The 56956-nt window shown below is 60.6% G+C and carries 54 protein-coding genes (2 of these 54 cut by a window edge); 19 read left to right on the forward strand and 35 right to left on the reverse strand.

From position 1 onward, the window contains the following. Positions 1–143: the beginning of an RNA pyrophosphohydrolase gene (locus BMH52_RS12345; protein WP_003176750.1), read on the reverse strand. Its footprint begins 337 nt before the window's first position; only the first 143 of its 480 coding nucleotides appear in the window; the start codon lies at positions 141–143; its stop codon lies off the left edge, out of view. A gap of 143 nt (positions 144–286) precedes the next feature. Here BMH52_RS12345 and BMH52_RS12350 point away from each other — a divergent pair, with 143 nt between their 5' ends. Then, positions 287–943: an HAD family phosphatase gene (locus BMH52_RS12350; protein ID WP_073843844.1), complete on the forward strand. Its 657-nt coding sequence runs from the start codon at positions 287–289 to the stop codon at positions 941–943. Positions 944–1055: 112 nt separating this feature from the next. Here the strand turns inward: BMH52_RS12350 and BMH52_RS12355 are convergent, their stop codons facing one another. Both BMH52_RS12355 and ilvA read right to left on the reverse strand, forming a co-directional pair. Continuing rightward, positions 1056–1469 carry a DUF2269 family protein gene (locus BMH52_RS12355; RefSeq protein WP_014720366.1) on the reverse strand — a complete coding sequence of 138 codons (414 nt, stop codon included), beginning with the start codon at positions 1467–1469 and terminating at the stop codon, positions 1056–1058. A gap of 40 nt (positions 1470–1509) precedes the next feature. Beyond that, positions 1510–3024, reverse strand: a complete 1515-nt coding sequence (gene ilvA, locus BMH52_RS12360) for a threonine ammonia-lyase, biosynthetic (protein ID WP_058410116.1) — start codon at positions 3022–3024, stop codon at positions 1510–1512. Between the two features lie 138 nt (positions 3025–3162). On the opposite strand from ilvA, the gene rpiA reads away from it, so the two are divergent. Together rpiA and BMH52_RS12370 are read left to right on the forward strand one after the other, a co-directional pair. Beyond that, complete coding sequence (gene rpiA / locus BMH52_RS12365) at positions 3163–3834, forward strand: ribose-5-phosphate isomerase RpiA (protein WP_003195201.1); 672 nt, start codon at positions 3163–3165, stop codon at positions 3832–3834. A 333-nt stretch (positions 3835–4167) separates the two neighbouring features. Further along, complete coding sequence (locus BMH52_RS12370) at positions 4168–6114, forward strand: autotransporter domain-containing protein (protein ID WP_073843846.1); 1947 nt, start codon at positions 4168–4170, stop codon at positions 6112–6114. Here the strand turns inward: BMH52_RS12370 and BMH52_RS12375 are convergent, their stop codons facing one another. From BMH52_RS12375 to BMH52_RS12390, 4 genes are all read right to left on the reverse strand, one after another. Further along, entirely contained in the window at positions 6115–7023 is a 909-nt protein-coding gene (locus tag BMH52_RS12375) for an SdiA-regulated domain-containing protein (protein ID WP_058410114.1), read from the reverse strand. It lies immediately after the preceding gene. Between the two features lie 121 nt (positions 7024–7144). Continuing rightward, positions 7145–8068 (reverse strand): SdiA-regulated domain-containing protein, encoded by a 924-nt coding sequence (locus tag BMH52_RS12380; RefSeq protein WP_073843848.1) that lies wholly within the window; start codon positions 8066–8068, stop codon positions 7145–7147. Between the two features lie 247 nt (positions 8069–8315). Beyond that, complete coding sequence (locus BMH52_RS12385; RefSeq protein ID WP_073843850.1) at positions 8316–8981, reverse strand: fumarylacetoacetate hydrolase family protein; 666 nt, start codon at positions 8979–8981, stop codon at positions 8316–8318. 22 nt (positions 8982–9003) lie between these two features. After that, the gene (locus BMH52_RS12390) at positions 9004–10398 is read right to left on the reverse strand and encodes an FAD-binding oxidoreductase (protein ID WP_005792341.1); all 1395 of its coding nucleotides are present in this window, start codon (positions 10396–10398) and stop codon (positions 9004–9006) included. Between the two features lie 205 nt (positions 10399–10603). Here BMH52_RS12390 and serA point away from each other — a divergent pair, with 205 nt between their 5' ends. Continuing rightward, on the forward strand, positions 10604–11833 hold the full coding sequence (gene serA / locus BMH52_RS12400) for a phosphoglycerate dehydrogenase (RefSeq protein WP_003195214.1): 1230 nt from the start codon (positions 10604–10606) through the stop codon (positions 11831–11833). A gap of 67 nt (positions 11834–11900) precedes the next feature. Here serA and BMH52_RS12405 read toward each other — a convergent pair whose 3' ends face one another. Beyond that, entirely contained in the window at positions 11901–12341 is a 441-nt protein-coding gene (locus BMH52_RS12405) for a DUF4399 domain-containing protein (RefSeq protein ID WP_034128985.1), read from the reverse strand. A 134-nt stretch (positions 12342–12475) separates the two neighbouring features. Here BMH52_RS12405 and BMH52_RS12410 point away from each other — a divergent pair, with 134 nt between their 5' ends. Then, positions 12476–12949: a transporter substrate-binding domain-containing protein gene (locus BMH52_RS12410; protein ID WP_032902259.1), complete on the forward strand. Its 474-nt coding sequence runs from the start codon at positions 12476–12478 to the stop codon at positions 12947–12949. 48 nt (positions 12950–12997) lie between these two features. Here the strand turns inward: BMH52_RS12410 and BMH52_RS12415 are convergent, their stop codons facing one another. Then, positions 12998–13480: a DUF523 domain-containing protein gene (locus tag BMH52_RS12415; protein ID WP_073843852.1), complete on the reverse strand. Its 483-nt coding sequence runs from the start codon at positions 13478–13480 to the stop codon at positions 12998–13000. A gap of 2 nt (positions 13481–13482) precedes the next feature. Then, positions 13483–14115 (reverse strand): 2OG-Fe(II) oxygenase, encoded by a 633-nt coding sequence (locus BMH52_RS12420; RefSeq protein WP_003195222.1) that lies wholly within the window; start codon positions 14113–14115, stop codon positions 13483–13485. 131 nt (positions 14116–14246) lie between these two features. Between BMH52_RS12420 and BMH52_RS12425 the strand changes: the two genes are divergently transcribed. Next, complete coding sequence (locus BMH52_RS12425) at positions 14247–14999, forward strand: DUF2059 domain-containing protein (protein ID WP_003195224.1); 753 nt, start codon at positions 14247–14249, stop codon at positions 14997–14999. An 82-nt stretch (positions 15000–15081) separates the two neighbouring features. Here BMH52_RS12425 and BMH52_RS12430 read toward each other — a convergent pair whose 3' ends face one another. Beyond that, positions 15082–16023 carry an alpha/beta hydrolase gene (locus BMH52_RS12430; protein WP_073843854.1) on the reverse strand — a complete coding sequence of 314 codons (942 nt, stop codon included), beginning with the start codon at positions 16021–16023 and terminating at the stop codon, positions 15082–15084. Between the two features lie 98 nt (positions 16024–16121). Here BMH52_RS12430 and BMH52_RS12435 point away from each other — a divergent pair, with 98 nt between their 5' ends. Both BMH52_RS12435 and BMH52_RS12440 read left to right on the forward strand, forming a co-directional pair. Next, on the forward strand, positions 16122–16697 hold the full coding sequence (locus tag BMH52_RS12435; protein WP_073843856.1) for a DUF6436 domain-containing protein: 576 nt from the start codon (positions 16122–16124) through the stop codon (positions 16695–16697). Between the two features lie 26 nt (positions 16698–16723). Further along, positions 16724–19078, forward strand: coding sequence for a penicillin acylase family protein (locus BMH52_RS12440; RefSeq protein ID WP_073843858.1), 2355 nt, complete (start codon positions 16724–16726; stop codon positions 19076–19078). A gap of 119 nt (positions 19079–19197) precedes the next feature. Here BMH52_RS12440 and BMH52_RS12445 read toward each other — a convergent pair whose 3' ends face one another. Then, the gene (locus BMH52_RS12445; RefSeq protein WP_073843860.1) at positions 19198–20163 is read right to left on the reverse strand and encodes a GlxA family transcriptional regulator; all 966 of its coding nucleotides are present in this window, start codon (positions 20161–20163) and stop codon (positions 19198–19200) included. A gap of 248 nt (positions 20164–20411) precedes the next feature. On the opposite strand from BMH52_RS12445, the gene BMH52_RS12455 reads away from it, so the two are divergent. After that, entirely contained in the window at positions 20412–21053 is a 642-nt protein-coding gene (locus BMH52_RS12455) for an HD domain-containing protein (protein WP_073843864.1), read from the forward strand. A gap of 141 nt (positions 21054–21194) precedes the next feature. Here BMH52_RS12455 and BMH52_RS12460 read toward each other — a convergent pair whose 3' ends face one another. The 7 genes from BMH52_RS12460 to BMH52_RS12490 form a co-directional block, all read right to left on the reverse strand. After that, a complete protein-coding gene (locus tag BMH52_RS12460) occupies positions 21195–22079 on the reverse strand; it encodes an ABC transporter permease subunit (RefSeq protein ID WP_003195236.1) in 885 nt (294 codons plus the stop codon). After that, the gene (locus tag BMH52_RS12465; RefSeq protein ID WP_003195238.1) at positions 22076–22996 is read right to left on the reverse strand and encodes an ABC transporter permease subunit; all 921 of its coding nucleotides are present in this window, start codon (positions 22994–22996) and stop codon (positions 22076–22078) included. Before BMH52_RS12465 ends, BMH52_RS12460 begins: the two co-directional genes overlap by 4 nt. Continuing rightward, positions 22993–24135: an ABC transporter ATP-binding protein gene (locus tag BMH52_RS12470; RefSeq protein WP_003195240.1), complete on the reverse strand. Its 1143-nt coding sequence runs from the start codon at positions 24133–24135 to the stop codon at positions 22993–22995. Before BMH52_RS12470 ends, BMH52_RS12465 begins: the two co-directional genes overlap by 4 nt. A gap of 66 nt (positions 24136–24201) precedes the next feature. Continuing rightward, complete coding sequence (locus BMH52_RS12475; RefSeq protein WP_014720384.1) at positions 24202–25296, reverse strand: polyamine ABC transporter substrate-binding protein; 1095 nt, start codon at positions 25294–25296, stop codon at positions 24202–24204. Positions 25297–25539: 243 nt separating this feature from the next. Beyond that, positions 25540–26634, reverse strand: a complete 1095-nt coding sequence (locus tag BMH52_RS12480) for a polyamine ABC transporter substrate-binding protein (RefSeq protein ID WP_019817783.1) — start codon at positions 26632–26634, stop codon at positions 25540–25542. Positions 26635–26817: 183 nt separating this feature from the next. Continuing rightward, positions 26818–28182 carry an aspartate aminotransferase family protein gene (locus tag BMH52_RS12485; protein WP_014720386.1) on the reverse strand — a complete coding sequence of 455 codons (1365 nt, stop codon included), beginning with the start codon at positions 28180–28182 and terminating at the stop codon, positions 26818–26820. 57 nt (positions 28183–28239) lie between these two features. After that, a complete protein-coding gene (locus BMH52_RS12490) occupies positions 28240–29598 on the reverse strand; it encodes a glutamine synthetase family protein (protein WP_003195249.1) in 1359 nt (452 codons plus the stop codon). Between the two features lie 597 nt (positions 29599–30195). On the opposite strand from BMH52_RS12490, the gene BMH52_RS12500 reads away from it, so the two are divergent. Both BMH52_RS12500 and BMH52_RS12505 read left to right on the forward strand, forming a co-directional pair. Beyond that, a complete protein-coding gene (locus tag BMH52_RS12500) occupies positions 30196–31572 on the forward strand; it encodes a glutamine synthetase family protein (RefSeq protein ID WP_003195252.1) in 1377 nt (458 codons plus the stop codon). Positions 31573–31797: 225 nt separating this feature from the next. Continuing rightward, the gene (locus BMH52_RS12505; protein ID WP_019817784.1) at positions 31798–32427 is read left to right on the forward strand and encodes a TetR/AcrR family transcriptional regulator; all 630 of its coding nucleotides are present in this window, start codon (positions 31798–31800) and stop codon (positions 32425–32427) included. 122 nt (positions 32428–32549) lie between these two features. On the opposite strand, the gene BMH52_RS12510 is transcribed toward BMH52_RS12505, so the two are convergent. The 8 genes from BMH52_RS12510 to BMH52_RS12545 all read right to left on the reverse strand — a co-directional run bounded on the left by BMH52_RS12510 (position 32550) and on the right by BMH52_RS12545 (position 39792). After that, a complete protein-coding gene (locus tag BMH52_RS12510) occupies positions 32550–32765 on the reverse strand; it encodes a molybdopterin-binding protein (RefSeq protein WP_003176783.1) in 216 nt (71 codons plus the stop codon). Positions 32766–32784: 19 nt separating this feature from the next. Next, positions 32785–33591: an aliphatic sulfonates ABC transporter ATP-binding protein gene (gene ssuB, locus BMH52_RS12515; RefSeq protein WP_032902254.1), complete on the reverse strand. Its 807-nt coding sequence runs from the start codon at positions 33589–33591 to the stop codon at positions 32785–32787. Then, positions 33588–34373, reverse strand: a complete 786-nt coding sequence (gene ssuC, locus BMH52_RS12520) for an aliphatic sulfonate ABC transporter permease SsuC (RefSeq protein WP_003195258.1) — start codon at positions 34371–34373, stop codon at positions 33588–33590. The genes ssuB and ssuC overlap by 4 nt, the downstream gene beginning before the upstream one ends. 9 nt (positions 34374–34382) lie before the next feature. Next, positions 34383–35531 (reverse strand): FMNH2-dependent alkanesulfonate monooxygenase, encoded by a 1149-nt coding sequence (gene ssuD / locus BMH52_RS12525; protein ID WP_003195260.1) that lies wholly within the window; start codon positions 35529–35531, stop codon positions 34383–34385. A 26-nt stretch (positions 35532–35557) separates the two neighbouring features. Beyond that, the gene (locus BMH52_RS12530; protein WP_014720391.1) at positions 35558–36526 is read right to left on the reverse strand and encodes a sulfonate ABC transporter substrate-binding protein; all 969 of its coding nucleotides are present in this window, start codon (positions 36524–36526) and stop codon (positions 35558–35560) included. Between the two features lie 97 nt (positions 36527–36623). Then, positions 36624–37217, reverse strand: a complete 594-nt coding sequence (ssuE, locus tag BMH52_RS12535; RefSeq protein ID WP_014720392.1) for an NADPH-dependent FMN reductase — start codon at positions 37215–37217, stop codon at positions 36624–36626. Between the two features lie 318 nt (positions 37218–37535). Next, positions 37536–38174 carry a peroxiredoxin gene (locus BMH52_RS12540; protein ID WP_073843867.1) on the reverse strand — a complete coding sequence of 213 codons (639 nt, stop codon included), beginning with the start codon at positions 38172–38174 and terminating at the stop codon, positions 37536–37538. A 274-nt stretch (positions 38175–38448) separates the two neighbouring features. Continuing rightward, a complete protein-coding gene (locus BMH52_RS12545; protein WP_014720393.1) occupies positions 38449–39792 on the reverse strand; it encodes an OprD family porin in 1344 nt (447 codons plus the stop codon). A 370-nt stretch (positions 39793–40162) separates the two neighbouring features. Between BMH52_RS12545 and tauA the strand changes: the two genes are divergently transcribed. Continuing rightward, positions 40163–41149, forward strand: a complete 987-nt coding sequence (gene tauA, locus BMH52_RS12550; protein WP_073843869.1) for a taurine ABC transporter substrate-binding protein — start codon at positions 40163–40165, stop codon at positions 41147–41149. A gap of 113 nt (positions 41150–41262) precedes the next feature. On the opposite strand, the gene argA is transcribed toward tauA, so the two are convergent. Together argA and argE are read right to left on the reverse strand one after the other, a co-directional pair. Then, positions 41263–42561 (reverse strand): amino-acid N-acetyltransferase, encoded by a 1299-nt coding sequence (gene argA / locus BMH52_RS12555; protein ID WP_014720395.1) that lies wholly within the window; start codon positions 42559–42561, stop codon positions 41263–41265. Positions 42562–42694: 133 nt separating this feature from the next. Beyond that, a complete protein-coding gene (gene argE, locus BMH52_RS12560) occupies positions 42695–43843 on the reverse strand; it encodes an acetylornithine deacetylase (protein ID WP_073843871.1) in 1149 nt (382 codons plus the stop codon). A 158-nt stretch (positions 43844–44001) separates the two neighbouring features. On the opposite strand from argE, the gene BMH52_RS12565 reads away from it, so the two are divergent. Next, on the forward strand, positions 44002–45369 hold the full coding sequence (locus BMH52_RS12565; RefSeq protein WP_073843873.1) for an inorganic triphosphatase: 1368 nt from the start codon (positions 44002–44004) through the stop codon (positions 45367–45369). A 73-nt stretch (positions 45370–45442) separates the two neighbouring features. On the opposite strand, the gene BMH52_RS12570 is transcribed toward BMH52_RS12565, so the two are convergent. After that, positions 45443–45913 (reverse strand): Lrp/AsnC family transcriptional regulator, encoded by a 471-nt coding sequence (locus BMH52_RS12570; protein WP_003195279.1) that lies wholly within the window; start codon positions 45911–45913, stop codon positions 45443–45445. Between the two features lie 127 nt (positions 45914–46040). Here BMH52_RS12570 and BMH52_RS12575 point away from each other — a divergent pair, with 127 nt between their 5' ends. The 6 genes from BMH52_RS12575 to BMH52_RS12600 all read left to right on the forward strand — a co-directional run bounded on the left by BMH52_RS12575 (position 46041) and on the right by BMH52_RS12600 (position 51297). Beyond that, positions 46041–46379 (forward strand): hypothetical protein, encoded by a 339-nt coding sequence (locus BMH52_RS12575; RefSeq protein ID WP_014720398.1) that lies wholly within the window; start codon positions 46041–46043, stop codon positions 46377–46379. Between the two features lie 79 nt (positions 46380–46458). Continuing rightward, positions 46459–48153, forward strand: a complete 1695-nt coding sequence (locus BMH52_RS12580) for a GspE/PulE family protein (RefSeq protein ID WP_060766862.1) — start codon at positions 46459–46461, stop codon at positions 48151–48153. Between the two features lie 76 nt (positions 48154–48229). Next, positions 48230–49150 carry an SPFH domain-containing protein gene (locus BMH52_RS12585; RefSeq protein ID WP_003195285.1) on the forward strand — a complete coding sequence of 307 codons (921 nt, stop codon included), beginning with the start codon at positions 48230–48232 and terminating at the stop codon, positions 49148–49150. A gap of 10 nt (positions 49151–49160) precedes the next feature. Continuing rightward, positions 49161–49607, forward strand: coding sequence for an NfeD family protein (locus tag BMH52_RS12590; RefSeq protein ID WP_014720400.1), 447 nt, complete (start codon positions 49161–49163; stop codon positions 49605–49607). A gap of 68 nt (positions 49608–49675) precedes the next feature. Continuing rightward, positions 49676–49990, forward strand: a complete 315-nt coding sequence (locus tag BMH52_RS12595; protein WP_003176799.1) for a DUF2388 domain-containing protein — start codon at positions 49676–49678, stop codon at positions 49988–49990. A gap of 164 nt (positions 49991–50154) precedes the next feature. After that, positions 50155–51297: a DegT/DnrJ/EryC1/StrS aminotransferase family protein gene (locus tag BMH52_RS12600; protein ID WP_073843875.1), complete on the forward strand. Its 1143-nt coding sequence runs from the start codon at positions 50155–50157 to the stop codon at positions 51295–51297. Between the two features lie 130 nt (positions 51298–51427). On the opposite strand, the gene gcvH is transcribed toward BMH52_RS12600, so the two are convergent. From gcvH to BMH52_RS12625, 5 genes are all read right to left on the reverse strand, one after another. Then, positions 51428–51811 (reverse strand): glycine cleavage system protein GcvH, encoded by a 384-nt coding sequence (gcvH, locus tag BMH52_RS12605; protein WP_003195293.1) that lies wholly within the window; start codon positions 51809–51811, stop codon positions 51428–51430. Between the two features lie 52 nt (positions 51812–51863). After that, positions 51864–52946, reverse strand: coding sequence for a glycine cleavage system aminomethyltransferase GcvT (gene gcvT / locus BMH52_RS12610; RefSeq protein ID WP_003195295.1), 1083 nt, complete (start codon positions 52944–52946; stop codon positions 51864–51866). A gap of 156 nt (positions 52947–53102) precedes the next feature. Next, entirely contained in the window at positions 53103–54719 is a 1617-nt protein-coding gene (locus BMH52_RS12615; protein ID WP_073843877.1) for an iron ABC transporter permease, read from the reverse strand. A 150-nt stretch (positions 54720–54869) separates the two neighbouring features. Next, complete coding sequence (locus tag BMH52_RS12620; RefSeq protein WP_014720404.1) at positions 54870–55874, reverse strand: extracellular solute-binding protein; 1005 nt, start codon at positions 55872–55874, stop codon at positions 54870–54872. A gap of 220 nt (positions 55875–56094) precedes the next feature. Beyond that, a protein-coding gene (locus tag BMH52_RS12625; protein WP_019817787.1) for a 2-octaprenyl-3-methyl-6-methoxy-1,4-benzoquinol hydroxylase crosses the window boundary here: on the reverse strand, positions 56095–56956 show its 3' portion. Its footprint extends 356 nt past the window's final position; the window shows 862 of its 1218 coding nt (coding positions 357–1218); its start codon lies off the right edge, out of view; its stop codon occupies positions 56095–56097.

A 56956-nucleotide genomic window follows, 5' to 3' on the forward strand; every position in this document is an offset into this window, starting at 1 on the left:
TCTTCAGGGGTTTCGTCGGGGTTGATTCCACCTTGAGGAAACTGCCAGGCATCTTGGTTGATTCGGCGAGCCCATAGCACCTGTCCGGCATCATTCGTCAGAATAATGCCGACATTAGGACGGAAACCATCGGGGTCGATCACGGCAACAACCTCGCAAACGCATGTCGCCGCATTGTTCCACAAAGGTTGTTCCAGCGGCAACGAGGCTTCTTACCTTATGTGCACTCTTGTGAAAAGACCGTATTCTGGACGCCTTTTTACAGACTTTTCAGCGAGTAACTGCAATGCGCCTGGCTTTATTCGACTTGGACAATACCCTTCTGGGCGGTGACAGCGATCACGCCTGGGGCGATTACCTGTGTGAACGCGGGATTCTCGACGCGGTAGCCTACAAGGCCCGCAACGACGAGTTCTACCAGGACTACCTGGCCGGGCGGCTGGATAACGCCGCCTACTTGAACTTCTGCCTGGAAATCCTCGGCCGCACCGAGATGGCCCAGCTGGACGCGTGGCACAACGACTACATGCGCGACTGCATCGAGCCCATCATGCTCCCCAAGGCCGTTGAACTGCTGGCCAGGCACCGCGCCGCCGGTGACAAGCTGGTGATCATCACCGCCACCAACCGCTTCGTCACCGCGCCGATTGCCGAACGCCTGGGCGTCGAGACCCTGATCGCCACCGAGTGCGAAATGGTGGATGGCCGCTATACCGGGCGCAGCACCGATGTGCCGTGCTTTCGCGAGGGCAAGGTGACGCGTTTGAACCGCTGGTTGGAAGAAACCGGGCATAGCCTGGAAGACAGCTACTTCTACAGCGATTCGATGAATGATTTGCCGTTGCTGGAGCAGGTGACGCACCCGGTGGCAGTGGATCCGGATCAGAATTTGCGCGCCGAGGCTGAAAAGCGTGGTTGGCCGGTGATTACGCTGCGCGGCTGACAATGCCTTCGCGAGCAAGCCCGCTCCCACAGTTGATCGAGTTCCAACATAAGACCAGGTCAAAATGTGGGCGCGGGCTTGCTCGCGAATGAAGCCAACGCGGTTTCAAGCCTTAAACCGGCTTGGCGCCCATAAGCCCGGCAATCGCCACAAACCCCACCAGGCTGACCACCGCCAGCACCAGGGTGAAATTCAGGCTCCCGCCCTCGCCCTTGCGCAGCCGATTGAGCCGCGCCACCAGCCAGAACCAGGCCAGCGCCGCCACGGTGTAGAGGATGCTGGAGCCCAAAATCCAGGTTTGCCCCAGCGGCCAGCCGAGCAGGTGCACCAGCCACCAGCCGGTGAACGGCATGCTGACCAGGCAAATGCCCATCAGCAGCCATACAAATGCCCAGGGGCGCTGCACGGTCGCGGCCGGGCCGGCGCTGCGTTTACGCCACGCCAATACCGCCAGGCCCAGGCCGCTGAGCAGCAGCAATACGGTGGCGGTGATGTGGATCACCTTGAGGGTGGTCAGCGTTTCCATGGTCTCTATTCCTTATAGGCCGCTCAGTCAGCGTAGTCGCTCAACCGAGGAACAGCTGGTAAGCCGGGTTTTCGCTTTCATCCCAGTATGGGTAACCGATTTGCGCCAGCGCGGCAGGCACCAGGTGGCGCTCGTCCGCCGGCACTTGCAAGCCCGCCACCACTCGGCCGTCAGCCGCGCCGTGGTTGCGGTAGTGGAACATCGAGATATTCCAGCGCCCGCCGAGTTTGTTGAGGAAGTTGAACAACGCCCCCGGCCGCTCCGGGAATTCGAAGCGAAACACCAACTCGTCGCTGACTTTGGCCGCATGCCCACCGACCATATGGCGAATGTGCAACTTGGCCAGTTCGTTCTCGGTGAGGTCCAGCACCGGGAAACCCTGGCTGGTCAGGCTGGCCACCAACGCGCTGCGCGGGTCGTTCTCCGGGTGGGTCTGCACGCCGACGAAAATGTGCGCTTCGCTGCCGGAGTGGTAGCGGTAATTGAATTCGGTGATCTGGCGCTTGCCCACCGCTTCGCAGAAGGCCTTGAAGCTGCCCGGCCGCTCGGGGATGGTCACGGCGATGATGGCCTCACGGCCTTCACCCAGTTCGGCGCGCTCGGCCACATGGCGCAAACGGTCGAAGTTGACGTTGGCGCCCGAGTCGATGGCGACAAAGGTCTGGCCGCTGACACCGCGGGTCTCGACGTATTTTTTGATCCCGGCCACGCCCAGCGCGCCGGCCGGCTCGGTGATGGAGCGAGTGTCGTCGTAGATGTCCTTGATCGCCGCACAGATTTCATCGGTGCTGACGGTGATCACTTCATCCACGTAGTCTTTGCAAATGTCGAAGGTGTGCTGGCCGATCTGCGCCACCGCCACGCCGTCGGCGAAGATGCCCACGGTCGGCAATACCACGCGCTCGCCCGCCGCCATGGCGGCTTGCAGGCAGTTGGAATCGTCCGGCTCCACGCCGATGATCTTGATCTCCGGGCGCAGGTATTTCACGTACGCCGCAATCCCGGCGATCAGACCGCCGCCGCCCACCGGTACGAAAATCGCGTCCAGCGGCCCTGGGTGCTGGCGCAGGATTTCCATCGCCACGGTGCCCTGCCCGGCAATGGTGTGCGGATCATCGTAGGGGTGGATGTACACGTAGCCTTTTTCGTCGACCAGCTTGAGCGAGTAGGCCAAGGCTTCCGGGAAGGAATCACCGTGCAGCACCACTTTGCCGCCACGGGAGCGCACGCCTTCGACCTTGATCTCCGGGGTGGTCTTGGGCATCACGATGGTGGCCTTGACCCCCAGCACCTTGGCCGCCAGGGCCAGGCCCTGGGCATGGTTGCCGGCCGACGCGGTGACGACGCCGCGCGCACGTTCTTCGGCACTGAGCTGGGTCAGCTTGTTGTAGGCGCCGCGAATCTTGAACGAGAACACCGGCTGCAAGTCTTCGCGCTTGAGCCAAATCTTGTTACCCAGCCGCTCGGAGAGCTGGCGGGCAGTCTGCAAGGGGGTTTCCACGGCGATGTCGTAAACACGCGAGGTGAGGATTTTTTTGACGTAGTGTTCAAGCATCGGCAGGCATCTACTTCACGGGTTGGGCAGGGCCAAGGAGTCTAACCCAGCGTTTGGCCGGGCGACCACACGAATCCCGAGGTTTTGTTGGGTTATACTCGCCGCCCTCGTTAATTCCCCGCCCGTTCCGGAGCCCGCATGACCCAGGATCAACTCAAACAGGCAGTGGCCCAGGCCGCTGTCGATTTAATCCTTCCTAAGCTCGACGACAAGAGCATCGTCGGTGTCGGCACCGGTTCCACCGCCAACTGCTTCATCGACGCACTGGCCCAGCACAAGGGCGCGTTCGACGGCGCCGTGGCCAGTTCCGAAGCCACCGCCGCCCGCCTCAAGGGCCATGGCATTCCGGTGTACGAGCTCAACACCGTGAGCGACCTGGAGTTCTACGTCGACGGCGCCGATGAAAGCGACGAGCACCTGAACCTGATCAAAGGCGGCGGCGCGGCCCTGACCCGCGAGAAGATTGTCGCGGCCGTGGCCAAGACCTTCATTTGCATCGCCGACGCGAGCAAGCTGGTACCCGTGCTGGGCACGTTCCCACTGCCGGTGGAAGTCATCCCCATGGCCCGCAGCCATGTGGCCCGCGAGCTGGTGAAACTGGGCGGCGACCCGGTGTACCGCGAAGGTGTGTTGACCGACAACGGCAACATCATCCTCGACGTGTTCAATATGCAGATCACCAACCCGGTGGAGCTTGAGACGCAAATCAATGCCATCGTGGGCGTGGTCACCAACGGCCTGTTCGCGGCGCGCCCGGCGGATGTATTGCTGCTGGGCACCCCGGAAGGCGTGAAAACCCTCAAGGCCTGACCCTGTGGGAGCCGGGCTTGCCCGCGATGCAGACGACTCGGCGTATCAATGGATACCGAGGCGATGCCATCGCAGGCAAGCCAGCTACCACATGTGTTAGCGCTCGACTCTAGAGCGATGTAACAAAAACGCTACTTTTCGCAGCACTCCTCGCCAAAACCGTGCGCTCTGTCACGGCATCCCCTGCCCCGCCTGGTATCCAATCCGTTACAAATTACAGCCACGCGACCCACGCGTTTAACAATGCGCCAATTCGCAGCCGCCCATGGAATGAGGCGCGCATTGTGCAAAGGGTCTGGGCTTGAACGTCCCCCTCACCTCAAGGAAGACCTTGTGATAAAGCCCTTAGCCTTCGCCATCAGCGTTGCCGGTGCCCTGCTGTCCACGCCTACCCAGGCCTACGATTACGGCCAGCACGCCAACACCACCCTGGAAAAACTGATCAACGACTACCCTGGCCGATATCGAGGCACGGCAAATTTTGCCGGGGCAGCCGACTGGATGCAGAGCCAGATGGGCACGGCCTACAGCATCAGCCGCCAGGACTTCACCTGGAACAACGGCAGCCGGGCTTCGCAAAACGTGGTGGCCTCTGCCGCTGGTACCAAGGCCCAGTACGTGGTGATTGGCGCGCATTTCGACACTTACTTCGGCCGCCCGACCCTGCAAGGTCTGGATGACAACGGTTCCGGCGCCAGCGTGCTGACCGAGGTGGCGAAGAACCTCGGCGGCCTGTCACTGGAAAACGGCCTGCAGGTAGTGGGCTTCGGCGCCGAAGAAGAAGGCCTGCGTGGCTCCCGTGCCTTTGTCGACTCACTCAACACCAGCCAGCGCGCCAACATGCTCGCGATGATCAATCTCGACAGCCTGATCACTGGCGACATGATGTACGCCCACGCCGGCCAGAACAGCACCGCCAACCCGGCCTTGGCCTCCTTGCGCGAGCACACCTTCCAGATCGCCAGGGAATTGAACATCCCCTTATTCAGCAACCCCGGCCTGGACCCGCAGTACCCGAAGGGCACCGGCTGCTGCAGCGATGGTGAAGCGTTTGAACCGCTGAATATCCCGATCCTTTATATAGAGGCCACCAACTGGGAACTGGGCGACCTGGACGGCTACACCCAGACCGACAACCCGAAAATCCCCGGCGGCTCGACCTGGCACGACCCGAACGAAGACAACAAAGCCGTGCTGACCGATGCATTCGGCCAGGCGCGCATCGACCAGCGCCTGCGCGACTATTCACGCCTGCTCAGCCGCCTGGTGCTGGAACTGACCAACGCCGACCTGATGGCCTCGACCGCTTCTGGCGGTGCCGTTGCGCGCAATATGCAAGACAACCTGCAGCGCCAGCATCAGGCCCTGGTGCGCCTGCATGATCGCCGTTGGCTGACCCTGCAAGCGGCCAGCCGCGGGGTCGGCAGCTTCGATGGCGAGATCGGCGTGGATGGCGAATACAACCCGGACAGCGGCTTCGACACGGCCCCCAACCCCGAAGCCCGGCGCGTGGGCCTGCATGCCCTCGGCGACTACCAACTGACTTCAAGCCTGAATATCGGCGCCAGCCTCAGCTACCTCAATGGGCGCGACAAACTGGAGCATCGCGGCAAGCTCGACAGCGACACCTGGCAGGCAGCCGTCTATGCACTGCTCAACGATGGCGGGCCACGCTGGCTGGCCGGTGACCTGAGCGTGGGCCACACGCGCTTCGACTCCAAGCGCAACCTGGTCATCCAGGCCAATGGCGGGCCGATCCTGCTCAACCAGCAACTGACGGGCGATACCGATGCCCTGGCGTTGGGCGCACGGGTGCTGGGTGGCTATGACTTTGACTTTGGCGCGATCAAGAGCGGGCCGTTCGCCGGCCTGGACTACAGCCATTACCGCATCGACAAGTTCCACGAAAAGCAGAACCTGCGCACGGCCCTAGAGTACGAAGAGCAGTCTTTCGACTCCCTGGAAGCCAGCCTCGGCTGGCGCGTGCGCGGCGCTGTTGCCCTGCCCTATGGCCTGAACCTGATGCCCTACGGCGACATCGCCTGGGTCAAGGAATTGGCCGACGGCCGCCTGGACGACCTGCAACTCACCGCACGCGCCGATGGCCAGGCCCGCACCGCCAGGCTGGGCTCAGTGGATAAGAGCTTCGCTCGCGCACAACTGGGCAGCCAACTGGCGATCACCCCACAGTTGGGCGTGTTTGCCGAGGTCAATGGCCGCCTCGGGCATGCTGAAGGCAGCCAGACCGGTTATTCGCTGGGTGTGCAATGGATGTTCTGATCAGGGTTTCTTGAACACGTAAAACAGGTTGGGCTCGCTGACCATGTACAGCGTGCCGTCGTCATCCATGGCGATCCCTTCGGCCTGGGGCACGCGCTTGCTCAGGCCATGGCGCCCTTTAAGCAACGACAGACTGCTTAGAGGGCGACCATCAATATCCAGCTCCAAGACCAGGAACGACTCATCCGACAGCGCCAACAGATGGCCACTGCGCTCGTCGTATTGCAGGCTCGACAGGTCGCGCACAAACAGGCCGGCATCGCGCTTGGGGTTGTTGATCACATGTACCGAATAGGTTTTTTCCGGCTTGAAATGGGGAAACCCGTGCACCTCGTAGATCAGCATGGGGTCGCGTTCCTTGGCCACGAACAAGCGCTTGCCCACCGAGTCGTAGGCCAACCCTTCAAAGCCCTTGTTGCCGCCGACGTGCACGCCCAGGGTCATTTGCTCCGCATCGGCGGCGTCGAGGAACTTGGTGTCGTCGTCCACATGCACTTTGATCAAGCGCTGCTGGCGCTCATCGCTGATGACGTAGATGTTGTCGCTGATAAATTCCACCGCTTCGGCATCGCCAAAGCCCACCAGCGGAATGCGCCGCAGGATCTTGCCCGCCAGCGACAACTCGACCAGTTCGGCGTTTTTATTGGTGACAGTAAACAGGCTTTTGCGCACGGGGTCGTAGGTCAGGGCCGAGACATCGTCGTCGAGCCCTTCGATCACCTGGCCTTCGAGGGTGACACGGTAGTCCGCCAGGCCAATGGCGCGCTCATCCGCAGGCTGGTACCACACCTGCCAGTTGAACCAGGCGCGTTCGAACAGACGGAACTGCTGTGCCACCAGCCCGGCAGTGACCAGGGCGAGCAACAGCAGGATAAAAACAGCAGGTTTAGGGCGGGCAAGTCGACGCATCGGGGCGGGCTCAGAGAAAAAACTGGCGAATAGATATCAAGGTCACCTGAATTTAAACTTAAACGCACCGGACTGCCTGGCGAATGCCGTTTATAAAGAAAAGTCTGACGTAATTCGTCAGTTATTTCTGCTTTTCAAAACGATAGAACAGGTTTGGCTCACTGACCATGTACAGGTTGCCACTCTCGTCCATGGTCACGCCTTCGGCACGAGGGATCGTGTCTTTCAGGCCATTGAAGCCGCCAAGCAAGGTCATGAAGCTGACTTGCTCGCCCGTTTCATCCAGTTCCAGCAGCAGGTGGGAATCGGCGGACAGCACCAGCAAATGCCCGGTACGTGGGTCGATGGACAGGGCCGACAGGTTGCGCACATCCAGTTCGGTGCTGGCCAGTTTTTGCTTGTCGCCGGTCAGCGTATTGCCATCGCTTTTCCAGGTGAACAGGGCCGGGGGACGTTCTTCGCCCAGCACCAACTGCTGGTTGCGCTTGTCCCAGGTGACGGCTTCAAAGGCTTTGTTCTGATCTTTGGACGGGCCCAGGTCATAACTGAGGAAATCGGCCTTGTTCAGCGCCGTAGTGCCGGCGTCGACCTTGACCACGGTCAGGCTGTGATCGCGTTCATCGACCACCGCCATCAAGCCGTTTTCCATCACTGCCACGCCTTCCGGATTGTTCCAACCGTTGAGCGGCATTTTGCGCAACACATCGCCTTGCAGGCTCAGTTCGACCAGGAAGGGGTTCTTGCCCATCACTGAAAACAGGGTTTTGGTCTGCGGGTTATAGGACAGGTCTGATGCCTCGTCCTTCTCCATACCGGGCAGCAACTTGGCGTCGATCACCGCGTGATAGTCCGGCAGCCACACACTTTCCCGGCGTTCGGCCGAACTCTCGAAACGCTCCAGCACCCACAGCAGGCCGCGATCATCCCAGTGCATGGCCCAGGCGATGCCATACAAAATGGCACCAGCCAAAAATACCCAGGAATACCAGCGCATGGACAAGCGAGAGCGAAGCGAGGTTTTCGAAGTGGGCAGAGGCACGACCATTGAGCGCTTTTCCGGAAAGTCAGCTGTAGGGGATAGCACAGGATTCAAGGACCCGCGCGCAAGAGCAGGGAATTATCCGGATAGTGTGTGAAAAAAATGCAAAACGCTGGATCCTGCAGATGTACACAAACAACTGTGGGAGCGGGCTTGCCCGCGATTAAGGGCGTTCAGTCAACTATTCAGTGACTGTCACACCGCCATCGCGGGCAAGCCCGCTCCCACAGTTTGATCGCAGTTTGGCAGTGATTTAGCGCACAACGCTTTCGAAGCGATTGACACCCGCCAGCTCCAACATCACTTCATCCCCCACATTCAACGGGCCAACGCCCGCCGGGGTGCCGGTCAGGATCACGTCGCCCGCTTGGAGGGAGAAGCAACCCGCCATGTACTGAATCATCGGCACAATCGGGTTAAGCATCTGCGCGCTGTTGCCGTCCTGGCGCAATTCGCCGTTGATGCTCAGGCGAATGCCGATATCGGTCACGTCCGCAAAGGTACTGCTGACCACGAAGGGGGCAATCACCGCCGCGCCATCGAAAGACTTGGCGATTTCCCACGGCAAGCCCTTGGCTTTGAGCTCGGCCTGTTTGTCGCGCAGGGTCAGGTCCAGGGCCGGAGCGAAGCCGGAGATGGCGTCCAGCACTTCTTCCCGGCTCGGCTTGGCGGACAAAGGCTTGCCGATCAATACGGCGATTTCCGCTTCGTAGTGCACCGAACCACGCTCGGTCGGAATGGCAAAGCCACCTTCCAACGGCACCACGCAGCTGCCCGGCTTGATGAACAGCAGCGGCTCGGTGGGTACCGGGTTGTCCAGTTCCTTGGCGTGTTCGGCGTAGTTACGCCCGATGCACACCACTTTACCCACCGGGAAGTGGATGTTGGTGCCGTCGACATACTTGTGCTGGTAGCTCATGGAACGACTCCTTCAGGTGCGGTTAAACAGCGAAGATCTTGCCGGGGTTCATGATCCCGTTAGGGTCGAACACGGCTTTGACGGCCTTCATGTATTCGATTTCAACCGGTGAACGGCTGTAGGTCAGGTAATCGCGCTTGGTCATGCCCACGCCGTGTTCGGCGGAGATCGAGCCGTTGTACTTGGCGACGGTCTCGAATACCCACTTGTTAACGGTGGCGCACTTGGCGAAAAACTCATCCTTGCTCAGGTTTTCCGGCTTGAGGATGTTCAGGTGCAGGTTGCCGTCGCCGATATGGCCGAACCAGACAATTTCGAAGTCCGGGTAGTGTTCGCCGACGATCGCGTCAATTTCGCTCAGGAACGCTGGCACTTTCGAGACAGTCACCGAGATATCGTTCTTGTACGGCGTCCAGTGGGAAATGGTTTCGGAGATGTACTCGCGCAGCTTCCACAGGTTGTGCAGTTGGGTTTCGCTCTGGCTCATCACGCCATCCAGCACCCAGCCCTGCTCCACGCAATGTTCGAAAGTTTCCAGAGCGTGGTTGGCGACTTCTTCGGTGGTGGCTTCAAATTCCAGCAACGCGTAGAACGGGCACTCGGTTTCGAACGGCGCCGGCACGTCGCCACGGCCAAGGACTTTGGCCAGGGCTTTGTCCGAGAAGAATTCGAAGGCGGTCAGGTCCAGCTTGCTCTGGAAGGCATGCAGCACCGGCATGATCGAGTCGAAATCAGTCGTGCCGAGCACCATTGCCGTGAGGTTCTTTGGCGCACGGTCCAGGCGCATGGTGGCTTCGACCACAAAGCCCAGGGTGCCCTCGGCGCCGATAAACAGCTGGCGCATGTCGTAGCCGGTGGCGTTTTTGATCAGGTCGCGGTTCAGTTCCAGCACATCGCCTTTGCCGGTGACGACCTTCATGCCGGCCACCCAGTTGCGGGTCATACCGTAGCGAATTACTTTGATCCCGCCGGCATTGGTGCCGATATTGCCGCCAATCTGGCTGGAACCGGACGAGGCGAAGTCCACCGGATAATACAGGCCGTTTTCTTCAGCGACGTTCTGCAGTTGCTTGGTCACCACACCCGGCTGGCACACGGCGGTGCGGTCGGTGAGGTTCACGTCGAGGATCTGGTTCATATAGTCGAACGACACCACCACTTCGCCATTGGCGGCAACGGCAGCAGCCGACAGACCGGTGCGCCCGCCCGAGGGCACCAGCGCCACCTTGTGCTCATTGGCCCACCGCACGATGGCCTGTACCTGCTCGGTGGTCTTGGGGAACACGATGGCGCTAGGTGCGGGAGCGAAGTGCTTGGTCCAATCCTTGCCGTAAGCCTCCAGGGAGTCGGCATCGGTCAGCACTTTGCCGGGCTCAACCAGGGTCTTTAGCTCATCAATCAGGGCAGGATGGGTCATCGACAGAACTCTCGAACAATTCATGGTCATCCTGAGAACGCTTCACGTCGCAGGAATAGGTGTTTAGCGGGGTGCGTATGCTAGCATACCGCCCCCGCAGGACAGACCCAAAGGGCGTTTCTGCGGTGACGGCTTTCCTGCCGTCCGGGTCAGCTTGCGCTGCTCGACTCCCTGCCAATTTTCTCCGGGATACAGGTTTACGCAGATGAGCAAGACTTCTCTCGATAAGAGCAAGATCAAGTTCCTTCTTCTGGAAGGCGTCCACCCATCGGCTGTCGACGTTCTGAAAGCCGCCGGGTACACCAGCATTGAGTACATCACCAGTTCTCTGCCGGAAGCCCAGCTCAAGGAAAAGATCGCCGACGCGCACTTTATCGGCATTCGCTCCCGCACTCAGCTGACCGAAGAGATCTTCGACCACGCCAAAAAACTCGTGGCTGTCGGCTGTTTCTGCATCGGCACCAACCAGGTCGACCTCAATGCAGCGCGCGAGCGCGGCATCGCGGTGTTCAATGCACCGTACTCCAACACCCGTTCCGTAGCGGAGCTGGTGCTGGCCGAGGCCATCCTGCTGCTGCGCGGTATCCCTGAGAAGAACGCTTCCTGCCACCGTGGCGGCTGGATCAAGAGCGCGGCCAACTCCTTCGAAATCCGCGGCAAGAAGCTGGGCATCGTCGGCTACGGCTCGATCGGCACGCAACTGTCGGTGTTGGCTGAAGGCCTGGGCATGCAGGTGTTCTTCTACGACACCCTGACCAAGCTGCCATTGGGCAACGCCACCCAAGTGGCCAGCCTGACCGAGCTGCTGGGCATGTCCGACATCGTCACCCTGCACGTTCCGGAAACGGCCGAGACTCAGTGGATGATCGGTGAGAAGGAAATCCGCGCGATCAAGAAAGGCGGGATCCTGATCAACGCCGCTCGCGGCACCGTGGTCGAGCTGGATGCCCTGGCCGACGCGATCAAGGACAAGCACCTGATCGGCGCTGCCATCGACGTGTTCCCGGTGGAGCCGCGCTCCAACGATGACATCTTCGAAAGCCCGCTGCGTGGCCTGGACAACGTGATCCTGACCCCGCACATCGGCGGCTCCACCGCTGAAGCCCAAGCCAACATCGGCCTGGAAGTCTCGGAAAAACTGGTCAAGTACAGCGACAACGGTACCTCGGTATCGTCGGTCAACTTCCCGGAAGTGGCCCTGCCGGCTCACCCGGGCAAGCACCGTCTGCTGCACATCCACCAGAACATCCCTGGCGTGATGATGGAGATCAACAAGGTCTTCGCCGAAAACGGCATCAACATCTCCGGTCAGTTCCTGCAGACCAACGAGAAGGTCGGCTACGTGGTAATCGACGTCGACGCCGAGTACTCGGACCTGGCGCAAGAGAAGCTGCAGCACATCAACGGCACTATTCGTAGCCGCGTGTTGTTCTAAGGCTTCAAGCGCTGGATAAAAAATGGGAGACCCGCAGGGGTCTCCCATTTTTTTGCCCGAATAACGCTTATTTGACGTTAACGGTGATCACTTTCGAGGCGACTGTGGGTTCGAACTGGCGATGCACGTTGTCGCCGGCCACCAATTGCAGGGTGTGCTTGCCTGGCGTCAGGGTCAGCTCGGTTTCGGTCTGCGCCTTGCCGAAGTGAATCGAAGTAGGCGTGGCCGGGATCGCCTCATTGGCGTTGAGCGACTCCACCTTCTGGTCTACCAACAGGTGGTGGTGCCCGGCGTTAGGCACTTGTTTGTCGATCGGTTCCAGGTCCAGCTTCTTGACGCCGAATTTGACGGTGAAGGTTTTATCAACGGTGGCGCCATCTTTCGGCGAGACGATGAACACTTCGGCACCTTCAGGCGCAGGTGTACGAGGAAGGTCTGCGGCACTGGCCAACATCGAGGTACCCAGCAAAAGGCTGGCAATCGTTGCACGGGACAAAAGGGCTTTCATTCGCTTCTCCAGTTTTTCGGTGAAATCTGTAGGGTTATGACAACTTCGCGATAAATTGCGGTCCAAGGCACCCGACACCATAACAAAACGTTGCTGAACGGCGCCTCGCCTGTACGAATTCTTTAGGAGTGACCATGCGCTTTTCGCCTGGCCTGTTGCTGTTGCTTCCTCTTCTGAGCCCCTTGGCTCATGCCGAACTGATTGACGACGTCAACGATCGCGGTGAACTGCGCATCGCCCTGGAAGCCAACACCCCGCCGTACAATTTCAAAGAGGGCGACAAACTCGCCGGCTTTGAAGTGGAGCTGGGTGAACTGCTGGCCAAGGAGATGGAGGTGCGCTCCTCGTTTATTACCACCGATAACGCGGACCTGCTGTCCGGTGTGGAAACCGGCAAGTACGACGTGGCCATTAACCATATGGCTATGACTGCCGAGCTTGAGGATCGTTTCGATTTCAGTGAGCCTTACCACCAGAAGCCGGCATTGGCGATCCCGTTCCAGAAGGGCAACCCGGCGTTCAAGACCAGTTTGAACGGGGCGTTGAAGCGGGTTAAGGACGATGGCCGGTTGAAGGCGCTGGCGCAGAAATGGCTCAAGGTGCAATAAATGTGGGAGCTGGCAAGCCAGCTCCCACACTTGATCTGTTTAAGCTTCTTAAAGCTGCGTGAGGGCCGCCGCCGCCTCAGGCAACTGCAACTCACTGAACACCTGCACACCATGGCGTTTGAGCAGCGCCGCCGTGACGCCTTCGCCACTGACCTTCACCCCGCTGAAGGTGCCGTCATGGGTCAACAGATTGCCGCAGGATGGGCTGTTGGCCTTGAGAATGGCGATGCGGATGTGATGGCGTTGCACCAGCGCCAAGGCTTGGCGGGCACCGTCGAGAAAGGCGCTGGTGAAGTCTTCGCCCTCGGCCGTCAGCACCTGGGCGCGGCCTTCCCACACGTCGATGCCCTGCCCGCCTGGGATTTCGGCCGATGGCCGCGGTGTGGGCAAGCCGCCCGCCACTTCCGGGCAGATGGCAACCACGCGGCCTTCAGCTTGCCACGCTGCCAGTGGGTCGAATGGGCCGCTGGCCCCGCCGTCATAGCGCACCTTGTGCCCGAGCAGGCAGCGGCTGACCAGAATCTTTTCCATGTTTAAAACGGCTCGTTGCCCCGCCGGCGAAACCAGCCCGTCAAGGACAGGCGTTCGCGCGTAGCGGGCAGGACTTCGTGAGGCACCTCGCCCGACAGGAATACCACCAGGCAACCCCCGGTGGGCACCACGTCGTATTCGACACCGCCCTTGAGGTACATGCGCAGTTGGCCGCCATGCTCGGGCAGCCAGGCGTCATTCAAGTAGATCACCGCCGAGACCATGCGCCGGTCATCGTCGCGAAAACGGTCTACATGCTTGAGGTAAAACGCGCCCGGCGGGTACATCGCGAAGTGGCTTTCGAAATCTTCCAGGCCCAGGAACAGGCTGCGATTCATCGCCAGGCGCAGGCCGTCCATCACGCCCATGTAGGTGTCGCAGATAGGCGCGTCCCCCTCCTCCAACCACTGGATATGGTCGCCGCGAATGCCTTCGCGAATCTCCTGGGCCGGCCCACGCCCTACCGCTGCGGGCGCCAGTTCACCCTGCGCCGCACGTTTACGGCACTCAGCCGCCAGCTCCAGGGTCAGAGCCTGGGGCAGGAAGCCATTTTGCTGCGACCAGCCTTTTTCGGCCAAGTCGTCGACGATGCGTTGCAGCAGCGGGTGATCGAGGGGTATTTGCATGGCGCGCATAGTATCCATACGCCTGAAAATCCGACAGCGCCGTTGAGCGTCTGAATGCACTTTAGTCAGGTGACCGATAGGACTTCTCGACAAATCCTACGCCCGACACGGACAATAGTGGCCGACTGACAGGAGTCCTTATGCGTCGTTTGTTTTTTTCTGTGTTGATGTTCTGCGTTTTGCCCGCCTGGGCAGACGGCCATGACCAGTTGTACAAGGTCGCCGGCTGGGCCGAACAACGTGCGCACTTCAATGACGCCCTCAGTGCCGCCCAGCAGCGCTACCGCAATAGCCTGCCGCCGGTGGTGTACCAGGCGCTGGTGGACAACAGCAATAAACGCTTTGCCGCCCAGGCCATGGACCAGCGTGCCGAGGCGCAACTGCGCAAGCACTTGCCCGACCCGAAACCTGCCCTGGCGTTTTTCCAGTCGCCCCTGGGCCGCAAGATCGTCGCCGCTGAGTTGCTGGCCACGCGCCGCGATCAACTGGCGAAAAACGCACAGGGCCTGCCCAAACTCGAAGCCGATGCCACCCGCAGCCTGATCATCGGCCACCTGGCCCAGGCCCTGCCCGCCCGCGAGGCCGGTGCCGAGGTCAGCCTGGCGATTGCAGGCGTGGCGGCCGACAGCTTGAGCCAGATGATCCCCGGCCTGCTCGGCGGTGGCCAGGCGCAAGGAATGTTGAATGGCCAGCGCGAGCGGTTGATGCAGCAGATCGACAAGGATTTGAACAATACCTTGCTGTATGTCTATCGGGATTTGTCCGACCCTGAGCTGGAAGAGTTCGCCACCTTTGCCGAGTCGCCGGAGGGTAAGGCGTATTACCAGGCTGCCCTGGCGGCCATTCGCGCAGGGCTGGCTGTCGGCCAAAGCACCTCAAGCCTGACGCAGTAAACCCTGTGGGAGCTGGCCTGCGATTGCGATCTGTCAATGACACCGCTATCGCAGGCAAGCCAGCTCCCACATTTGAACCGCGTTATTTCAGGTGATCCGTGAGGAAGTTAAAATATGCTTCGCGAATCTGCGGAATTTCATTGGCCAAGTGATGCCGACCCCGCTTGAGCATCAACACCTCAGGCCGGTCGAACTTACCCCGCAACACCTGCAAATTGTGCTGCCAGTCCACCGTCGTATCTTCCTCACCCTGCACGATCACCGGGCGCCGGGGGCTGCGTGGTGCGGCTTCGATGCGTTTGATCCAGCGCGCCAGCGACCCCACCCAGGCGGTAGGCAGCTGGCGAGGCTGTAGCGGGTCGGCTTCCAGGAACGGCTTGAACGCAGGGTCGTTGGAGTTATCGCTGAAACGCCGGGCGATGCCTTTGACGAACGGGCGCAGCAGGTAATAGCTGACCTGGGACCAACCCCAGGCACGCGGCCGCACCAACGGCGACAAGAGAAAGGTCTTGCCCTGGGCCGGGCTTTGGGCGCCGTGGTTGAGCAGGTGGTCCACCACGATAGCGCCGCCGGTGCTTTGCCCGAACAGGTGCCAGGGTTGCGGCAATTGCAGCGCCTTGGCCTCGACGAACAACGCCTGCACTACGCTCTGGTACACCGCAAAGTCATCAATGCTGGCGCGCGCGCCGCTGGACAAGCCATGGCCAGGCAGGTCGCAGGCGATCACCACGAAGCCCTGGTCCAACGCCCAATCCACCACATGGCGATACAGCCCCATGTGATCGTAGAAACCGTGGAACAGGAACATGGTCGCGACCGGCGCTGGCGGCCACCAGACCTGGGCCACCACCTCGAACCCATCCACCTGCAAGCGCCCCAGGCGGCTCACCGCCGGCACCTGGCGTGCGGCCAGGTCGAGCCCGTAGAAACGCTGGTAAACCCTCGCCTCGGCTGACAGCGGCTGCGCATCCACCAGGGGGCGCAAGCTTTCGCGCAGATGATCAGGGTCAAAGGTGACGGGCATAAAGGCTTCCAGACTTGCGGTGAAGATGAATATCGAGCTGCGATATTCATCTGTCAGGACAAGCATGGCAAGCTACGCGACCTGCGAGGATACATCCAATGCGACCGCCCTACCGTAACGCCCTGTTCGCCAGCCTGATCCTGGTTATCTGCGCCGGGGTGCTGTGGGCGGCCTATGACTGGTTCCAAGGCCGCTACCTGCGTGCCTTCAGCGAACACACCGCGGTATTTTCCGGCGATGCGCTGCAACTGCCCGCCGTCCTCAGTGGCCCGGGCCCGATTCGCCTGGTGCACTTCTGGGACCCGGCCTGCCCGTGCAATGTCGGTAACCAGCAGCACCTGGACGAGTTGATCGAGCAGTACGCGCCCCAAGGGGTGGAGTTCTATGCCCTGCAAAAACCCGGCAGCCACGGCCAGTTGCCCGAGAACCTGCGCCACATGAAAGTCCTCGATGCCCTGCCCGGCGCGGACCAGATCCCCGCCAGCCCGGCCGTGGGCATTTGGGATCGCACCGGCAAGCTGGCGTATTTCGGCCCCTACAGCGAAGGCCTGACGTGCAACGCCAGCAACAGCTTTATCGAGCCGATCCTCAAGGCGCTTGGAACCGGACACGAAGTGAATGCCACTCACACCCTCGCGGTAGGCTGCTATTGTTCGTGGCCTAAGGATCTGTAGCCCGTCCACTTTGGTAAGGAATGTTCATGAAGCGCGTCCTGCAGGTTTTTGCGGTGCTGATTGTGCTGGTCGCCCTGGGCGCCGGTTGGTACGTCTACAGCAAACAACCCACGCGCCAGGGCACGGTGACGCTGGCGCACCTGCAAGGTTCGGTCACGGTGCGCTACGACGACCGTGGCGTACCGCATATACGCGCCGAAAACGAAGCCGACCTGTACCGCGCCCTGGGCTATGTGCATGCCCAGGACCGCCTGTTCCAGATGGAGATCATGCGGCGCCTGGCCCGTGGCGAACTGGCCGAGGTGCTGGGGCCCAAGCTGCTGGAGACCGACAAACTGTTTCGCAGCCTGCGCATTCGCGAGCGCGCCTTGAGCTATGTGGAGCACATGGACCCTGGCTCAGCCTCGTCCAAGGCCCTGCAAGCCTACCTGGACGGGATCAACCAGTATCAGGACAGCCACGCCAGCCCCATGGAATTCGATGTGCTGGGCATCGCCAAGCGCCCGTTTACCGCCGAAGACAGCATCAGCGTCGCCGGGTACATGGCCTACAGCTTTGCCGCAGCCTTTCGCACCGAGCCGGTACTGACCTATGTGCGCGACCGACTGGGCAGCGCCTACTTGAACGTCTTCGATCTCGACTGGCAACCCAAGGGCGCTCTCAACCTGGCGGCCAGCGATTGGCAGACCCTTGGCGCCATCGCCGCCCTGAGCGAACAGGCCCTGGCCGACAACGGCCTGCCGCAGTTCGAAGGCAGCAATGCCTGGGCCGTCAGCGGCAGCCATACCCAAAGCGGCAAACCGTTGCTGGCGGGTGACCCTCATATCCGTTTCTCGGTGCCTTCGGTCTGGTACGAGGCGCAGCTGTCGGCGCCAGGCTTCGAGTTGTACGGCTACCACAACGCGCTGGTACCGGTGGCGTTCCTGGGGCACAACCTGGACTTCGGCTGGAGCCTGACCATGTTCCAGAATGACGATCTCGACCTGATCGCCGAAAAGGTCAATCCGGACAACCCCAACCAGGTCTGGTATCACGGCCAATGGGTGGACATGAGCAGCAGCGAGCAGCAGATCCAGGTCAAGGGCCAGGCGCCGGTGACCCTCACCCTGCGCCGCTCGCCCCACGGCCCGATCATCAACGACGTGCTCGGTGATAACGCCGGCAGCACACCGATTGCCATGTGGTGGGCGTTCCTGGACAGTGAAAACCCGATCCTCGATGGTTTCTATCAGCTCAACCGTGCCGACACCCTGCCCAAGGCACGTGCCGCAGCCGCCAAGGTTTCGGCGCCAGGCCTGAACATCGTGTGGGCCAATGCCAAGGGCGATATCGGTTGGTGGGCAGCGGCGCAGTTGCCGATCCGCCCGGCCGGCGTTAACCCTGCGTTCATCCTCGACGGCAGTACTACCCAGGCCGACAAGCTGGGTTTCTACCCCTTCAGTGCCAACCCCCAGGAAGAAAATCCGTCGCGCGGCTATGTGGTGTCCGCCAATGCCCAGCCGGCATCGCCCACCGGCATGCCGATTCCCGGCTATTACAACCTGGCTGACCGCGGCCAGCAGTTGAACGCGCAGTTGAGCGACCCAAGCGTGAAGTGGGATGTGACCAACAGCCAGGCCCTGCAACTGGGCACCACCACCGCCTACGGCCCACGCCTGCTGGCGCCGCTGTTGCCGGTGCTGCGCGAGGTGGCCAAGGACCCGGCGCAACTCAAACTGGTGGAACAGCTTGCCAACTGGAAGGGTGACTACCCGCTGGACTCCACCAGTGCCACGCTGTTCAACCAGTTGCTGTTCAACCTTAGCGACGCGACCTTTCACCCCAAACTCGGCGATGCCTTGTTCAAGACCCTGCTCGGCACCCGCGTGATCGACGCCGCCTTGCCACGCCTGGCCGCATCGGCAGACTCACCCTGGTGGAACGGCAATCGGGCCGACACCGTCAAGCTCGCCTGGGACAACAGCCTGACCCACCTCAAGGCGACGTTCGGCGATGACCCGGCGCAGTGGCAGTGGGGCAAGGCGCACACCCTGACCCACGGTCACCCGCTGGGCCTGCAAAAACCGCTGGATAAAATCTTCAACGTCGGCCCGTTCCCGGCACCGGGCAGCCATGAGGTTCCGAACAACCAGACCTCTCCGATTGGCCCAGCACCGTGGCCGGTAACCTACGGCCCGTCGACACGACGCCTGATCGACTTCGCCGACCCGGCCCACGCCCTCACCATCAACCCGGTGGGGCAAAGCGGTGTGCCCTTTGATACGCACTATGGCGACCAGGCGCAGAGCTATATCGAGGGCAGGTATGAGCAGGCGCACTTCAGTGAGGAGGAAGTGACGGCCAATACCCGCGGCACCTTGAAACTGCTGCCCGCCCGATGATCGTTCCCACGCTCCGCGTGGGAATGCAGCCATGGACGCTCCGCGTCCGCCCTCAGAAGCGGGACGCAGAGCGTCCCAAGAGGCGTTACCACGCAGAGCGTGGGAACGATCACGCACGCTCAAACCGGCGCTGCAAAGTTAAGCCTGAACTGTTGCGGCGTGACGCCCAGCCGGCGGTTGAACACACTGCGCATATGCTGGGCGTCGCGAAAGCCACATTGATAGGCCACGGTCTTAAGCGGTGCGTGGCTGCTTTCAAGCATCACCCGCGCCGCATCCACGCGCGCCCTCTCGACAAATTCCGCTGGCGTAATCCGCGCTTCACGGGCAAACACCCGGGAGAAATTGCGCGCACTCATATTGGCCGCCTTGGCCAGGTCGGCAATGGTCAAGTCTCCCGTCAGGTTGGCCAGCACGTACAGCTGCACCAGCGCCACCGCCGAAGTGGTTTCGGCATGGGGCGTGAGGAACGGACTGAACTGAGATTGCCCGCCCGAGCGCTGGGTGAACACCACCAGGCGCTTGGCCACGCTCAGGGCCACTTCCGGGCCGTGATCCTGGGCCAGCAAGTACAACGACAGGTCGATACCTGCCGTGACCCCGGCGGAGGTGTAGAGCTTGCCGTCCTGCACATAGAGGCGGTCGGCTTCGACCTGGGCCGAGGGACACAGGCGCGCCAGGCTGGCGGCATCGTTCCAATGGGTCGTGACGGTCTTGCCGTCCAGCAAGCCTGCACGGGCCAGCATGAAGGCGCCATTGCAGATCGAACCAAAGCGCTGCGCCTTCGCGGCGGCCGCGCGCAGCCAAGCGTCAAACTCGAAGCCGAAATCCTCGAAGGGTAACTGCGGGCCACCGGCGACCAGCAACAGGTCATAGGGTTGCCGGGCATCGCTGTAGTGCTTGTGGGCCTGCAATGACAAACCGTTGGAGGCCGCCATGGCGCCGTGGCCAAAGCCGAGTACTTCCAGCCGATAGTGATCCTCGGGCGCCAGGAAGCGGTTGGCCTCGCAGAACACATCCATCGGCCCGGTCACGTCCAGCGACTGGACACCGGGGAAGATCAGGATGGCGACGGTTTTGCCCATGGTCACAAACACCTTTTTCCAACTGGATAAACGCGACCCCCTTGTGGGAGCTGGCTTGCCTGCGATGCAGACGACTCGGTACCTCAGGTACACCGAGGTGATGCTATCGCAGGCAAGCCAGCTCCCACAGGGGATCACCTACATGCTTGGCACGATGTGGCGGCACATTGGCCGGGATCGCCTCCCTGTGGCGATAGCCGCTTCAGGGTCATGGGACCAGACTGGAATCTTTCCAGAGGAGATCCACCATGAGCACCACCATAGCCGGTATCCAGATCCCTGACAGCGCCTTGGCCAGAGCCACCACCGAATACATCCGTGACGTCGAATCGGACCTGCTCTACCACCATTCGCGCCGCGTCTTCCTGTTCGGCGCCTTGAGCGGTGAGCGCAAGCAATTGGCCTACGACCCAGAATTGCTCTACGTCGGCGCGATGTTCCATGACCTGGGGCTGGTGGAAGGCCACCGCAGTGACGACGAGCGCTTCGAAGTGGACGGCGCCAACGCCGCCGCCGCATTTCTCAAGCCCTATGGGTTGAGCGATGACGATATCGAACAAGTGTGGTTGTCCATCGCCCTGCACACCACGCCGGGCGTGCCGAAACACTTGCGTCCCACCGTAGCGCTGGTGACCGCCGGGGTGGAGATGGACGTGCTGGGCATGGACTACGCCGCGTTCAGCAGCGCGCAGCGCGAAGCGGTGGTGCACGCGCATCCACGGGGTGAAGGGTTCAAGGAGTGCATCATCTGCGCGTTCGCCGACGGCTTGCGCCATCGCCCGCAGACCACGTTTGGCAATGTTAAGACCGACGTGCTGGTGGACCAGGAGCCGGGGTTCACGCCGATGAATTTTGTGCAGGTGATCCGCACGTCGCCTTGGGCGATGTAATCAACCTGAAATGCAATCAAATGTGGGAGCGGGCTTGCTCGCGAATGCGGTGGATCAGTCGAGACATCTGGTGACTGATACTCTGCATTCGCGAGCAAGCCCGCTCCCACATTTTGATCCGGTTTCTTCAGGCAGGCCTGATTAGACCGGTGCTGGCGCCCGGCGCTTGTCCGGCTGCTGCCAGCCATCCGCCGCGGCTTCTTCAATCGCTTGCTGAATAGCCTTCTTGCGATGCTCTTCGGCCCGACGGCTGAAGAACCACACCAGGAAGGTCACCAGCGACACCGCCAACAGAATCAGGCTCGCCACGGCGTTGATCTCGGGTTTAACCCCCAGACGCACCGCCGAGAACACTTCCATCGGCAAGGTGGTGGAACCAGGGCCCGACACGAAGCTGGCCAGTACCAGGTCGTCCAGCGATAGCGCGAACGACATCATGCCGCCCGCTGCCAGCGATGGCGCGATCATTGGGATGGTGATCAGGAAGAACACCTTCCATGGCCGTGCGCCCAAGTCCATCGCCGCTTCTTCGATCGACAGGTCCAGCTCACGCAAGCGCGCCGACACCACCACCGCCACATACGCCGCACAGAAGGTGGTGTGGGCGATCCAGATGGTGACGATGCCACGTTCCTGGGGCCAGCCGATCATCTGTGCCATGGCCACGAACAGCAGCAACAACGACAGACCGGTGATCACTTCGGGCATCACCAACGGTGCCGTCACCAGGCCACCGAACAGCGTGCGGCCCTTGAACTGGCTGATGCGCGTCAGCACGAAGGCCGCCAGGGTACCCAACGCTACAGCCGCCACCGCCGTGTAACAGGCAATTTCCAAGGAGCGGGCCACCGAGCCCATCAACTGGGTATTGTCCAACAGGCCCACGTACCACTTGATCGACCAACCGCCCCACACTGTTACCAGCTTGGATTCGTTGAACGAGTAGATCACCAGGATCAACATTGGCAGGTAGATGAACAACAAGCCTGCGACCAGCATGAAGCTGGAGAAACGAAAGCGCTTCATATCTTGCCCTCCAGCTCTTTGGCCTGGCTGCGGTTGAACAGAATGATCGGCACGATCAGGATCGCCAGCATCACCACCGCCAGGGCAGACGCCACCGGCCAGTCACGGTTGTTGAAGAACTCTTGCCACAACACCTTACCGATCATCAGGGTTTCCGGGCCGCCGAGCAGTTCAGGAATCACGAACTCGCCCACCACCGGGATAAACACCAGCATGCAACCGGCGATGATGCCGTTCTTGGACAGCGGCACGGTGATTTTCCAGAAGCTGTTGAAGGTACTCGAACCGAGGTCCGAAGCAGCTTCCAGCAGGCTCTGGTCGTGCTTCACCAGGTTGGCGTACAGGGGCAGGATCATGAACGGCAGGTACGAATAGACCACGCCGATGTACACCGCGATGTTGGTGTTGAGGATCTGCAGCGGCTCGTTGATCAAGCCCATGGACATCAGGAAGCCATTGAGCAGGCCGTTGTTGCTGAGGATGCCCATCCACGCATACACCCGGATCAGGATCGCGGTCCAGGTGGGCATCATGATCAGCAGCACCAGCACGGTCTGCATCTCTTTGCGCGCGGTGGCAATGGCGTAGGCCATCGGGTAGCCGATCAGCAGGCACAGCAGCGTGCTGAAAAACGCCATCTTCAGCGAGCCCAGGTAGGCGGCGATGTACAACTCGTCGCCCGCCAGCAAGCTGTAGTTGGCCAGGTTCAGCACCACCTCCAGCTTTTGCTCAACGTAGGTATAGATCTCGGTATAGGGCGGGATCGCCACATCGGCTTCGGCAAAGCTGATTTTCAGCACGATGAAAAACGGCAGTGCGAAAAACAGGAACAGCCAGAGGAAAGGAATCCCGATGACCACCTGCTTGCCATTGGGCACGATGCGATCCAAGCGCCGCTTGAATTTCTTCATGTTCATGAGCGAAGTACCACGCCGCTGTCGTCTTCCCACCACACGTACACCTGGTCACCCCAGGTTGGGCGCTGGCCACGGCGTTCGGCGTTGGCGACGAAAGACTGCACCAGCTTGCCGCTCGGCAGCTCCACGTAGAACACCGAGTGGCCGCCCAGGTAGGCGATGTCGTGCACCTTGCCGCTGGACCAGTTGTGCTCGCAGGTTGGCATTTCAGTGGTCACCAGCAGCTTTTCCGGGCGAATCGCGTAGGTCACCGACTTGTCTTCCACCGAGGTGGCGATGCCGTAGCCCACGTAGATGTCGCGGTCCAGGTCCGGGCACTTGAGCACCGCGTGGCCTTCAGCGTCGTCCACCACTTGGGTGTCGAAAATGTTGACGTTGCCAATGAACTCGCACACCAGGCGGCTGGTGGGCGTTTCGTAGATATCGATGGGGCTGCCGATCTGGGCGATCCAGCCCAGGTGCATGATCGCGATGCGTTCGGCCATGGTCATGGCCTCTTCCTGGTCGTGGGTCACCATCACGCAGGTCACGCCGACGCGCTCGATGATTTCCACCAACTCCAGTTGCATCTGCGAGCGCAGCTTCTTGTCCAGGGCGCCCATCGGCTCATCGAGCAGCAGCAGTTTCGGGCGCTTGGCCAGGGAGCGGGCCAAGGCCACACGCTGGCGCTGGCCGCCGGACAATTGGTGCGGCTTGCGCTTGGCGTACTGGCTCATCTGCACCAGCTTGAGCATCTCGGCCACGCGTGCGTCGACTTCAGCCTTGGGGATCTTGTCCTGTTGCAAGCCGAAGGCGATGTTCTGCGCCACGGTCATGTGCGGGAACAAGGCGTAGGACTGGAACATCATGTTGATCGGCCGCTCGTAGGGCGGCATGTCGGTGATGTCCACACCGTCGAGGTAGATGCGACCTTCGGTTGGGCGCTCGAAACCTGCAAGCATGCGCAGCAAGGTGGATTTGCCCGAACCCGAACCGCCGAGCAAGGCGAAGATCTCGCCTTTCTTGATTTCCAGGGACACATCGTCCACGGCAATCGTCTCGTCGAACTTCTTCGTGACCCGGTCGATTTTGACCAGCACCTTTTTCGGTGTCTGGTCGCCCTCGAGGGCTTTCTTATAGGCGCCGGAGGCAACTGCCATTTACGAAACTCCCAAAAAAAACTGTGCAGCCGGCCCAATGCGGGCCAGCCTTGGATAGTTTTAGCCTTACTTGCCCGTCTTGACCTTGGTCCAGCTACGGGTCATTAAACGCTGCACTTTCGGGGGTAGCTCAAAGTTGACGAATGTCCGCTCGAGAACCGCCTGCGGTGGGTAAACCGCTGCGTCGGTGCGTATCGATTGCTCCATCAGTTTGTCCGCCCCTGGGTTAGGGTTGGCGTAACCGACTTGATCGCTGACCTGAGCGATCACCTCAGGCTGCAGCAAATAGTTGATGAAGGCGTGGGCTTCCTTGACGTTGCTGGCATCCTTGGGAATCGCCAGCACGTCGAACCACAGGTTGCCGCCTTCTTTGGGAATCGTGTAGGCGATGTTCACGCCTTTGCCCGCCTCCGCCGCACGGGCCTTGGCCTGGAACACATCGCCGGAGAAACCGGCCGCCACGCAGATGTTGCCGTTGGCCAGGTCCGAGATGTATTTGGAGGAATGGAAGTAGGTCACGTAGGGCCGCACTTTCAGCAGTTTTTCCTCGGCTTTCTTGTAGTCGGCCGGGTTGGTGCTGTTGGGGTCCAGGCCCATGTAGTTGAGTACTGCGGGCAGCATTTCATCGGCCGAGTCCATGAACGACACGCCGCAAGTGGCCAACTTCTTCATGTTTTCCGGTTCGAACAACACGGCCCAGGAGTCGATCTTGTCGACCCCCAGCACTTCCTTGACCTTGTCGACGTTGTAGCCAATGCCATTGGTGCCCCACAGGTACGGCACCGCGTACTGGTTGCCCGGGTCGTTCTTTTCCAGGCGCTTGAGCAGCACCGGGTCGAGGTTGGCGTAGTTTGTCAGCAGTGACTTGTCGAGCTTCTGGAATGCCCCGGCCTTGATCTGCTTGCCCAGGAAATGGTTGGACGGCACCACCACGTCGTAGCCGGTGCGCCCGGCGAGCAACTTGCCTTCCAGGGTTTCGTTGGAGTCAAACACGTCATACACAGGCTTGATACCGCTGGCCTTTTCGAAGTTGGCCAGGGTGTCGGGGCCGATGTAGTCCGACCAGTTATAAATATGCACCGTCGGTGCGGCCTGTACGCTGGCAGCCAGCGTGATACCTGCACCCACCAGCATGGCTTTGCGAAATAAAGAAATTGGCAAGTGGAGGTCCTCTTGAATAGTTGGGGCCTTGAAGTTGTTGCCCGGCAACAAAACCGGCGCGCAACTTACCGTCGATAAACCGATCCGGCAAAACTTTCTGTCATTTAATTTCTGAGAGCTGTTTTGTGTGGGAGCGGGCTTGCTCGCGAAAGTGGCGTATCAGTTGATACATATGCTGGCTGACGCTCCGCATTCGCGAGCAAGCCCGCTCCCACACAAGCTCGCTCCTACAGGTTTCTGGCGTTATTTACCGGACTTGATCTTGGTCCAGCTACGGGTCATTTCACGCTGAGTTGCCGCCGGCATGTCGGCAATGGCGTAGAGCTTGGATTGCACTTCGGCCGACGGATAAATACCCGGGTCGCTGGTGATGTCTTTATCGACCAGGGCAGTGGCTTTCTCGTTACCGTTCGGGAAACGCACACTGTTGGTGATCGCGGCCATGACGTCTGGCTTGAGCAGGTAGTTCATGAATGCGTAGGCAGCCTCGACGTTTTCGGCATCCTTGGGAATGGCGACCATGTCGAAGAAGCTGCCAGCACCTTCCTTGGGAATGTCATAGGCGATCTTGACCTTGCCACCGGCTTCAGCCGCACGGGTTTTGGCCTGTTCGATGTCACCCGAGTAGCCCACAGCCACGCAGATGTTGCCGTTGGCCAGGTCGGAGATGTACTTGGAGGAGTGGAAGTAGCCGATCGAAGGACGGATTTTCATGAACAGGTCTTCGGCCTGTTTCAGATCAGCCTTCTTCGTCGTGTCGGTCGGCAGGCCCAGGTAATGCAGCGCTACCGGCAGCATTTCGGTTGGCGAATCGAGGAAGCTAACGCCGCAGCTTTTCAGCTTGGCGATGTTTTCCGGCTTCATCAGTACGTCCCACGAGTCGATCTTGTCCACGCCCAGTGCGGCCTTGACCTTCTCCGGGTTGTAGCCGATGCCCATCGAGCCCCACATGTACGGGAAGGCGTGCTTGTTGTCCGGGTCGCTGACCGATACAGCCTTGAGCAGGGATTTGTTCAGGTTGCCGTAGTTGGACAGCTTGGACTTGTCCAGCTCCTGGTAGACACCGGCCTTGATCTGCTTGGCGAGGAAGCTGTTCGACGGCACGACGATGTCGTAGCCGGACTTGCCTGCCAGCAACTTGGCTTCCAGGGTTTCGTTGCTGTCAAAAACGTCGTACACCACTTTGATGCCCGACTCTTTTTCAAAGTTGGCGATGGTGTCCGGTGCAATGTAGTCGGACCAGTTGTAAACGTGCAGCACTTTATTGTCTGCCTGGGCCGCGCCCGCCATTGCGCCCATCAGGGACAAGGCGAGGAGAGTCTTGCCAGCGTTCTTCAAACCTAATGCCTTCATTTGGTGATGCTCCAATTTTTTCTTTTTTGGGCCACAAGCGTTGTATGTTTTACGGCCCAACCGAAGGGCAACAAAACAGGGCGACAGTCTGGCAAGTTCAGGGGCTGGCTTTCAACCAAAGCCCCTGCCTTTTTAACTGCCCAGTGCACCGCGCACTGAGCCTAGCACTTAGCCCTGCAAGGCAGCCAAAGTCAGGTCCAGGCAATGGCGGGCCTTGGTGACCAGCTCGTCGATTTCAGCCTTGCTGATGACCAGTGGCGGCGAAATGATCATAGTGTCGCCCACGGCGCGCATGATCAGGCCATTTTCAAAGCAGAAGGTTCGGCAGATCATGCCGGCGCCTTTGCCTTCGTGACGCTTGCGCGTCGCCTTGTCCTGCACCAGCTCGATCGCACCGAGCATACCGACGCCGCGTACTTCACCCACCAGCGGATGATCGCCCAGTTCCCTCAGACGTTTCTGCAAATACGGTGCCGTTTCGTCGTGCACACGGTTAACGATTTTTTCATCGCGCAGGATGCGGATGTTTTCCAGCGCCACGGCCGCGGCCACCGGGTGGCCGGAGTAAGTAAAGCCGTGGTTGAAATCGCCCCCTTCGTTGAGCACCGCCACCACTTCGTCACGCACGATCAGGCCGCCCATGGGCACGTAGCCCGAGGTCAGGCCCTTGGCGATGGTCATCATGTGCGGCTTGAGGTCGTAGAAATCGCTACCGAACCACTCACCGGTACGGCCGAAGCCGCAGATTACTTCGTCGGCGACAAACAGGATGTCGTACTTGGCGAGGATTTCCTTGATGCGCGGCCAGTACGTGGCAGGCGGCACGATCACGCCACCGGCACCCTGGATCGGCTCGGCAATAAAGGCGCCGACGTTGTCCACGCCCAGCTCCAGGATTTTCTCTTCCAACTGGTTGGCGGCCCACACACCGAATTCCTCGGGGCTCATGTCGCCGCCTTCGCCAAACCAGTACGGCTGCGCGATGTGGGTAATGCCCGGGATCGGCAAGTCGCCCTGCTCGTGCATATAGGTCATGCCGCCCAGGCTGGCGCCGGCCACGGTAGAGCCGTGGTAGCCATTCTTGCGGGCAATGATGGTTTTCTTGTTGGGCTGGCCCTTGATCGCCCAGTAGTGGCGGACCATGCGCAACATGGTGTCGTTGCCTTCGGAGCCGGAGCCGGTGAAGAACACGTGATTCATGCCTGCCGGCGCGACATCGGAAATGACCTTGGCCAACTCCAATACCGGCGGGTGTGCGGTCTGGAAGAACAGGTTGTAGTACGGCAGTTCTTTCATCTGCTTGGCGGCGGCATCGGCCAGTTCATCGCGACCGTAACCGATCGCCACGCACCACAGGCCGGCCATGCCGTCGAGGATCTTGTTGCCTTCGCTGTCCCACAGGTAAACGCCGTGGGCTTTGGTGATGATCCTTGGGCCTTTCTCTTTCAATTGCTTGAAGTCGCTGAACGGCGCCAGGTGGTGATCATTGCTCAAGGCTTGCCATTCACGGGTTTGCGGGTTGTTGCTGGACATACCAATCTCCTAGACTTTTCAGTGAAGGCGCGCCATTTAAAAGGCGCGCCCGGCGCATCAGACGGCGAAGAGCAGGAATTCCCGCTCCCACGAACTGATCACGCGCTTGAAGTTTTCATGCTCGGCCCGCTTGACCGCGACGTAGCCCGTGATGAATTTTTGCCCCAGGTATTTCTCGATGGTCTTGCTGTTTTCCATGCGTTCCAGAGCGTCTTCGATGGTCAACGGCAGGCGCAGGTTGCGCCGCTCATAACCACGGCCCACCACCGGCGCGCTCGGGTTATGGCCTTCGACCATGCCGATGTAGCCGCACAACAGGCTGGCGGCAATCGCCAGATACGGGTTGGCGTCGGCGCCCGGCAGGCGGTTTTCCACGCGGCGGTTCTGCGGGCCGGCATCCGGTACGCGCAGGCCGACGGTGCGGTTTTCTTCGCCCCATTCCACATTCACCGGCGCCGAGGTATCGGGCAGGAAGCGGCGGAACGAGTTCACGTTGGGGGCGAATAAAGGCAGCAATTCAGGGATGAACTTCTGCAGGCCGCCGATGTGGTTGAGGAACAGCTGGCTCATGGTCCCGTCTTCATTGGAGAAGACGTTCTTGCCGGTGGCAATGTCGATGATGCTCTGGTGCAGGTGCATCGCGCTGCCGGGCTCGCCGGTCATGGGCTTGGCCATGAAGGTGGCGGCCACGTCGTGCTTGAGCGCGGCTTCACGCATGGTGCGCTTGAACACCAGGATCTGGTCGGCCAGGGACAGGGCATCGCCGTGACGGAAGTTGATTTCCATCTGCGCGGTGCCGTCCTCGTGGATCAGGGTGTCGAGGTCCAGCTCCTGCAGTTCGCACCAGTCGTAGACGTCTTCAAACAGCGGGTCGAATTCGTTGGCTGCTTCTATAGAAAAGGACTGGCGACCGGTTTCCGGGCGGCCGGAGCGGCCAATCGGCGGTTGCAGCGGGAAGTCCGGGTCTTCGCAGCGCTTGGTCAGGTAGAACTCCATCTCCGGCGCCACGATGGGCTGCCAGCCGCGGTCGGAGTAGAGCTTGAGGACTTTCTTGAGCACGTTGCGCGGCGACAGCTCGATCGGGTTGCCTTGCTTGTCGTAGGTGTCGTGGATCACCTGGGCGGTCGGTTCGATGGCCCAGGGCACCAGGAATACCGCGTTCTGGTCGGGGCGGCAGATCATGTCGATGTCGGCCGGGTCGAGCAATTCGTAATAGATGTCGTCTTCGACATAGTCGCCGGTCACGGTCTGCAACAGAACGCTCTCGGGCAGGCGCATGCCTTTTTCGGCAATGAACTTGTTGGTCGGCGAGATCTTGCCTCGGGTAATACCGGTGAGGTCGCCAATCATGCATTCGACTTCTGTGATCTTGTGGTCTTTCAACCAATCGGTGAGCTGGTCGAGGTTGTTACTCATAAATGCCTCTGGGCTGGGTTTCCTGGCATCCATTAAAGGCCAGGCGTTGGTTGACGCAGCATCCGCGTCGTTTTTTCATTCAGGGTAGGAGCTTACCTGCCATTTGCCCGCAGGTTGCATTCCTCAGGCCAAAGTTGTGCGCAATTATGATCGGCACGGCGGATGAGGGTCGCTCAGTGGCGTCGGAGATGGCAAAAAGGAGATCGGCCGGGCCGTCAAGAATATTGGCCGGTGCCTGGGCATTCACACGGGGCGAACGAGCTGCGGACAAAGCCTGGCTGGAGCAGGCGCAGACGCCGATTGGCGGCAGGTGAAACATGAAGCACCCCGGTATTATTGCTGTTATGGGTTTGAATCGAGCTTAGCCTTGTTCATTTTTTTACACAACACCCCCGTAAAAAATCCTACACGGCCCGCTCAAGCCTGCAGGTCCCAAGCCCCTAAAACCCAAAAAACCGCCCCAAAACCCCGCAAAAAAGGCTCCATGGCGCTTTTTTAGGGCAAAAAATGCCTCGCTTGACTTCGGCAAGCCGTTCGGGTTGACTGAAACCAGAAAAGATCAATGATTGATATTTTTAACAACAAAGGTGTTGCATCATGTCGGTACCCCCGCGTGCCGTTCAGCTTAACGAAGCGAACGCGTTCCTTAAGGATCATCCTGAGGTTCTGTACGTAGACCTTCTAATTGCGGATATGAATGGTGTGGTGCGCGGTAAGCGCATCGAACGCACCAGCCTCCACAAGGTTTACGAGAAGGGCATTAACCTGCCTGCCTCTTTATTTGCCCTGGATATCAACGGCTCTACGGTGGAAAGCACCGGCCTGGGCCTGGACATCGGTGATGCTGACCGAATCTGTTATCCAATCCCCGACACCCTGTGCAATGAACCCTGGCAAAAGCGCCCTACCGCGCAACTGCTGATGACCATGCACGAACTTGAAGGTGAACCTTTCTTCGCCGATCCGCGCGAAGTGCTCCGCCAAGTTGTTACCAAGTTTGACGACCTCGGTCTGACCATCTGCGCCGCCTTCGAGCTTGAGTTCTACCTGATCGACCAGGAGAACGTGAACGGCCGGCCACAACCGCCCCGCTCACCGATCTCCGGCAAACGCCCGCACTCGACACAGGTCTACCTGATCGACGACCTCGACGAATACGTCGACTGCCTCCAGGACATTCTGGAAGGTGCCAAGGAGCAAGGCATCCCGGCGGACGCCATCGTCAAGGAAAGTGCCCCGGCGCAGTTCGAAGTGAACCTGCACCACGTTGCCGACCCGATCAAGGCCTGCGATTACGCGGTACTGCTCAAGCGCCTGATCAAGAACATCGCCTATGACCATGAGATGGACACCACCTTCATGGCCAAGCCTTACCCAGGCCAGGCAGGCAACGGTTTGCACGTGCACATCTCCATTCTGGACAAGGACGGCAAGAACATCTTTGCCAGCGAGGATCCCGAGCAGAACGCCGCATTGCGTCACGCGATCGGCGGTGTGCTGGAGACCCTGCCCGCCCAGATGGCGTTCCTGTGCCCCAACGTCAACTCCTACCGTCGTTTCGGCGCACAGTTCTACGTGCCGAACTCGCCGTGCTGGGGCCTGGATAACCGCACCGTGGCGATTCGCGTACCCACCGGCTCGTCCGATGCCGTGCGTATCGAACACCGTGTGGCTGGCGCCGATGCCAACCCTTACCTGCTGATGGCCTCGGTATTGGCGGGCGTGCACCACGGCCTGACCAACAAGATCGAGCCGAACGCTCCGGTGGAAGGCAACAGCTACGAGCAGAACGAGCAGAGCCTGCCGAACAACCTGCGCGATGCACTGCGTGAGTTGGACGACAGCGAGGTAATGGCCAAGTACATCGATCCTAAATACATCGATATCTTCGTCGCCTGTAAGGAAAGTGAGCTGGAGGAGTTTGAACACTCCATCTCCGACCTTGAGTACAACTGGTACCTGCATACCGTGTAAGCGGTTGCTGCAATAAAAGAACGCCGCTGATTTTGGTCAGTGGCGTTTTTTTATGGGTTTCTACCGGTAGACCGAGTTGGCCTCTTCGCGAGCAAGCCCACACAGGGGTCGGGTTTCAACTTTGGAATGCAGTTAAATGTGGGAGCGGGCTTGCTCGCGAAGGCGGCCTGGCAGACAACACACCTTCCTGCTCATACAATGCCCGCTGCCTTGTAGGAGACATCCATGACCACCCGCCCCGCCACTGTTCGCAAACCCCGCGCCCGCAGCCAGGCCCGGATCGATGCGATCCTCGACGCCGCCCGCACCTTGCTGGCCGCCGAAGGTGTGGCCAGTTTGTCGATCTACAGCGTGGCCGAACGGGCACAGATTCCACCGTCATCGGTGTACCACTTTTTCGCCAGTGTGCCGGCGTTGCTGGAGGCGTTGACCGCTGACGTTCACGCAGCCTTTCGCGCCGCCATCCAGGCACCCATCGAGCATGAATCGCTCAAGCATTGGCGCGACCTGTCCTACATCGTTGAACAACGCATGCTCAGCATCTACAGCAACGATGCCGCGGCGCGCCAGTTGATCCTCGCTCAGCACGGGTTGACCGAAGTGACCCAGGCCGATCGCCAGCATGATCTGGAATTGGGCGACTTGATGCTGGCGGTGTTCAATCGCCACTTTGAAGTGCCCACGCTACCGAGCGATGTGGACGTGTTTGCCCTGGCATTGGAGTTGAGCGACCGCGTGTACGCGCGGTCGGTGCATCAGCATGGGCTGATTACGCCGCGCATGGCGGAGGAAGGCATGCGGGTGTTTGACGCGTATGTGGGGCTTTATTTGCCGGCCTATCTGCCCAAGCGCTGATCGTTCCCACGCTCTGCGTGGGAATACATCCCGTGGCGCTCTGCGTCACCTTTGGCACAGCGGGACGCGGAGCGCCCCAGGCGGCATTCCCACGCAGAGCGTGGGAACGATCAGTGGCGTTATCACAACTTGGCAATCGACACCTCAGTGGATTTCACAAAGGCAATCACTTCACTGCCGATCACCAGCTCCAACTCCTTGACCGAACGGGTGGTGATCACCGAGGTGACAATGCCGGACGCAGTCTGCACGTCAATTTCCGACAGCACGTCGCCAACCACGATTTCCTTGATGGTGCCTTTGAACTGGTTACGCACGTTGATGGCTTTAATAGTCATGGTGTTTTTCCTGTGTGAGTTATTGAGCCCAACGCAATTGCGTCGGCAGCGGTGAAACAGGTTCGGGTTCCGGTGGGGAACCGGGTAGCGACAGCACGCGGTTGAGCACTTCGGCTTCCAGCGCGGCCAAGCGATGTGAGCCACGGGCCCGTGGGCGTGGCAGGTCGATGTTCAGGTCGAGGCCGATTTCGCCGTTTTCAATCAGAATCACGCGGTCGGCAATCGCCACGGCTTCGCTGACGTCGTGGGTCACCAGCAACACCGTGAAACCGTGCTTGCGCCACAGGTTTTCGATCAGTTGCTGCATCTCGATGCGGGTGAGGGCATCCAGTGCGCCCAGCGGCTCATCGAGCAGCAACAGGCGCGGCTGGTGGATCAACGCCCGGGCGAGTGCCACGCGCTGTTTCTGGCCACCGGACAACGCCGCCGGCCATTCATTGGCGCGCTCGGCCAGGCCAACCGCTTCCAGCGCATCCAGCGCTTTGGGCCGCCAGTCGCCCTTGAGGCCCAGGCCGACGTTATCGATGATCTTTTTCCAGGGCAGCAAACGCGCTTCCTGGAACATCAACCGTGTATCTTCAATCGCTTCGTGCAGTGGCGCGGAGCCGGCCAGCAGCTCGCCGCCACTGGCTTTGTCCAGCCCCGCCAACAGGCGCAGCAAGGTACTTTTGCCGCAACCGCTGCGGCCGACCACAGCCACGAACTGCCCCGCGGGAATATGCAGGTCGATCTCTTTGAGCACTTCGCGGGTACCAAAGGCCTTGCGCAATTTGCGCACCGCCAGTGGGATACCCTTCAACAGACGCGGAGGTTGTTGGGCCGTCATGCTGCACCTCCTTTGACTTGATACGCCGGGTGCCAGCGCAGCCACACACGTTCCAGCCCACGGGCTGCCAGGTCGGCCAGCTTGCCGAGGATGGCGTACATGACGATGGCCAGCACCACCACGTCGGTTTGCAGGAATTCACGGGCATTCATCGCCAGGTAACCGATGCCGGAACTTGCCGAGATAGTTTCCGCCACGATCAGCGTCAGCCACATGAAGCCCAGGGCGAAGCGCACCCCCACCAGGATCGACGGCAGCGCGCCCGGCAGAATCACTTGCCAGAACAGGCTGAAACCGGACAAGCCATAGCTGCGCGACATTTCCACCAGTGCCGGGTCGACATTGCGGATGCCGTGGTAAGTGTTCAGGTAGATCGGGAACAAGGTACCCAGGGCCACCAGGAAAATTTTCGCGGTCTCATCAATGCCGAACCACAGGATCACCAGCGGAATCAGCGCCAGGTGCGGCACGTTGCGGATCATCTGCACGGAGCTGTCGAGCAAGCGCTCGCCCCACTTCGACAAGCCGGTGATAAAGCCCAGGGCCAGACCGATGCTGCCTCCGATCACAAAGCCCAGGCCGGCGCGCCAGCCGCTGATGGCCAGGTGCGTCCAGATTTCGCCGCTGACCACCAGGTTAACCCCGGCTTCGATCACTGCACTCGGCGCTGGCAGAATGCGCGTCGACAACCAACCCGCCGACACCGACAACTGCCACACCGCCAGCAATAAGATCGGCAGCACCCAGGGCGCCACGCGATGGCTGATTTTTTCTAAGTCCATAACGGCGCCTCAGCTCTGTGACGCAGCTTTGGGAAGGATGTCGTTGGCCACCATCTCGCCAAACGGACTGACGTAGCCGGCGCTTTTTGGCAGCTCGGGACGTTCGATATCCAGGTGCGGGAACAACAGCTCGGCGACCCGATACGACTCTTCCAGGTGTGGATAACCGGAGAAGATAAAGGTATCGATACCCAGGTCCGCGTACTCCTTGACCCGCGCCGCAACCGTGGGGCCATCGCCCACCAGCGCCGTCCCTGCGCCGCCACGTACCAGGCCGACGCCGGCCCACAGGTTGGGGCTGACTTCCAGGTTGTCACGGCTACCGCCGTGCAAGGCTGCCATGCGTTGCTGGCCCACCGAATCGAAGCGCGCCAAGGACGCCTGGGCGCGGGCGATGGTCTCGTCGTCCAGGTGGGAGATCAGTTTGTCGGCGGCTTTCCAGGCTTCGTCGTTGGTTTCGCGCACGATCACATGCAAGCGAATGCCAAAGCGCACCGTGCGTCCCAGTTTTGCAGCCTTGGCGCGTACCTGCGCGATCTTTTCCGCAACGGCTGCCGGCGGCTCGCCCCAGGTCAGCACCATCTCCACCTGTTCGGCCGCCAAGTCCTGGGCGGCCTCGGAGGAACCGCCGAAATACAGCGGCGGGCGTGGCTGCTGGATCGGTGGGTAGAGCAATTTGGCGCCTTTGACGCTGATGTGCTCGCCGTCGTAGTCCACGGTCTCGCCTTCCAGCACACGGCGCCAGATGCGGGTGAATTCCACCGACGCCTGGTAGCGTTCTTCATGGCTCAAGAACAATCCGTCGCCAGCCAGTTCTTCCGGATCGCCACCGGTGACCAGGTTGAACAGCGCACGGCCACCAGACAGGCGATCCAGGGTCGCGGCCTGACGCGCGGCCACGGTCGGGGAGATGATCCCAGGGCGCAGGGCAACCAGGAATTTCAAGCGCTGGGTCACGGGGATCAGCGAGGCGGCCACCAACCACGAGTCTTCGCAAGAGCGGCCCGTAGGGATCAACACCCCGCCGAAACCCAGGCGGTCGGCAGCCTGGGCCACTTGTTGCAGGTAACCGTGGTCGACAGCGCGGGCGCCTTCGGCGGTGCCAAGGTAATGACCGTCGCCGTGGGTGGGCAGGAACCAGAAAATATTGAGGCTCATGGAGTTGTCTCCTGAATGAAGTCGGATTACGGCGCTTTGGCAACCGCGGCGGGTGGCGTCCAGATCACGTCCTTGATGCTCAAGGGCTTGGGGATCAATTTGAGTTGGTAGAAGGTGTCTGCGATTTTCTGCTGGGCGGCGACCACTTCCGGGGTCAGGAACAGCGCGCCGTAGCCCTGGCGTTTCACCGATGTGAGGGTGATATCTGCCGGCAGGCCGAGCAGTGGGGCGACCTGCTCAGTCACTTCCTGCGGGTTGGCCTTGGACCATTCGCCTACCGCACGCACCTCTTCCACCAACGCCTTGATCACTTGCGGGTGCTGTTCGGCGTAGGGTTTGGTGGCTAGGTAAAACTGATGGTTGTCGGCAATTGCGGTGCCGTCTCGCAGGGTGCGCGCTTGCAGTTGCTTCTCGGCGGCGGCCTGGTACGGGTCCCAGATTACCCAGGCGTCCACGCTGCCACGCTCGAATGCGGCACGGGCATCGGCGGGGGGCAGGAACACGGTCTTTACGTCGGTGTAGTTGAGGCCGGCATCTTCCAGGGCACGCACCAGCAGGTAGTGCACGTTGGAGCCTTTGTTGAGCACGACCTTTTTACCCTTGAGCTCGGCCACCGATTTGATCGGCGAGTCCTTGGGCACCAGGATCGCTTCGCTGGTAGGCGCGGGTGGTTCGTAGGCGACGTAGAGCAGATCGGCGCCAGCCGCCTGGGCAAACACCGGTGGGGTTTCGCCGGTAACGCCGAAGTCGATGGAGCCGACGTTCAGGCCCTCGAGCAATTGCGGGCCACCGGGGAACTCGGTCCACTGCACCTGCACGCCTTGGTCGGCCAGGCGTTTTTCCAGGGTGCCCTTAGCCTTGAGCAGCACCAGGGTGCCGTACTTCTGATAACCGATCCGCAAGGTCTCGGCGGCTTGGGCTTGAACGATGGCGCCGAAGGACACAGCCGCAGCAAAGAGTGCGACCAGACCACGACGCAAGATGACAGTGCGCATGGCGCTCTCTCCAACTGTGCGATTAGGGTTTTGGCTGCACCTGCTTGGCCGTTGTCGGCTGAGTAAGGTGAGGGTTTCCAGCTTTTCGGGGTGAGGCTCAGATGCTCCAGCGAGCACTCAACAAACGTTCATTCAATACGTCAGGGTCCAAAGGTTTTGGCCGTCGCGCCATGGCGCTGTAGAGCTGCTCCAGGGCTTCGTGCAGACGCTGTTCAAGTACCGGCACCAGTTGCGCCTGAACACTGCCTTCGCCATAGGCGATCTGGCTGTCTTCGGCAAAAATACCGTGGAGCAATTCCTGCGCCTTGAGGGCCGACAGCACCGGCTTCAGGGCGTAGTCCACCGCCAGCATGTGGGCGATGCTGCCGCCGGTCGCCATCGGCAGCACCACCTTATGGGCCAGCGCACGCTCCGGCAGCAGGTCCAGTACGGTTTTCAACGCCCCGGAAAACGACGCCTTGTACACCGGCGTGGCGATCACCAGCCCGTCAGCATTGGCGACTTGTTGCAGCAGGTCGATGACCTTGGGGCTGTCGAAGCGTGCGTGCAGCAAGTCTTCAGCCGGGAAGTCCCGTACCTGGTAACTCACCACTTCCACGCCCTGCTGTTGCAGCCACTGACGGGTTTTATCCAGCAAGACCCCAGAGCGGGAGCGCTGGCTGGGACTGCCTCCAAGTGTTACGACCAGCATGCAGGAGATTCCTTGAGCAAGTGTCGGCGGTTCGCTGTGCGGCGATGGCGCCAAGATGGGATAGACCTTATCAGCAGATTTATATATCTATAAATCTTATTTATTCATTTGTTTATTCCATAAATACATAAGCGTTTAACCAATCGCCAGGCGAAAAAAAAGGCCATCGAAACGGCCTGAAAACCCCTGCTGTGTGAGACGGTTTGCAACTTGAAGCCTGTGCTGTTCATCAGGCCGCCATCGCGGGCAAGCCCGGCTCCCACAGGGGAATGCGGTCAACTGTGGGAGCCGGGTTTGCCCGCGATGGCGATATCAGCCTTAACGATTGGGTTGTGGGGTAAGACGCAGGTACGGCTTCACCGCGCGATAGCCCTTGGGAAAGCGTTTCTTGATCTCTTCCTCGTCCTTGAGTGACGGCACGATCACCACTTCATCCCCATCCTGCCAGTTGGCCGGCGTCGCCACCTTGTGGTTGTCGGTCAGTTGCAGCGAGTCGATCACCCGCAGGATTTCATGGAAGTTACGCCCGGTACTGGCCGGGTAGGTGATGGTCAGGCGGATCTTCTTGTTCGGGTCGATCACGAACAAGGAGCGCACGGTGAGGGTATCGCTGGCATTCGGGTGGATCAGGTCGTAGAGGTCCGAGACCTTGCGCTCGGCGTCGGCCAGGATCGGGAAGTTGACCACGGTGTTCTGGGTCTCGTTGATGTCTTCGATCCACTTGTGGTGCGAGTCCACTGGGTCTACCGACAGGGCGATGGCCTTGACCCCACGTTTGGCGAATTCATCCTTGAGCTTGGCGGTGAAACCCAGTTCGGTGGTGCACACCGGCGTGAAGTCCGCCGGGTGGGAAAACAGCACACCCCAGCTGTCGCCCAGCCATTCGTGGAAGCGAATCTTGCCGGCGCTGGAATCCTGTTCGAAGTCGGGGGCGATGTCGCCCAGTCTTAGGCTCATGGTGTGGCTCCTGATGAGTGCTTATGGAGCCCACTGTGCATGGATTTTTGCTGATTTAAAAAGAATAAATATCGATTTATCTAGACGATAAAGGAATATTAAAAATCAGTTCATTGGACTTGGGAACGGCCTGAGGCCAACATCGCTTACAAGGTTCGAGAAGGCCTTGAGACGCTGCAAAAAAGAGGAACTCAGGAAGGGCTTGCGGGGGTTGAGCCCGACTTGAACAGCAAGACACCTTGCCCGGCATTGCGCCGGGCAAGGTTTTACAGTCTTACAACAGCGGGATCGAGTAGCTGACGATCAGGCGGTTTTCGTCCTGGTTACGTGCGTTGGCGATGTCGCTGCGCCACATAGCGTTTTTCCACGCCACGCCGACGTTTTTCAGCGGACCTTCCGGTACGACGTAGGCAACAGTGATGTCACGTTCCCACTCGGACTGGCCGGTGAACTCGGTACGGTTGCTGGCGACGGTGTCGATATGATCACCTTTCAGGTAAACCACACCGGCGGTCAGGCCAGGCACGCCGACTTTGGCGAAGTCGTAGGAGTAGCGAGCTTGCCAGGTACGCTCGCCGGCACGGGCGAACTTCTGGATCTGCATGTCGGTGGTGATGTAAGCCGACGAGCCGTCACCCTGGTTCAGCCAAGGGAAGTCGCTGCTGCCGTTGCTGACCTGGTAACCGCCACCGAAGGTGTGGCCGGCAACCGAGTACAGGAACAGGCCGCTGTACAGGTTGTTGTCGACTTTGCCACGGCCGGAGTTCACGCCGCTGTAGTTGCCCGTCGAGAAGTAAGCGGACTGGTTGCCGTTGTTACCATCGTCGGAGCTGTTGAAGTAGCGCAGGTCAGACTTCAGCACGCCTGGACCAATGGCCCAGTTGTGGGTCAGGCCCAGGAAGTGTTGCTTGTAGAAATCTTCCAGGTTGCCGTAGTAGTACTGGGCGGTCAGATCCTTGGTGATCTTGTAGTCGCCACCGGCGTAGTAGAACTTGTTGCTCGAACGCCAGTTCACACCACGGCTGTTGGCGCCGGAGATGGACAGGCTTTCGTTGTTGCTGGAGTTACGGCCCTTGGCTTTTTCGATCTGGCCGGCGACCAGGGTCAGGTCCTTGATGTCGCTGGAGGTGATCTGGCCACCCTGGAAGGTCTGCGGCAGCATACGACCATCGTTGGTGACGATGACCGGCAGCTTGGGCTGCAAGGTACCCAGCTTCAGTTCGGTCTGGGAGATCTTGGCCTTGGCGGTCAGGCCCAGGCTCGAGTAGTTATCAACGGCTTCGCCATTGGACTTGCTCGGGAAGATCGTGCCGCCGTAAGAGCTGGCAGTCGCACCGTTGGTGCCGCCGCCGGAATCCAGGCGAACACCCAACAGGCCGATAGCGTCGAGACCGAAGCCAACAGTGCCTTGGGTGTAACCGGAGATGAAACGCAGATCGAAGCCTTGGCCCCATTCTTCGTTCTTGCTCGGGTTGGCCGTGCCTTCGCGGTTATCGGTGTTGATGTAGAAGTTACGCAGGCCCAGTGTGGCCTTGCTGTCTTCGATGAAACCGGCAGCGCCTGCTTGCTGGGCGATTGCGCCCAACGTTACAGCCACAGCCAAGGTGGACTTCTTCATGTACCGCTCCTCTCATTTCTAATTTTTGTATTTCTTTGGTCTCGGGTCTGACGCCCTCGATCCACAGATGCGCGATTAGCGCCAGATAGTGACCACCAAGTCAATCGTAACCTTGTGTGTCTACTACCTTCGTCTAATCGCAGTTGATTTGGTCCCTGCAGGGTAATGAGTTTTTCATACACCCAAAAAGAATTATTTCATTCTTTTTCATACGATCCAGGAATAAGACTTTCCGTGAAGCTGGTCGGTCAGGATAGACGCGCCGCTCCATAAGCTAATTCCTAAAGGGTATTTACTGGTGCTTTTTTAGATCGATTAGTGTTGCCGTACGGTTGCATACGTCACTCACGATCAAAAAGGCGACGCCATCATGGCCAAACGCACATCCTCCCGTCAATTTGTTACAGTTTTTGTATCGCTATTACTTTCTTTTGGTGTCAACGCCGCCGACCTGACGGTGGGCTACCAGACCGGCATCGATCCCAGCAAGGTTCCCCAGGCCGACGGTCTGTACGAAAAAGCCATCGGCGAAAAAATCGCCTGGCGCCGCTTCAACAGCGGGCCAGAGGTAGTCACGGCCATCGCTTCCGGTGATGTACAAATCGGCAACCTCGGCTCCAGCCCGCTCGCGGCGGCGGCCTCGCGCAACCTGCCGATTGTGGCGTTTATCGTATCGGCACAGATCAACGCTTCTGAAGCCCTGGTGGTGCGCAACGGCAGTGGCATCGACAACCCCCAGGACTTGATTGGTAAAACCATCGCCACGCCCTTCGTCTCCACCTCCCATTACAGCCTGCTCGGCGCGCTGAAACACTGGGGGCTGGACACCAAACAAGTCAAAGTGGTGAACCTGCAACCGGCCGAAATCGCCGCCGCCTGGAAGCGTGGCGATATTGATGGGGCTTTTGTGTGGTCACCGGCCCTGGGCGAAATCCGCAAGACCGGAAAAACCCTGACAGACGCGGCGCAGGTGGGCCAATGGGGCGCACCGACGTTTGAGGTGTGGGTGGCGCGCAAGGATTTTGCGCAAAAACATCCTGACGTAGTGGCCAAGTTCGCCAAAGTTACCCTGGATGCCTTTGCCGACTATGCCACCCACAAAGACAGCTGGACGGTGGATTCCGAGCCAGTGCAGAAAATCGCCAAATTGACAGGTTCAAATGCCGACGACATTCCGGAACTGTTGGCCGGTACGACGTTTCCGGATGCGCAGGCACAGCAAACCGCTGCGCTGCTCAAGGGCGGCACGGCGAAGGCGATTGAGGAAACGGCGAAGTTCCTGAAGGAACAGGGGAAGGTAGAGACGGTGCTGCCGGATTATTCGGCCTATGTGACCGACAAATTCATCCCACAATAAATACAGTCTTTGGTGGGAGCTGGCTTGCCCGCGATACCAGCAACTCGGTCCTGCAGTTAAACCGAGGCGCCGCTATCGCAGGCAAGCCAGCTCCCACACAGAGCAGTATTCTTTTACAGGGCCTTCTCGAAAATCTTCGAGTTGCGCTGATAGTTGTACAGCGACGCCCGCGCCGACGGCAGGCGGTCCACGCTGCTCGGCACAAAACCGCGTTCGCGGAACCAGTGGGCCGTACGGGTGGTGAGTACAAAGAGGGTTTTCAAGCCCTGGGCGCGTGCCCGGGTCTGGATGCGTTCGAGCAACACATCGCCTCGCGCGCCGTGGCGGTACTCCGGGTTCACTGCCAGGCACGCCAACTCCCCCGCATCCGAATCCGCGATCTGATACAGCGCCGCGCAGGCGATGATCATGCCTTCGCGCTCGACCACGCTGAACTGCTCGATCTCACGCTCCAGCACTTCCCGCGAACGGCGCACCAGAATGCCCTGCTCTTCCAGCGGGCTGATCAGGTCCAGCAAACCGCCGACGTCTTCGATCGCCGCTTCGCGCACCAGTTCGAATTGCTCCTGGGCCACCAGCGTACCGCCGCCGTCGCGGGTAAACAGCTCGGTGAGCAAGGCGCCATCTTCGGCGTAGCTGACGATATGGCTGCGCCCTACTCCACCCCGGCAGGCTTCGGCAGCGGCATCGAGCAGTTCGGCTTGATAGTTGCTGCCCAGGCGTTGCAGGTGCGCGGGTACTTGTTGTGGGCGCAATTCACGCACCAGGCGGCCGTTCTCATCGATCAGACCGGGATCGGCGCCGAACAGCAGCAATTTGTCGGCGCCCAGGTCGATGGCGGCGCGGGTGGCGACGTCTTCGCAGGCCAGGTTGAAGATCTCGCCGGTGGGCGAATACCCCAACGGCGACAGCAGCACGATAGAGCGCTCATCCAACAGGCGGTTGATGCCCTTGCGGTCGACCCGGCGCACTTCGCCGGTGTGGTGGTAGTCCACGCCTTCAAGCACGCCGATTGGCCGTGCGGTGACCAGGTTGCCGCTGGCCACGCGCAGGCGCGAGCCCTGCATCGGCGAGGACGCCATGTCCATGGACAAGCGCGCCTCGATGGCAATACGCAGATGGCCCACCGCGTCGATCACACACTCCAGCGTCGCAGCATCGGTGATGCGCAAGCCTTCGTGGTAAGCCGGGGTAAGGCCGCGTGCTTGAAGGCGGGTTTCGATTTGCGGGCGCGAGCCATGCACCAGCACCAGGCGCACACCCAGGCTGTGAAGCAGCACCAGGTCGTGGACGATATTGCCGAAGTTGGGGTGGTCCACACCATCGCCGGGCAGCATGACCACAAAGGTGCAGTCGCGGTGGGCGTTGATGTAGGGCGAAGCGTGACGAAGCCAATTGACGTATTCGGGCATAACACCTGGGCCTGTAATAAAAAGCAGCCAAATAAAGGATCAATCGTGAAAGCGCACAGCGGCTGATGGTTATCGTCGGAACAGGCTTGGCGACACGCTCACTCTCCTTATGTACGAATGGGCAGGGGTTAATTTATGCAGGTTTCAGGCAGTAGTGTTCGATCAGTTCCCGCAATAGACGCACTGTAGGCGTCAAGCGTGACATTTCAAGGTACTCGCCAGGCTGGTGGGCGCAGGCAATGTCGCCAGGGCCGAGCACCAGGGTTTCGCAACCAAGGCGCTGAAGATAAGGCGCTTCGGTGCCGAACGCTACTGCTTCGGCACGATGACCGGTCAAACGCTCCGCCACCCGCACCAACTCGGCGTCTTCGGGCTGCTCAAAGGGTGGCACTTCGGGGAACAACGGCGCGTAGTCGATCTTGACCTTATGCCGCTCGGCCAGGGGTTCGAGCTTCTGGCGGATCGCGGCGCGCAGCACCTCGGGGTCCATGCCCGGCAGGGGGCGCAGGTCGAACTCCAGGGAGCATTGGCCGCAGATGCGATTGGGGTTGTCGCCGCCGTGAATGCAGCCGAAGTTCATCGTCGGCTGCGGCACGCTGAATTGCGCGTTGCGGTACTCGCGCTGCCACGCCAGGCGCAGGCCGCGCAGTTCGCCGATGGCGTCATGCATGGCTTCCAGGGCGCTGTGGCCCAGGCTGGGGTCCGACGAGTGGCCGCTGCGCCCGAGGATCTCGATGCGCTCCATCATCACGCCTTTGTGCAAGCGGATAGGCTTGAGCCCGGTCGGCTCGCCGATCACAGCTGCACGACCTAATGGGCGCCCCGCCTCGGCCAGCGCACGGGCACCGGACATAGAGCTTTCCTCATCACAGGTGGCAAGGATCAACAGCGGTTGCTTGAAGGGTTGGTCCAGCAGCGGCAACACCGCGTCGATAACCAGTGCGAAGAACCCCTTCATGTCACAACTGCCCAGCCCTACCCAGCGACCATCGACTTCCGTCAGCTTGAGCGGGTCGGTCTTCCACAGCGCCGCGTCATACGGCACGGTATCGCTATGCCCCGCCAACACCAAGCCACCGGGGCCGCTGCCGAAACTGGCCAACAGGTTGAACTTGCCGGGGCTGACTGGTTGGATATCGATGGCAAAGCCCAGGTCGCCCAGCCAAGCGGCGAGCAGGTCGATCACCGGGCGATTGCTCTGGTCGAGAGACGCCTGGGTGCAGCTCACCGACGGCGCGGCGATCAAGGCGGCGAACTGCTCTTTCATGGACGGTAACGGCATGCGCGGTCTCCCAACTTCCCGGATGAACCTCACTATAGAGGCATCTGCGCAACACAATAAACCGTTGCGGCACGTTGCCGGGCTCAGTCCTGTACACTGCACGACCTTGGCAGCCACACTTTTCCCCGGCTGCGCTCCCGATCCTGGATTTTCCGGCCATGCAGAAAGAAACCGAAATCAAGCTACGCGTCAGCCGCGAAACACTCGCCGCGCTGCGTGAGCACCCGTTACTGAAAAAACGCAACAAAAGTGGCTGGGAACGCCGTGAGTTGATGAACCAGTACTTCGACACCCCCGAGCGTGACCTGGCCCAGGCCAAGGTTGCCCTGCGCCTGCGCAAGGACGGTGACGACATCATCCAGACCCTCAAGACCCGCGGCCAAAGCGTCGCCGGCCTGTCGGAACGCAACGAATACAACTGGGACCTGCCCAAAGCCAAGCTCGACGTGAAGAAACTCGATGGCGAGTGCTGGCCCGAGCAACTGGCCGAGCTGGACAAAAAGACCCTCAAGCCGATCTTCACCACCGACTTCGTGCGTGAACGCGCCGAGATCGCCTGGGGCCGTGGCAAGGCCAAGGTGGTGATCGAAGCCGCCCTGGACCTGGGCCATGTGGTGGTCGGCAAGGAGAAAGAAGAAATCTGCGAGCTGGAACTGGAACTGCGCGAAGGCGAACCGGCGGCCCTGCTGGAACTGGCCGCCGAGCTGGCCGCAACCCTGGCACTGATGCCGTGCGACATCAGCAAGGCCGAACGCGGCTATCGCCTGTATGACGCCAGCAGCTACTCCCTGAGCCTGCCGGCGCCACAGATCCACGCCGAAATGCCATTGGACGACGCCTTCGCCGCGATCCTGTGGCACCTGCTGGGCAGCAGCCAGCGCCTGGCTGAGCAATACCGCTTCAATGGCCACTGGCGCCTGCTGCAGGACTGGGTCGAGAACCTCGGCGAGTTGCGCGCCCTGATCGGCAGCCTCGGTCAGGCCGCGCCGCGCCAATCCACCACCGAACTGCGCAGCGCCCTGGATGCGTTGCTGGAAGACTGGCGCCCGCTGGTCCAGGCCGGTGACGACGATGAAGACATTCGCAAAGCCGCGCCCGAGCAGTTCATCGAAGAGCTGCAAGACGTGCGCTGGGGCCTGTTCTCACTCAACCTCTCGCGCTGGCTGCTGGCCCGCACCTGGACGGCCGAGCGTAATGTGCGTGGCAACCGCCAGGGCGCTGCGCAAATCACCAACTGGCTGCCACGCCTGCTGGCCGACGACGCCGTCGCCCTGCAACTGCAGCGCTACCAGCAGCAGCCGGAAGATCTGGCCGAGCAACTGCCGCGTATCGAACGCATTCAGGCCTGGCTGCACCATGCGCGCCATGTGGTGGACATTCCCGAGCTGGACCGCTTGTACGGCGAGCTGAACAAGCTGGCGCACCTGGCCAACCAGCCGATTACCGATGAGTCGCTGGATGCGCGTATGCACCAGGCGATTGCGGTGTATCAGAATCGTGCCTGGAAGACCCTTCTGCGCCTGTAATATCGCTATCGCGGGCAAGCCCGCTCCCACATTTGCTGTGGGAGCGGGCTTGCCCGCGATGAGGCCCTCCCTGTCAGCGCAAGACTGGCAGGCTGGTGGTGGACTTGATCTCCGACAGCGCCACAATCGAGTTGACCTCCTGGATCCCCGGCACCATCGACAACTTCTCGAAGAAAAACCGCTCGTACGCCTCGATATCCGAGGTGACGATACGCAGCAGAAAATCCACCGCCCCCATCAGCACGTAGCACTCCAACACTTCCGGAAAACCGCGAATCGCCTCGGTGAACTCAGTGAAATTGGAGCGACCGTGGGCGTTGAGTTTGACCTCGGCGAAAATCTGCGTATTGAGCCCGATTTTCTTGCGGTCCAGCAGGGTGACCTGGCCGCGGATCACCCCCTCCTCCTTGAGCCGCTGAATACGCCGCCAGCATGGCGACTGCGACAGGCCGACCTGTTCGGCAATCTGTGCACTGGAGAGCGAGGCATCCTCTTGCAGCAAGGCCAGGATACGGCGGTCGTAGGCGTCCAACTCACTGTGCATAAACGCACCCCTGAATAGGCTTATCTTGAATTGTTCTGGTCGATTTATCGCCAAACGGGCTTATTTTAGATAAGAAATCTCCCGAGGCGAATGTAAAAATTTCTCCAGTCTTAACTGGAGAGTCAGCATGCATGCCGTCGAAACCGCCTACCCCGCCACCCGCGTCGATGCGTGGGCCGCCAATAGCAGCCACTGCCAGGCGCACTATCGCATCGTCGCCGAGGCTGAACCGGACGTGCTGTGCCGGGTGCTGAACTACTTCGCGCTGCAATTGCTCACGCCCACCCAGGTCAGCATGAACCGGGAAGCCGACCTGCTGAGCATCGATATCGTGATGACCGGCCTGAGCTGGCACCGCGCCCAGGTGATCGGTGAAAAGATTCGAAACCTGATCAGCGTCTGCACCCTGGAGCTGTGGTCGGCTGATTCCGAGCGGCCTCAAGCGCTGGCGGCGATGGCTCAGTAAAAACCGGCAACACACGCGCCAGCAGGATCTTCAGCGGCTGGCTAGCCTGGGATTACCCCCACGCCCCAGGAAAACCTGCATGCCCGTCGCCGCTCACGATCACCTCTTGGAACTGCAGCAATTGTTGCCGGCGCTGGTCGAGCAAGGGTTGATCACGGCGCAGGCGGCGCAAAAGGTAGCGCCAGCGTCCGGCAGCCAGCATCCCTTGGAATGCATCGCAGCCCAGGGCCCTTGTCTGGAGACCTTGATTCAATGGCTGGCCCGGCAGGTCGGCCAACCTTACCTGCGCATCGACCCATTGAAGATTGATGTGGCGGCCGTGGTGCCCTTGATGTCCCACGCCTTTGCTCAGCGCCACGGCATTCTTGCAGTCGCGGTGGATGCCCACAGCGTGACGGTCGCCAGTGCCCAACCCCATATCACCACTTGGGAAGCCGGGCTGTCCCAGGTACTCAAACGCACGATCAAGCGCGTGGTTGCCAACCCTCAGGATATTCAGCGCTGTATCAACGAGTTTTACCGCTTGGCCAAGTCCGTCAGCGGTGCGGATCAAAAAATGACGGCGCCTGGCAATGTCGACTTGCTCAGCCTCGGCGCCAGCGACAAGGAGCCGGACGCCAACGACGCGCATATCGTCAACATCGTCGACTGGCTGCTGCAATACGCCTTTGGCCAACGAGCCAGCGACATCCATATCGAGCCCTGCCGCGACCAGGGTCGGGTGCGCTTTCGCATTGATGGGCTGCTGCATGACGTCTATCAATTTCCCCCGCAGGTCACCATGGCCGTGGTCAGCCGCCTGAAAAGCCTGGGGCGAATGAACGTGGCCGAAAAACGCAAGCCCCAGGATGGCCGCGTCAAGACCCGGAACCCTGCGGGTGTCGAAGTGGAATTGCGGCTTTCGACCCTGCCCACGGCATTCGGCGAAAAACTGGTGATGCGAATTTTCGACCCACAGGTGCTGCTCAAGGATTTCGACCAGTTGGGTTTGTCCAGCGCCGACCAGCAACGCTGGCACGCCATGACGCGACGCACCCACGGCATCATCCTCGTCACAGGCCCGACCGGCTCAGGCAAGACCAGCACCCTCTACACCACCCTCAGGCAACTGGCGACCCGCGAGGTCAACCTGTGCACGGTGGAAGACCCGATTGAAATGGTCGAGCCGGCCTTCAACCAGATGCAGGTCCAGCACAACATCGACCTCACGTTCGCAAGCGGCATCCGCGCCCTGCTGCGCCAGGACCCGGACATCATCATGATCGGCGAAATCCGCGACGAGGAAACCGCAGAGATGGCTATCCAGGCCGCGCTGACCGGGCACCTGGTGCTCTCGACCCTGCACACCAACGATGCACCCAGTGCCATCAGCCGCCTGCAGGAACTGGGCATTGCTCACTATTTGATCAAAGCCACGCTCATAGGTGTGATGGCGCAGCGCCTGGTGCGGCTTCTGTGCAGCCACTGCAAGCACCCCGCGGGCCTGGAGGACGATGGCGGCTACGAAGCTGTCGGCTGTGCACACTGCCGTGACAGCGGTTATCGAGGCCGGGCCGGACTGTATGAAATCATGCTCATGGACTCGGCACTCCAGGCGCTGGTCACTCCAGGCGCGGACGTACAAGCCCTGCGCCGTGGGGCACTGGCGCAGGGCATGAGCAGCCTGCGCATGGCCGGCATCGAGAAAGTGAAGGCCGGGCTGACCACGATGACGGAGGTGTTGCGGGTCACGCCAGGGGATTCAGAAACAAATCCTTTTTTTGTTGGGCCATGAAACCGTCCTTATCCGTGACCAGACCGTTACAATCGGCCTAATGTCATTCACCGACACCTTCAGATAGGGAATCGCTATGCAGATCGGAACCGTACTGCTTCTTTTCGTGGGCTTGGCCATCGCCATCCTGTTCATGGGGTTCAAAGTGGTGCCCCAGGGCTACCAATGGACCGTCGAGCGTTTCGGCCGCTACACCAACACCCTCAAGCCCGGCCTGAATATCATCATCCCGGTCATGGACCGCATCGGTCGCAAGATCAATGTGATGGAAAGCGTGCTGGATATCCCGCCTCAAGAAGTCATCACCGCCGACAATGCCACCGTGCAGATCGATGCCGTGTGCTTCTTCCAGGTGGTCAACACCGCCCAGGCCGCCTATGAGGTCAACAACCTCGAACATGCTATCCGCAACCTGCTGCAGACCAATATCCGTACCGTACTCGGCTCCATGGAACTGGACGCCATGCTGAGCCAGCGCGACGGCATCAACGAAAAACTCCTGCGCACCGTGGATGAAGCCACTGCGCCATGGGGCATCAAGATCACCCGTATCGAGATCAAGGATATCAGCCCGCCTGCCGACCTGATGGCCGCCATGTCCGGCCAAATGAAAGCCGAACGGATCAAGCGCGCACAGATCCTCGAAGCCGAAGGCCTGCGGGCGTCGGCGATCCTGACAGCGGAAGGCAAAAAGCAGGCGCAAATCCTTGAAGCCGAAGGCAGCCGCCAGGCAGCGTTCCTGGAGTCCGAGGCCCGCGAGCGCCAGGCCGAAGCCGAAGCGCGGGCGACACAAGTGGTGTCCGAAGCCATTGCGTCGGGCAACGTGCAGGCGGTGAACTACTTCGTCGCGCAAAAATACATCGACGCCCTGGGCAAGCTTGCGTCTGCCAACAACAGCAAGGTCATCCTGATGCCGCTGGAAGCCAGCCAGGTGATTGGCGCCGTGGGCGGTATCGGCGAAATCGTCAAGGCAACCTTCGGCAACCAGAAAGGCTGAGGCCAACACCATGTGGGACTTTTTGCTGCATTTGTCGTTTTGGGACTGGTTAGCCCTAGGCACCGTGCTGTTGATTCTCGAGGTGTTCGGTGCCGGAGGCTACCTGCTCTGGATGGGCATCGCCGCCGCAGCCGTGGGCGTGATCAAGTTCCTGTTCCCGCCGCTGGGGCTGGAATGGCAACTGCTGCTGTTTGCGGTGTTGTCGATACTGACCGCCGTGTACTGGTGGAAACGCCAACGCAGCAGTGCCAAGGCCAGCGATCAACCGGGGTTGAACGAGCGCGGTTCAGAGTTGGTCGGGCGCACTTTCGTGGTGCATCAAGCCATTGTGGATGGCCGCGGCAAGGTCAAAGTCGGCGATGGCGTGTGGATGGTCACCGGTGCCGACGCCCCCGTGGGCGCTCAAGTCCGCGTGGTTGGGCAGGATGGGGTGATTTTAAAGGTTGAAACTGTTTAGTCAGTGATGGAACTGGATCGGGTTAACTACAATCAAAACGTACAGATAACCCACCGGAGTCACCCATCATGCGTCTCAAATATGCTGTCGCAACCCTCGCTGTGCTTTCCCTACCTGTCGGCTCAGCCATGGCCGATAGCTTCTGGCGTAATGTCATCTCGTCGGGCGCCACCACTGGCTCGACTTACCTGACGTTCAAGGACCACAAGCTGGTGGTCGCCGCCCAGGACGACGCAGGCAGCTTCGTCGCCAGCGACGGCGGCATTCGCGGCCCGTACCTGGAAGCGGCCATGCAGAAGGTCCGCGCCGACAACCCTGGCCTCCAAGCCACCGACATGGAACTGGCTAACGCCATCCTGGCGAAGAATGCTGTAACCGAGTAACAACTGCCCTCATAAAAAATGCCGCTTTTTCAAGCGGCATTTTTTTGCCTGCTGCATGACGAATCGTTCATGGATGACAGGCTATATTCAGTCTCAGCATGCAACCATGCCCTACTGACACGTCTATTTTTCATTGCCTACCTGAAACGGATGCCTTCTTCGTCATGAGCCAACAGCCCTTCCTGCCGTTTTCCAAACCGACCATTGATGAAACCACCATCGCGGCGGTCGGCGATGTTCTGCGTTCCGGCTGGATCACCAGCGGGCCAAAGGTGCAGGCGTTCGAAGCACAGTTGTCTGACTATTTTGGCGGACGTCCGGTGCGCACCTTCAACTCGGGCACCTGCACCATGGAGATCGCCTTGCGCATCGCCGGGATCGGGCCTGGGGATGAAGTCATCACCACACCAATCTCCTGGGTTGCCACGGCCAACGTGATTCTCGAAGTGGGCGCCACTCCCGTCTTCGCCGACATCGACCCGGTGACGCGCAATATCGACCTGGCCCAGGTGGAAGCCGCCATTACTCCGCGCACCAAGGCGATCATCCCGGTGTACCTGGCCGGCTTGCCCCTGGATATGCCGATGCTCTACGCGCTGGCCAACAAGTACAACCTGCGCATTGTCGAAGATGCTGCCCAGGCCCTGGGGTCCAGCTGGGATGGAGAACGCATCGGCGCAACTGGCGACTTCGTGTCCTTCAGCTTCCAGGCGAACAAGAACATTACGTCGTCCGAAGGCGGCTGCCTGGTGTTGAACAATGCCGAGGAGGCCCGTCTGGCAGAGAAGTACCGCCTGCAAGGCGTCACCCGCAGCGGCTTCGATGGCCTGGATGTGGATGTGCTGGGTGGCAAGTTCAACATGACCGACATTGCCGCCGCCATCGGCCTGGGGCAATTTGCGCACATCGAGAAAATCACCGCCCATCGTCAGAACCTGGCACGGCACTACTTCAAATGCTTCGGCAGCAATTTCGAAGCCCAATACGGCGCGCAACTGCCGCCGGCCGACTTCGAAAACAGCAACTGGCACCTGTTCCAACTGGTATTGCCGGAGCGCCAGGATGGCCTGCCAGCCCGTGCGACGTTCATGGAGCAGATGCAGGCCCACGGCGTGGGTATCGGCTATCACTACCCGCCGATCCACCTGCTGAGCCTCTATCGGGCACAGGGTTTCAAGGAAGGCATGTTCCCGGTGGCCGAACGTGTTGGGCGTTTGATCGTGTCGTTGCCGATGTTCACGGCGATGACAGAGGCGGATGTGGAGCGGGCTGTAGCGGCGGTTAAAGCCGTACTGAAAAAAGACTGATCACAACAAATCAACTGTGGGAGCTGGCTTGCCTGCGATGCTGGCACCTCGGTGTATCGGTGATACCCGGGTGATCCAATCGCAGGCAAGCCAGCTCCCACATTGAGGTGTGCTGTTGCAGCTGTTGTGTTTATTCGCCGATGGCGGCTTTGTAGCCGGCGGCATCCAGCAGTTTGTCCAGCTCGGCCTTGTCGCTTGGCTTGAGCTTGAAGATCCAGGCGCCGTACGGGTCAGAGTTCAGCAGCTCAGGGCTGCCACTCAGCTCTTCGTTGACAGCAATCACTTCGCCGGCAACCGGCGAGTAGATATCCGAGGCTGCTTTCACCGACTCAACCACACCCGCCTGGCCTTGCGCTTCAAAATTGGCACCCACTTCCGCCAACTCAACAAACACCACATCACCCAAAGCTTCCTGTGCATGGTCGGAGATCCCGACGGTCACGGTGCCGTCAGCTTCCAGACGGGCCCATTCGTGACTTTCGGCAAAACGCAGGTCGGCAGGGATATTGCTCATAGTCTGTGTCCTCAAGATGAAATGTCAGCGGCCATTGGCCTGCCGGAATTGGTTAGATCAGGGTTTTGCCATGACGCACGAAGGTCGGCTTGACCACTCGAACCGGATACCACTTGCCGCGGATTTCCACTTCGGCCCGGTCGGCAGTCGCCGTCGGCACACGCGCCAGCGCAATGGATTTGCTTAGCGTAGGCGAGAAACTACCACTGGTGATCTCTCCTTCGCCAACATTGGCGATACGAACCACTTGGTGAGCACGCAGCACACCACGCTCTTCAAGGACGAGCCCGACCAGTTTGAACTGCACGCCGGCTGCTTTTTCTGCTTCCAGCGCAGCGCGGCCAATGAAGTTACGCTCGACAGGTTCCCAGGCGATGCTCCAGGCCATGTTGGCCGCCAGCGGCGAGACGGCCTGGTGAATATCCTGGCCATACAGGTTCATGCCGGCCTCCAGGCGCAAGGTATCGCGCGCACCGAGGCCGATGGGGGAAATGCCAGCGCCCACCAGGTCGTTGAAAAAGCCCGGTGCCTGATCGGCCGGCAGCACGATTTCGAGGCCGTCTTCGCCGGTATAGCCGGTGCGGGCGATATACCAGTCGCCATCGGCCCGGCCTTCGAACGGTTTGAGCTGATGGATCAGGATGCCACGGGACTGGGTCACCAGTTCGGCGATTTTCTGCCGGGCGTGGGGGCCTTGGATGGCGAGCATGGCCAACTCGGAGCGCTCATGCAGTTGCACTGAGTAGCTGCCCAGTTGCGCCTGCATCCAGGCCATGTCCTGATCGCGCGTGGCGGCGTTGACCACCAGGCGGTAACCGGTTTCGGTGCGGTAGACGATCATGTCGTCCACCACCCCGCCCTGCTCGTTGAGCATGGCGCTGTATAACGCACGGCCACAGCCGTGCAGTCGGTCGACATCATTGGCCAGCAGGTACTGGAGCCATTCCTTGGCCTGGGGGCCGGTGACATCGATCACGGTCATATGAGATACATCGAAGACCCCGCAGTCGCGTCGCACCTGGTGGTGTTCTTCAACTTGCGAGCCGTAATGCAAAGGCATATCCCAACCGCCAAAATCGACCATTTTCGCGCCGAGGGCGAGATGCAGGTCATACAGAGGCGTACGCTGTCCCATGGGTTTCTCCTTCCGGGCTTGGCGAAGGCGCGCAGAGCTGCCACGTGCGCCGAACACCTTGTACTACAAGGCCCGCAGCCACATACAGCAGGTCGATCCGAAAGACGGAGCGCACCGAATGCCGCGCATTGTAGCCTCAAGCCGTAGGACTGGCACCTAACCGATTTGCCGAGCCGAGCGACGAATCAGCCCGATGACCGGCAACAAGCCGACCAGCACAAGGGTCAGCGCCGGCAAAGACGCCCGTGCCCATTCGCCTTCACTGGTCATTTCAAAGATGCGGACCGCCAGGGTGTCCCAGCCAAACGGGCGCATCAGCAAGGTGGCCGGCATTTCCTTGAGCACATCCACGAACACCAGCAGCGCTGCGCTCAACGCGCCCGGCAGCAATAACGGCAGATACACTTTGCAAAACAGTCGTGGGCCGCTCACCCCAAGGCTGCGTGCCGCTTCGGGCAAAGACGTTCGGATTCGCGCCAGGCTGTTTTCCAGCGGCCCGTAGGCCACCGCCAGGAACCGCACCAGATACGCCAGCACCAGTGCCGACAGGCTGCCCAGCAGCAAAGGCTTGCCCGCCCCGCCCAGCCATCCGGAGAGCGGCACCACCAACTCGCGGTCCAGGTAACTGAACGCCAGCATGATCGACACCGCCAGCACCGAGCCTGGCAAGGCATAGCCGACATTGGCCAGGCTGATACCGGAGCGAATCGCCCGGGTGGGCGCCAGACGGTTGGCAAAGGCCAGTATCAGCGCGACGCTGACGGTGATCAGGGCTGCGATACCGCCCAGGTAGAGGGTATGCACGATCAGCCCGGTGTAACGTTCATCCAGGTCGAAGCGGCCACGCTGCCAGAACCACGCCACCAGTTGCAGCATCGGAATCACGAACGCACAGGCGAAGACCAGGCTGCACCACGCACTGGCCGCCACGGCTTTGAACCCGCGCAAGTGGTACAACGCCTTGCCCCGCGGGCGCTCATTGCTCGGTCGACTGGCCCCGCGCGCACGTCGCTCGCCATACAGCACCAACATCACTACCAGCAGCAGCAGACTCGCCAGTTGCGCGGCACTGGACAGGCTGAAAAAGCCGTACCAGGTTTTATAGATAGCGGTGGTGAAGGTGTCGAAATTGAACACCGAGACCGCACCAAAATCCGCGAGCGTCTCCATCAGCGCCAAGGCCACACCGGAGCCAATCGCTGGCCGCGCCATTGGCAATGCCACGCGCCAGAACGCTTGCCATGGCGATTGCCCCAGCACCCGCGCCGCTTCCATCAAGCCTTTGCCCTGGGCCAGGAACGCGCTGCGCGCCAGCAGGTAGACATAGGGGTAGAACACCAGCACCAACACAATGACCACGCCGCTGGTAGAGCGTACCCGCGGCAAACGCAGCCCGGTGCCGAACCACTCGCGCAGCAGGGTTTGCACCGGGCCGGCGAAATCCAGCAGGCCCACAAACACGAAGGCCAGCACATAGGCAGGGATTGCAAAGGGCAACATCAGTGCCCAGTCGAGCCAGCGCCGCCCGGGGAACTCGCACAGGCTGGTCAGCCAGGCCAGGCTGACGCCCAGCAGCGTCACGCCCAGGCCGACACCGAGCACCAGGGTCAAGGTGTTGCCCAGCAAGCGGGGCATCTGAGTGTCCCAGAGGTGCGACCAGATCTGCGGGTCGATGCTTTGCCAGGACAGCAGCAGCACGCTCAGCGGCAACAGCACCAAGGCGGCGACGCTGAAAACCGGCAGGTACCAGCGACGTTGGGCGGGGTGGGCCAAGGAAAAGCTCTCAGAAAAATAAAGATGTTGAAGCGGCCACTAACCAATGTGGGAGCTGGCTTGCCTGCGATACAAGCACCTCGGTGTATCAGTGATACCGACGTGATGCAATCGCGGGCAAGCCAGCTCCCACAGTCGAGCGGCGCAGCTTCAGTTCCAGCCAGCGCGATCCATCAGGCGAATCGCTTCGGCCTGGCGCTTGCCTGCCACTTCCACTGGCAAGGTATCGGCCACGAACTTGCCCCAGGTCGCCACTTCCGCCGATGGCGGTACCGCCGGGTTGGCCGGGAACTCCTGGTTGACGTCGGCGAAGATCTTCTGCGCCTCAGGCGTGGTCATCCACTCCACCAGCGCCTTGGCCGCTTCCGGGTGTGGTGCGTGCTGGGTCAGGCCGATGCCGGAGAGGTTCACATGCACGCCGCGGTCGCCCTGGTTCGGCCAGAACAACTTCACTGCCAGGTCTGGCTTCTGCTTGTGCAGGCGACCGTAGTAATAGGTGTTGACGATACCCACGTCGCATTGCCCGGCGTTGATGGCCTCCAGCACGGCGATGTCATCGGAGAACACGTCGGTGGAGAGGTTATTCACCCAACCCTTGATGATTTCTTCGGTCTTGGCCGCGCCATGGGTCTCGATCAACGTGGCGGTCAGCGACTGGTTGTAAACTTTTTTCGCCGTGCGCAGGCACAGGCGGCCTTCCCACTGCTTGTCGGCCAGGGCTTCGTAGGTGGTCAGGTCGCCCGGTTTTACCCGGTCGGTGGAATAGGCGATCGTTCGCGCCCGCAGGCTCAAACCGGTCCAGGCGTGGGCCGATGAGCGGTATTGCAGAGGAATATTCTTGTCGATCACAGGAGAGGTGAACGGTTGCAGGATGCCCATCTGCTCGGCCTGCCAGAGGTTGCCGGCGTCAACGGTGAGCAGCAGGTCGGCGGTGGCGTTCTCGCCCTCGGCCTTGATGCGCTGCATCAACGGGGCTTCCTTGTCGGTGATGAACTTGACCTGTACGCCGGTCTTTTTGGTGTAGGCGTCGAACACAGGCTTGATCAGTTCGTCGATACGCGAGGAGTAGACCACGACTTCGTCGGCCGCCTGCACGGTGGTGCTGCCGATCAGGGTGAGTGCCAGGGCAGTCAGGAGGCGCTTGGGTGCCAACATGGGTGCGGTCTCTCATTTGCAAATGGAGGGCAAATGATAAGGACTCACATTTGGTAACGCTTGGTGGAGGCGTTACCAGATGTTGCAGGTGCTTTTATTCGCCTTTGTGGGAGCGGGCTTGCTCGCGAATGCAGTGGGTCAGTCAGTAGTTCTATCACTGACACGCCGCTTTCGCGAGCAAGCCCGCTCCCACACAAGCCCGAACGGACGCATTTCAGCGTCAGGGTTTGGCGAGTTCGGGGAGATCGCCAGTCAATCCGAGTGCCTGGCGCACAAACACGGCTTTGGCTTCGGGCATCTGGTCGACGATTTTCAAACCCGCGTTGCGTAACCAGCGCAGCGGCAGTTGATCGGCCTGGAACAAGCGCTCAAAGCCTTCCATCGCCGCCATCAGCGCCAGGTTATGGGGCATGCGGCGCCGCTCGTAACGGCTCAGCACTTTCACATCGGCCAGGCGCTCGCCGCGCTCGGTCGCCGCCAACAGCACTTCGGCCAGCACGGCTGCATCGAGCAAACCCAGGTTGACGCCCTGCCCCGCCAACGGGTGGATGACGTGAGCGGCGTCGCCGATCAATGCCAGGCCTTCGGCCACATAGCGTTTGGCATGGCGCTGGCGCAACGGTACGCACACACGCGGGTCAGCACTGAGCACGGTGCCCAGGCGCCCCTCGAAAGCACGCTCCAGCTCACGGCAGAAGCCTTCGTCATCCAGCGCCATCAAACGCTCGGATTCGGCGGGCGTGGTCGACCAGACTATCGAACACCAGTCTTCCTGCCCATCGCGCACCAGCGGCAGGAACGCCAGCGGACCGGTGTCGGTGAAGCGTTGCCACGCGGTACGCTGGTGCGGCTGACTGCTGCGCACGCTGGTGACGATGGCGTTATGCAGGTAATCCCATTCACGGGTAGGTGTACCGGTCAGGCGGCGTACGGCGGAGTTGGCACCGTCGGCAGCCACCACCAGCGGCGCGCGCAGCTTGCGGCCGTCGGCCAGGGTCAGCAACCAGTCATCGCCGGAGCGGCGCATCTGTTCCAGGCGCGCACTGGCCAGCAGGCCGAGGTCGCAGTCATGCAGGCGATCG

The sequence above is a fragment of the Pseudomonas sp. BTN1 genome, from assembly GCF_001907715.1.
In the GTDB taxonomy this organism is placed as follows: Bacteria; Pseudomonadota; Gammaproteobacteria; order Pseudomonadales; family Pseudomonadaceae; genus Aquipseudomonas; species Aquipseudomonas paracarnis.

Bases quoted from the DNA above. Each gene is read 5' to 3' on its own strand.
- BMH52_RS12350 (WP_073843844.1), top strand. From the start codon at position 287: ATGCGCCTGGCTTTATTCGACTTGGACAATACCCTTCTGGGCGGTGAC.
- BMH52_RS12355 (WP_014720366.1), bottom strand. From the start codon at position 1,469: ATGGAAACGCTGACCACCCTCAAGGTGATCCACATCACCGCCACCGTA.
- ilvA (WP_058410116.1), bottom strand. From the start codon at position 3,024: ATGCTTGAACACTACGTCAAAAAAATCCTCACCTCGCGTGTTTACGAC.
- rpiA (WP_003195201.1), top strand. From the start codon at position 3,163: ATGACCCAGGATCAACTCAAACAGGCAGTGGCCCAGGCCGCTGTCGAT.
- BMH52_RS12375 (WP_058410114.1), bottom strand. From the start codon at position 7,023: ATGCGTCGACTTGCCCGCCCTAAACCTGCTGTTTTTATCCTGCTGTTG.
- BMH52_RS12380 (WP_073843848.1), bottom strand. From the start codon at position 8,068: ATGGTCGTGCCTCTGCCCACTTCGAAAACCTCGCTTCGCTCTCGCTTG.
- BMH52_RS12385 (WP_073843850.1), bottom strand. From the start codon at position 8,981: ATGAGCTACCAGCACAAGTATGTCGACGGCACCAACATCCACTTCCCG.
- BMH52_RS12390 (WP_005792341.1), bottom strand. From the start codon at position 10,398: ATGACCCATCCTGCCCTGATTGATGAGCTAAAGACCCTGGTTGAGCCC.
- serA (WP_003195214.1), top strand. From the start codon at position 10,604: ATGAGCAAGACTTCTCTCGATAAGAGCAAGATCAAGTTCCTTCTTCTG.
- BMH52_RS12405 (WP_034128985.1), bottom strand. From the start codon at position 12,341: ATGAAAGCCCTTTTGTCCCGTGCAACGATTGCCAGCCTTTTGCTGGGT.
- BMH52_RS12410 (WP_032902259.1), top strand. From the start codon at position 12,476: ATGCGCTTTTCGCCTGGCCTGTTGCTGTTGCTTCCTCTTCTGAGCCCC.
- BMH52_RS12415 (WP_073843852.1), bottom strand. From the start codon at position 13,480: ATGGAAAAGATTCTGGTCAGCCGCTGCCTGCTCGGGCACAAGGTGCGC.
- BMH52_RS12420 (WP_003195222.1), bottom strand. From the start codon at position 14,115: ATGCGCGCCATGCAAATACCCCTCGATCACCCGCTGCTGCAACGCATC.
- BMH52_RS12425 (WP_003195224.1), top strand. From the start codon at position 14,247: ATGCGTCGTTTGTTTTTTTCTGTGTTGATGTTCTGCGTTTTGCCCGCC.
- BMH52_RS12430 (WP_073843854.1), bottom strand. From the start codon at position 16,023: ATGCCCGTCACCTTTGACCCTGATCATCTGCGCGAAAGCTTGCGCCCC.
- BMH52_RS12435 (WP_073843856.1), top strand. From the start codon at position 16,122: ATGCGACCGCCCTACCGTAACGCCCTGTTCGCCAGCCTGATCCTGGTT.
- BMH52_RS12440 (WP_073843858.1), top strand. From the start codon at position 16,724: ATGAAGCGCGTCCTGCAGGTTTTTGCGGTGCTGATTGTGCTGGTCGCC.
- BMH52_RS12445 (WP_073843860.1), bottom strand. From the start codon at position 20,163: ATGGGCAAAACCGTCGCCATCCTGATCTTCCCCGGTGTCCAGTCGCTG.
- BMH52_RS12455 (WP_073843864.1), top strand. From the start codon at position 20,412: ATGAGCACCACCATAGCCGGTATCCAGATCCCTGACAGCGCCTTGGCC.
- BMH52_RS12460 (WP_003195236.1), bottom strand. From the start codon at position 22,079: ATGAAGCGCTTTCGTTTCTCCAGCTTCATGCTGGTCGCAGGCTTGTTG.
- BMH52_RS12465 (WP_003195238.1), bottom strand. From the start codon at position 22,996: ATGAACATGAAGAAATTCAAGCGGCGCTTGGATCGCATCGTGCCCAAT.
- BMH52_RS12470 (WP_003195240.1), bottom strand. From the start codon at position 24,135: ATGGCAGTTGCCTCCGGCGCCTATAAGAAAGCCCTCGAGGGCGACCAG.
- BMH52_RS12485 (WP_014720386.1), bottom strand. From the start codon at position 28,182: ATGTCCAGCAACAACCCGCAAACCCGTGAATGGCAAGCCTTGAGCAAT.
- BMH52_RS12490 (WP_003195249.1), bottom strand. From the start codon at position 29,598: ATGAGTAACAACCTCGACCAGCTCACCGATTGGTTGAAAGACCACAAG.
- BMH52_RS12500 (WP_003195252.1), top strand. From the start codon at position 30,196: ATGTCGGTACCCCCGCGTGCCGTTCAGCTTAACGAAGCGAACGCGTTC.
- BMH52_RS12505 (WP_019817784.1), top strand. From the start codon at position 31,798: ATGACCACCCGCCCCGCCACTGTTCGCAAACCCCGCGCCCGCAGCCAG.
- BMH52_RS12510 (WP_003176783.1), bottom strand. From the start codon at position 32,765: ATGACTATTAAAGCCATCAACGTGCGTAACCAGTTCAAAGGCACCATC.
- ssuB (WP_032902254.1), bottom strand. From the start codon at position 33,591: ATGACGGCCCAACAACCTCCGCGTCTGTTGAAGGGTATCCCACTGGCG.
- ssuC (WP_003195258.1), bottom strand. From the start codon at position 34,373: ATGGACTTAGAAAAAATCAGCCATCGCGTGGCGCCCTGGGTGCTGCCG.
- ssuD (WP_003195260.1), bottom strand. From the start codon at position 35,531: ATGAGCCTCAATATTTTCTGGTTCCTGCCCACCCACGGCGACGGTCAT.
- BMH52_RS12530 (WP_014720391.1), bottom strand. From the start codon at position 36,526: ATGCGCACTGTCATCTTGCGTCGTGGTCTGGTCGCACTCTTTGCTGCG.
- ssuE (WP_014720392.1), bottom strand. From the start codon at position 37,217: ATGCTGGTCGTAACACTTGGAGGCAGTCCCAGCCAGCGCTCCCGCTCT.
- BMH52_RS12540 (WP_073843867.1), bottom strand. From the start codon at position 38,174: ATGAGCCTAAGACTGGGCGACATCGCCCCCGACTTCGAACAGGATTCC.
- BMH52_RS12545 (WP_014720393.1), bottom strand. From the start codon at position 39,792: ATGAAGAAGTCCACCTTGGCTGTGGCTGTAACGTTGGGCGCAATCGCC.
- tauA (WP_073843869.1), top strand. From the start codon at position 40,163: ATGGCCAAACGCACATCCTCCCGTCAATTTGTTACAGTTTTTGTATCG.
- argA (WP_014720395.1), bottom strand. From the start codon at position 42,561: ATGCCCGAATACGTCAATTGGCTTCGTCACGCTTCGCCCTACATCAAC.
- argE (WP_073843871.1), bottom strand. From the start codon at position 43,843: ATGCCGTTACCGTCCATGAAAGAGCAGTTCGCCGCCTTGATCGCCGCG.
- BMH52_RS12565 (WP_073843873.1), top strand. From the start codon at position 44,002: ATGCAGAAAGAAACCGAAATCAAGCTACGCGTCAGCCGCGAAACACTC.
- BMH52_RS12570 (WP_003195279.1), bottom strand. From the start codon at position 45,913: ATGCACAGTGAGTTGGACGCCTACGACCGCCGTATCCTGGCCTTGCTG.
- BMH52_RS12575 (WP_014720398.1), top strand. From the start codon at position 46,041: ATGCATGCCGTCGAAACCGCCTACCCCGCCACCCGCGTCGATGCGTGG.
- BMH52_RS12580 (WP_060766862.1), top strand. From the start codon at position 46,459: ATGCCCGTCGCCGCTCACGATCACCTCTTGGAACTGCAGCAATTGTTG.
- BMH52_RS12585 (WP_003195285.1), top strand. From the start codon at position 48,230: ATGCAGATCGGAACCGTACTGCTTCTTTTCGTGGGCTTGGCCATCGCC.
- BMH52_RS12590 (WP_014720400.1), top strand. From the start codon at position 49,161: ATGTGGGACTTTTTGCTGCATTTGTCGTTTTGGGACTGGTTAGCCCTA.
- BMH52_RS12595 (WP_003176799.1), top strand. From the start codon at position 49,676: ATGCGTCTCAAATATGCTGTCGCAACCCTCGCTGTGCTTTCCCTACCT.
- BMH52_RS12600 (WP_073843875.1), top strand. From the start codon at position 50,155: ATGAGCCAACAGCCCTTCCTGCCGTTTTCCAAACCGACCATTGATGAA.
- gcvH (WP_003195293.1), bottom strand. From the start codon at position 51,811: ATGAGCAATATCCCTGCCGACCTGCGTTTTGCCGAAAGTCACGAATGG.
- gcvT (WP_003195295.1), bottom strand. From the start codon at position 52,946: ATGGGACAGCGTACGCCTCTGTATGACCTGCATCTCGCCCTCGGCGCG.
- BMH52_RS12620 (WP_014720404.1), bottom strand. From the start codon at position 55,874: ATGTTGGCACCCAAGCGCCTCCTGACTGCCCTGGCACTCACCCTGATC.